This window comes from Pseudomonas sp. SST3 (assembly GCF_003325755.1).
Map to the genome: position 1 here is coordinate 226861 of NZ_QORI02000001.1, position 56241 is coordinate 283101.

General features: G+C 62.6%; 56 protein-coding genes and 2 pseudogenes (2 of these 58 cut by a window edge). 17 read left to right on the forward strand and 41 right to left on the reverse strand.

Features of this window, described 5'->3' with window-relative positions; translation table 11 throughout:
- From DQ405_RS01130 to DQ405_RS01145, 4 genes are all read right to left on the reverse strand, one after another.
- Window positions 1-191, reverse strand: partial view of a YybH family protein gene (locus tag DQ405_RS01130; RefSeq protein ID WP_168422520.1) — the 5' portion only. 256 nt of this gene lie to the left of the window's left edge; only the first 191 of its 447 coding nucleotides appear in the window; its start codon is at window positions 189-191; the stop codon falls past the left edge of the window.
- Between the two features lie 70 nt (window positions 192-261).
- A complete protein-coding gene (locus DQ405_RS01135; RefSeq protein WP_168422521.1) occupies window positions 262-618 on the reverse strand; it encodes a YciI family protein in 357 nt (118 codons plus the stop codon).
- 117 nt (window positions 619-735) lie between these two features.
- Window positions 736-3552, reverse strand: a complete 2817-nt coding sequence (locus DQ405_RS01140; RefSeq protein ID WP_446730854.1) for a response regulator — start codon at window positions 3550-3552, stop codon at window positions 736-738.
- Between the two features lie 23 nt (window positions 3553-3575).
- Complete coding sequence (locus tag DQ405_RS01145; RefSeq protein WP_168422523.1) at window positions 3576-4739, reverse strand: acyl-CoA dehydrogenase family protein; 1164 nt, start codon at window positions 4737-4739, stop codon at window positions 3576-3578.
- A gap of 228 nt (window positions 4740-4967) precedes the next feature.
- On the opposite strand from DQ405_RS01145, the gene DQ405_RS01150 reads away from it, so the two are divergent.
- The gene (locus DQ405_RS01150; RefSeq protein WP_168422524.1) at window positions 4968-6146 is read left to right on the forward strand and encodes a lactonase family protein; all 1179 of its coding nucleotides are present in this window, start codon (window positions 4968-4970) and stop codon (window positions 6144-6146) included.
- Between the two features lie 25 nt (window positions 6147-6171).
- Here the strand turns inward: DQ405_RS01150 and DQ405_RS01155 are convergent, their stop codons facing one another.
- The 12 genes from DQ405_RS01155 to flgB all read right to left on the reverse strand — a co-directional run bounded on the left by DQ405_RS01155 (window position 6172) and on the right by flgB (window position 16715).
- Window positions 6172-7203, reverse strand: coding sequence for a hypothetical protein (locus tag DQ405_RS01155; RefSeq protein ID WP_168422525.1), 1032 nt, complete (start codon window positions 7201-7203; stop codon window positions 6172-6174).
- A 14-nt stretch (window positions 7204-7217) separates the two neighbouring features.
- Window positions 7218-8132 (reverse strand): flagellar hook-associated protein FlgL, encoded by a 915-nt coding sequence (flgL, locus tag DQ405_RS01160; protein ID WP_168422526.1) that lies wholly within the window; start codon window positions 8130-8132, stop codon window positions 7218-7220.
- Between the two features lie 37 nt (window positions 8133-8169).
- Window positions 8170-9537 carry a flagellar hook-associated protein FlgK gene (gene flgK, locus DQ405_RS01165; RefSeq protein ID WP_168422527.1) on the reverse strand — a complete coding sequence of 456 codons (1368 nt, stop codon included), beginning with the start codon at window positions 9535-9537 and terminating at the stop codon, window positions 8170-8172.
- Window positions 9534-10565, reverse strand: a complete 1032-nt coding sequence (locus tag DQ405_RS01170; protein ID WP_168422528.1) for a lytic transglycosylase domain-containing protein — start codon at window positions 10563-10565, stop codon at window positions 9534-9536. The genes flgK and DQ405_RS01170 overlap by 4 nt, the downstream gene beginning before the upstream one ends.
- A 78-nt stretch (window positions 10566-10643) precedes the next feature.
- Complete coding sequence (locus DQ405_RS01175) at window positions 10644-11744, reverse strand: flagellar basal body P-ring protein FlgI (RefSeq protein ID WP_168422529.1); 1101 nt, start codon at window positions 11742-11744, stop codon at window positions 10644-10646.
- Window positions 11745-11769: 25 nt separating this feature from the next.
- Window positions 11770-12432, reverse strand: a complete 663-nt coding sequence (gene flgH, locus DQ405_RS01180; protein ID WP_168422530.1) for a flagellar basal body L-ring protein FlgH — start codon at window positions 12430-12432, stop codon at window positions 11770-11772.
- A 9-nt stretch (window positions 12433-12441) separates the two neighbouring features.
- Window positions 12442-13227 carry a flagellar basal-body rod protein FlgG gene (flgG, locus tag DQ405_RS01185; RefSeq protein ID WP_168422531.1) on the reverse strand — a complete coding sequence of 262 codons (786 nt, stop codon included), beginning with the start codon at window positions 13225-13227 and terminating at the stop codon, window positions 12442-12444.
- Between the two features lie 14 nt (window positions 13228-13241).
- Window positions 13242-13970: a flagellar basal-body rod protein FlgF gene (flgF, locus tag DQ405_RS01190; protein ID WP_168422532.1), complete on the reverse strand. Its 729-nt coding sequence runs from the start codon at window positions 13968-13970 to the stop codon at window positions 13242-13244.
- Between the two features lie 9 nt (window positions 13971-13979).
- On the reverse strand, window positions 13980-15185 hold the full coding sequence (gene flgE / locus DQ405_RS01195) for a flagellar hook protein FlgE (protein WP_168422533.1): 1206 nt from the start codon (window positions 15183-15185) through the stop codon (window positions 13980-13982).
- Window positions 15186-15236: 51 nt separating this feature from the next.
- On the reverse strand, window positions 15237-15917 hold the full coding sequence (locus tag DQ405_RS01200; RefSeq protein ID WP_168422534.1) for a flagellar hook capping FlgD N-terminal domain-containing protein: 681 nt from the start codon (window positions 15915-15917) through the stop codon (window positions 15237-15239).
- On the reverse strand, window positions 15917-16345 hold the full coding sequence (gene flgC / locus DQ405_RS01205) for a flagellar basal body rod protein FlgC (protein ID WP_168422535.1): 429 nt from the start codon (window positions 16343-16345) through the stop codon (window positions 15917-15919). Before flgC ends, DQ405_RS01200 begins: the two co-directional genes overlap by 1 nt.
- A gap of 4 nt (window positions 16346-16349) precedes the next feature.
- Window positions 16350-16715, reverse strand: coding sequence for a flagellar basal body rod protein FlgB (gene flgB / locus DQ405_RS01210; protein WP_168422536.1), 366 nt, complete (start codon window positions 16713-16715; stop codon window positions 16350-16352).
- Between the two features lie 109 nt (window positions 16716-16824).
- Here flgB and flgA point away from each other — a divergent pair, with 109 nt between their 5' ends.
- From flgA to DQ405_RS01230, 4 genes are all read left to right on the forward strand, one after another.
- The gene (gene flgA / locus DQ405_RS01215) at window positions 16825-17619 is read left to right on the forward strand and encodes a flagellar basal body P-ring formation chaperone FlgA (protein WP_168422537.1); all 795 of its coding nucleotides are present in this window, start codon (window positions 16825-16827) and stop codon (window positions 17617-17619) included.
- A 454-nt stretch (window positions 17620-18073) separates the two neighbouring features.
- A complete protein-coding gene (gene lafA / locus DQ405_RS01220; RefSeq protein ID WP_168422538.1) occupies window positions 18074-18928 on the forward strand; it encodes a lateral flagellin LafA in 855 nt (284 codons plus the stop codon).
- A 160-nt stretch (window positions 18929-19088) separates the two neighbouring features.
- Window positions 19089-20153 (forward strand): transcriptional regulator, encoded by a 1065-nt coding sequence (locus DQ405_RS01225; RefSeq protein ID WP_342030390.1) that lies wholly within the window; start codon window positions 19089-19091, stop codon window positions 20151-20153.
- Window positions 20150-20632: a hypothetical protein gene (locus DQ405_RS01230; protein ID WP_168422539.1), complete on the forward strand. Its 483-nt coding sequence runs from the start codon at window positions 20150-20152 to the stop codon at window positions 20630-20632. Before DQ405_RS01225 ends, DQ405_RS01230 begins: the two co-directional genes overlap by 4 nt.
- Here the strand turns inward: DQ405_RS01230 and DQ405_RS01235 are convergent.
- The 18 genes from DQ405_RS01235 to DQ405_RS01320 form a co-directional block, all read right to left on the reverse strand.
- Window positions 20629-20931, reverse strand: a complete 303-nt coding sequence (locus DQ405_RS01235; protein ID WP_168422540.1) for a hypothetical protein — start codon at window positions 20929-20931, stop codon at window positions 20629-20631. The two genes, DQ405_RS01230 and DQ405_RS01235, sit on opposite strands and share 4 nt — an antisense overlap.
- A 187-nt stretch (window positions 20932-21118) precedes the next feature.
- A complete protein-coding gene (locus DQ405_RS01240) occupies window positions 21119-22030 on the reverse strand; it encodes an OmpA family protein (protein WP_168422541.1) in 912 nt (303 codons plus the stop codon).
- Window positions 22027-22899: a flagellar motor stator protein MotA gene (gene motA, locus DQ405_RS01245; protein WP_168422542.1), complete on the reverse strand. Its 873-nt coding sequence runs from the start codon at window positions 22897-22899 to the stop codon at window positions 22027-22029. The genes DQ405_RS01240 and motA overlap by 4 nt, the downstream gene beginning before the upstream one ends.
- A 4-nt stretch (window positions 22900-22903) precedes the next feature.
- Window positions 22904-23638: a FliA/WhiG family RNA polymerase sigma factor gene (locus DQ405_RS01250; protein WP_168422543.1), complete on the reverse strand. Its 735-nt coding sequence runs from the start codon at window positions 23636-23638 to the stop codon at window positions 22904-22906.
- 10 nt (window positions 23639-23648) lie between these two features.
- Window positions 23649-24110: a flagellar basal body-associated FliL family protein gene (locus tag DQ405_RS01255; protein WP_168422544.1), complete on the reverse strand. Its 462-nt coding sequence runs from the start codon at window positions 24108-24110 to the stop codon at window positions 23649-23651.
- A gap of 36 nt (window positions 24111-24146) precedes the next feature.
- Window positions 24147-25328, reverse strand: a complete 1182-nt coding sequence (locus DQ405_RS01260; RefSeq protein WP_168422545.1) for a flagellar hook-length control protein FliK — start codon at window positions 25326-25328, stop codon at window positions 24147-24149.
- Window positions 25325-25648, reverse strand: coding sequence for a hypothetical protein (locus DQ405_RS01265; protein WP_168422546.1), 324 nt, complete (start codon window positions 25646-25648; stop codon window positions 25325-25327). Before DQ405_RS01265 ends, DQ405_RS01260 begins: the two co-directional genes overlap by 4 nt.
- Window positions 25632-26030, reverse strand: coding sequence for a flagellar export chaperone FliS (gene fliS / locus DQ405_RS01270; RefSeq protein ID WP_168422547.1), 399 nt, complete (start codon window positions 26028-26030; stop codon window positions 25632-25634). The genes DQ405_RS01265 and fliS overlap by 17 nt, the downstream gene beginning before the upstream one ends.
- Window positions 26027-27349, reverse strand: coding sequence for a flagellar filament capping protein FliD (gene fliD, locus DQ405_RS01275; protein WP_168422548.1), 1323 nt, complete (start codon window positions 27347-27349; stop codon window positions 26027-26029). Before fliD ends, fliS begins: the two co-directional genes overlap by 4 nt.
- A gap of 459 nt (window positions 27350-27808) precedes the next feature.
- Window positions 27809-28249: a flagellar protein FlgN gene (flgN, locus tag DQ405_RS01280; RefSeq protein WP_168422549.1), complete on the reverse strand. Its 441-nt coding sequence runs from the start codon at window positions 28247-28249 to the stop codon at window positions 27809-27811.
- On the reverse strand, window positions 28246-28521 hold the full coding sequence (flgM, locus tag DQ405_RS01285) for a flagellar biosynthesis anti-sigma factor FlgM (RefSeq protein WP_168422550.1): 276 nt from the start codon (window positions 28519-28521) through the stop codon (window positions 28246-28248). The genes flgN and flgM overlap by 4 nt, the downstream gene beginning before the upstream one ends.
- Before the next feature lie 200 nt (window positions 28522-28721).
- Window positions 28722-29147 (reverse strand): flagellar FliJ family protein, encoded by a 426-nt coding sequence (locus tag DQ405_RS01290; RefSeq protein ID WP_168422551.1) that lies wholly within the window; start codon window positions 29145-29147, stop codon window positions 28722-28724.
- Window positions 29144-30475 carry a flagellar protein export ATPase FliI gene (gene fliI, locus DQ405_RS01295; protein ID WP_168422552.1) on the reverse strand — a complete coding sequence of 444 codons (1332 nt, stop codon included), beginning with the start codon at window positions 30473-30475 and terminating at the stop codon, window positions 29144-29146. Before fliI ends, DQ405_RS01290 begins: the two co-directional genes overlap by 4 nt.
- Window position 30476: 1 nt before the next feature.
- Window positions 30477-31175 carry a flagellar assembly protein FliH gene (fliH, locus tag DQ405_RS01300; RefSeq protein ID WP_168422553.1) on the reverse strand — a complete coding sequence of 233 codons (699 nt, stop codon included), beginning with the start codon at window positions 31173-31175 and terminating at the stop codon, window positions 30477-30479.
- A 6-nt stretch (window positions 31176-31181) separates the two neighbouring features.
- Window positions 31182-32249, reverse strand: coding sequence for a FliG C-terminal domain-containing protein (locus DQ405_RS01305; RefSeq protein ID WP_168422554.1), 1068 nt, complete (start codon window positions 32247-32249; stop codon window positions 31182-31184).
- Window positions 32221-33900, reverse strand: coding sequence for a flagellar basal-body MS-ring/collar protein FliF (gene fliF / locus DQ405_RS01310; protein ID WP_168422555.1), 1680 nt, complete (start codon window positions 33898-33900; stop codon window positions 32221-32223). Before fliF ends, DQ405_RS01305 begins: the two co-directional genes overlap by 29 nt.
- 20 nt (window positions 33901-33920) lie before the next feature.
- Window positions 33921-34241, reverse strand: coding sequence for a flagellar hook-basal body complex protein FliE (fliE, locus tag DQ405_RS01315; RefSeq protein WP_168422556.1), 321 nt, complete (start codon window positions 34239-34241; stop codon window positions 33921-33923).
- 43 nt (window positions 34242-34284) lie between these two features.
- Window positions 34285-35670, reverse strand: a complete 1386-nt coding sequence (locus tag DQ405_RS01320) for a sigma-54 dependent transcriptional regulator (protein WP_168422557.1) — start codon at window positions 35668-35670, stop codon at window positions 34285-34287.
- A gap of 432 nt (window positions 35671-36102) precedes the next feature.
- Here DQ405_RS01320 and DQ405_RS01325 point away from each other — a divergent pair, with 432 nt between their 5' ends.
- From DQ405_RS01325 to DQ405_RS01355, 7 genes and pseudogenes are all read left to right on the forward strand, one after another.
- A complete protein-coding gene (locus DQ405_RS01325) occupies window positions 36103-36942 on the forward strand; it encodes a FliM/FliN family flagellar motor C-terminal domain-containing protein (protein WP_168422558.1) in 840 nt (279 codons plus the stop codon).
- Complete coding sequence (gene fliN / locus DQ405_RS01330; RefSeq protein ID WP_168422559.1) at window positions 36939-37310, forward strand: flagellar motor switch protein FliN; 372 nt, start codon at window positions 36939-36941, stop codon at window positions 37308-37310. The genes DQ405_RS01325 and fliN overlap by 4 nt, the downstream gene beginning before the upstream one ends.
- Window positions 37307-38062 carry a flagellar type III secretion system pore protein FliP gene (gene fliP, locus DQ405_RS01335; RefSeq protein ID WP_168422560.1) on the forward strand — a complete coding sequence of 252 codons (756 nt, stop codon included), beginning with the start codon at window positions 37307-37309 and terminating at the stop codon, window positions 38060-38062. The genes fliN and fliP overlap by 4 nt, the downstream gene beginning before the upstream one ends.
- Window positions 38063-38792: 730 nt before the next feature.
- Window positions 38793-39065 (forward strand): flagellar biosynthetic protein FliQ, encoded by a 273-nt coding sequence (locus tag DQ405_RS01340; RefSeq protein WP_168422561.1) that lies wholly within the window; start codon window positions 38793-38795, stop codon window positions 39063-39065.
- A gap of 20 nt (window positions 39066-39085) precedes the next feature.
- Complete coding sequence (gene fliR / locus DQ405_RS01345) at window positions 39086-39865, forward strand: flagellar biosynthetic protein FliR (RefSeq protein ID WP_168422562.1); 780 nt, start codon at window positions 39086-39088, stop codon at window positions 39863-39865.
- Window positions 39858-40997 carry a flagellar biosynthesis protein FlhB gene (gene flhB, locus DQ405_RS01350; RefSeq protein ID WP_168422563.1) on the forward strand — a complete coding sequence of 380 codons (1140 nt, stop codon included), beginning with the start codon at window positions 39858-39860 and terminating at the stop codon, window positions 40995-40997. Before fliR ends, flhB begins: the two co-directional genes overlap by 8 nt.
- Window positions 40994-43089 (forward strand): annotated as a pseudogene (locus tag DQ405_RS01355) (flagellar biosynthesis protein FlhA). Before flhB ends, DQ405_RS01355 begins: the two are co-directional and overlap by 4 nt.
- 358 nt (window positions 43090-43447) lie before the next feature.
- Here DQ405_RS01355 and DQ405_RS01360 read toward each other — a convergent pair.
- Window positions 43448-44143 (reverse strand): dienelactone hydrolase family protein, encoded by a 696-nt coding sequence (locus DQ405_RS01360; RefSeq protein WP_168422564.1) that lies wholly within the window; start codon window positions 44141-44143, stop codon window positions 43448-43450.
- A 454-nt stretch (window positions 44144-44597) separates the two neighbouring features.
- Between DQ405_RS01360 and DQ405_RS01365 the strand changes: the two genes are divergently transcribed.
- On the forward strand, window positions 44598-45914 hold the full coding sequence (locus tag DQ405_RS01365) for an MFS transporter (protein WP_168422565.1): 1317 nt from the start codon (window positions 44598-44600) through the stop codon (window positions 45912-45914).
- A gap of 77 nt (window positions 45915-45991) precedes the next feature.
- Here the strand turns inward: DQ405_RS01365 and DQ405_RS01370 are convergent, their stop codons facing one another.
- Both DQ405_RS01370 and DQ405_RS01375 read right to left on the reverse strand, forming a co-directional pair.
- Entirely contained in the window at window positions 45992-46324 is a 333-nt protein-coding gene (locus DQ405_RS01370) for a PilZ domain-containing protein (RefSeq protein WP_168422566.1), read from the reverse strand.
- Window positions 46325-46498: 174 nt separating this feature from the next.
- Window positions 46499-46717: a hypothetical protein gene (locus tag DQ405_RS01375; RefSeq protein WP_168422567.1), complete on the reverse strand. Its 219-nt coding sequence runs from the start codon at window positions 46715-46717 to the stop codon at window positions 46499-46501.
- A gap of 186 nt (window positions 46718-46903) precedes the next feature.
- Here DQ405_RS01375 and DQ405_RS01380 point away from each other — a divergent pair, with 186 nt between their 5' ends.
- Both DQ405_RS01380 and DQ405_RS01385 read left to right on the forward strand, forming a co-directional pair.
- Window positions 46904-48349: an iron-containing redox enzyme family protein gene (locus DQ405_RS01380; RefSeq protein ID WP_168422568.1), complete on the forward strand. Its 1446-nt coding sequence runs from the start codon at window positions 46904-46906 to the stop codon at window positions 48347-48349.
- A 34-nt stretch (window positions 48350-48383) separates the two neighbouring features.
- Window positions 48384-49331 (forward strand): methyltransferase, encoded by a 948-nt coding sequence (locus DQ405_RS01385; protein ID WP_168422569.1) that lies wholly within the window; start codon window positions 48384-48386, stop codon window positions 49329-49331.
- A 58-nt stretch (window positions 49332-49389) separates the two neighbouring features.
- Here the strand turns inward: DQ405_RS01385 and DQ405_RS01390 are convergent, their stop codons facing one another.
- The 4 genes and pseudogenes from DQ405_RS01390 to DQ405_RS01405 all read right to left on the reverse strand — a co-directional run bounded on the left by DQ405_RS01390 (window position 49390) and on the right by DQ405_RS01405 (window position 53786).
- Entirely contained in the window at window positions 49390-50322 is a 933-nt protein-coding gene (locus tag DQ405_RS01390) for an AEC family transporter (RefSeq protein ID WP_168422570.1), read from the reverse strand.
- Window positions 50323-50624: 302 nt separating this feature from the next.
- A complete protein-coding gene (locus DQ405_RS01395) occupies window positions 50625-51149 on the reverse strand; it encodes a transcriptional regulator (protein ID WP_168422571.1) in 525 nt (174 codons plus the stop codon).
- 190 nt (window positions 51150-51339) lie between these two features.
- Window positions 51340-52511: pseudogene (locus DQ405_RS01400) on the reverse strand (zinc-dependent alcohol dehydrogenase).
- 414 nt (window positions 52512-52925) lie between these two features.
- Complete coding sequence (locus DQ405_RS01405) at window positions 52926-53786, reverse strand: SDR family NAD(P)-dependent oxidoreductase (RefSeq protein WP_168422572.1); 861 nt, start codon at window positions 53784-53786, stop codon at window positions 52926-52928.
- A 168-nt stretch (window positions 53787-53954) separates the two neighbouring features.
- Between DQ405_RS01405 and DQ405_RS01410 the strand changes: the two genes are divergently transcribed.
- Window positions 53955-54875, forward strand: coding sequence for a hydrogen peroxide-inducible genes activator (locus tag DQ405_RS01410; protein ID WP_168422573.1), 921 nt, complete (start codon window positions 53955-53957; stop codon window positions 54873-54875).
- A gap of 4 nt (window positions 54876-54879) precedes the next feature.
- Window positions 54880-56241: the 5' portion of an ATP-dependent DNA helicase RecG gene (gene recG, locus DQ405_RS01415; RefSeq protein ID WP_168422574.1), read on the forward strand. The gene runs 714 nt beyond the window's last position; 1362 of the gene's 2076 nt are visible here — the first part of the coding sequence; its start codon is at window positions 54880-54882; its stop codon lies beyond the right edge, outside the window.

The window sequence follows — 56241 nt, forward strand, 5'->3', positions numbered from 1 at the left end:
CGTTGCCAGTGGGCGCGATAGGCCTCGATGCCTTTGAACTGCAGCGCGCCGACCGCATCGAAGGCCACCACATCGGGCGCGTACTGGGACATGATCCGGTCGAGATCCTTGACGCTGACCGCCTGTTGGAATTCGGCGGTCAGCTCACGGATACGAGCTTCTCCATTTTGAGTATCGCTTGCAGTGTTCATGTTCGTTTCCTCATGGATTGGATGGGCGGAGCGGTGAAAGCGAAGCGTTTTCCGAAACAGATGGACGGGATCAGGGCGGCGCGCGCGGATGCAGCGCCCGTACTTCGGCACAACCCAGGCGGACCGGCGGGATGCGCGAAGCCAGCAGGATGGCGTCATTGAGGTCGGACGCCTCGAACAGGTAGATGGCGAAGGGTTGCTCGCGACCGACGGCAACCGGCCCATCGCGCAGCGAGACGTGATCACCTTGTACGCGTACGGTGGTGGCGCTGAGTTCCGATTGCAGCGCTTCGCCGATGATCAGCCGTCCGCTGCGCTGCAGCCCCTCGCGGTAATCGCGGCATTCGGCATCCAGCGCGGCCTGCGCCCGGGGCGGCAGGCCCGCCAGAGCGTTTTCATCCAGATAGACCAGACACAGATAACGCATCGCTGCATCCCTCGAAGGAGCGGGTGGTTACCTGCTAGTCGAGTCACCGGATGCAGAATCGACAGGTATCGCAAAATAAATTGCGTCCAGCTCCCGACGTGGGCGCAACGATGGGGATCAGTCGGCGAGAATCGCTTCGAGTTGCTCGAAGGAGTAGGGCTTTGGCAACGAGCGAGCGGGTAGCTCCGTTTCGATCACGCCGTCTCCCGACATGAACACCACGCGCAGCCCGGGGTGCGCCTCTAGCGCCAGCGCGGCAAACTCGGGACCGGACATCCCAGGCAGGTTGACGTCCACCAACAAATAATCGAAGTGCCGCTCGGCCAATGCCCGCGAAGCCTCTTCGGCGGAGGGCACGCCAACCGTCGCGATATCCAGCTCGTCGAGCATTTCGCAGGTCAGTTCGAGCAGTGGCAGCTGGTCTTCGACCACCAGCGCATGGCGACGAGCGGAGGTTGCCGATACCTGCGGATCGTCACGCGCGCCCAGTAGCTGGCGAACCTTGCGTGCCAGGTCCTCCTGTCGATACGGCTTGCTCAGCAATTCGACCCCGGCATCCAGCTTGCCGCCATGGACGATCGCGTTCCGGGTGTAGCCGGACGTGAACAGCACCGCAATACCGGGCAACAGCAGCTTTGCCTGCCGCGCCAGCTCGGTACTGCTGAGTTTGCCCGGCATGACCACGTCGGTGAACAGCAGGTCGATCGCTATGCCGCTCTGCAGGATGCTCAGTGCGCTTTGTGCATCGTTGGCACGCAACACCCGATAACCGAGACCGGACAGCAGTTCGATGACGGTCGCCTGTACGGCAAGGTCGTCCTCGACCACCAGGATCGTCTCGTCCCCGCCCTCCGCCACCCCGATCGGCGACGCAACGGCAACCACCTCGGGCTGCTCGGTACGCGGCAGGTACAGCTTGACCGTGGTGCCGCTGCCCAGCTCGCTGTAGATGCGGATATGACCGCCGCTCTGTTTGGCAAAACCATACGCCATGCTCAGACCTAGCCCCGTCCCCTCGCCTTCCGGCTTGGTGGTATAGAACGGCTCGAAGGCCCGCTCGAGGGTCTGTTCGGTCATGCCGGAGCCCGTGTCGGAGACCGCCAGCAGCACGTACTGACCTGGCGCGACATCGATCTGGGTTTGCGCGTAGTGCTCGTCGAGCATGGCGTTGCAGAGTTCGAGCGTCAGCTTTCCGCCCTCACGCATGGCGTCGCGGGCGTTGATCGCCAGGTTGAGCAGGACATTCTCGAGCTGGTGCGGGTCGACCATCGTGGTCCAGAGACCACCGGAGACCACCGTTTCGATTTCCACCCGCTCGCCCAGCGCCTGACGCAACAGCTCGTCCATGCTGCGCAACAGGCGTCCCAGATTGGTTGGCATCGGCCGCAGCGGCTGGCGCCGCGCAAAGGCCAGCAGTTCGGCCGCCAGCTTGGCCCCGCGGTCGACCGCCTGTGCAGCCGCATCCAGGCGCGCCGATCCGAGCGGTACCCCCGCAAGCATTGGCCGCATTAGCTGAAGATTGCCGGCAATCACCTGAAGCACGTTGTTGAAGTCATGCGCCACGCCACCGGTCAGCTTGCCGATCGCCTCCAGCTTCTGCGATTGGTACAAGGCCTGGCGGCTCTGCTCAAGCTCGCGGGTGCGCTCGTTCACCAGTTCCAGCAGATTGTCCTGGGACCGCTGCAGCGCCTGCTGGGCGAGGATCTGCTGCGTCACATCATGGCCCTGGCAGAAAATTCCGGTCACTTCTTCCTGATCGGTCAAGATCGGTTGAAAGATGAAGTCGACGAAACGCCGTTGCGCCCCGTCGCTATCCGGACGGCTGACCAGAACAGGGATTGCCCGGCCCAGGTAGGGCCGCTTGGTCGCGTAGATCTGCTCCAACAGGCCGTCAAGATCACGCCCCTCGGTTTGCGGGAAGACCACTAATGCCGGTTTGCCGATCACGTCGCGCTGGCCGACCAGCTGTTGGAAGGCGCGGTTGGCGATTTCCACTATGTGTTGCGGACCCTGAGTAATGGCGATAAAGCCTGGCGCCTGGTCGAACAGACGATGCAGGTGCTGGCGCTCCTCGGTTATCTCGCGCCCCCGTTGTTCATTGGCGCGGCGCTCAGCGGCCAAGGCGGAGATGTCACGTATCGTCAGCGACACGCCGATGACCTGTTGATTCCCATCACGCACGGCGGAGGGCAGGATTTCCAGCGTACCCTCGGTCCCGTCCAGCAAACATGGGCACTCCAGCGGGCGCGAGACGGTGCCAGCCAGCACTTGCTGAACGATCGAGTGCAGCGCCGGGGACCAGAACGGCAGTTGCTCGGCGCTGAGCCGCTCGGCCTCGCGGACCGGCAGCCGGAACAGCTCTTCAGCGCCCGCACTCCAGTAGAGCACCTGCAACGAACTATCGAATCCGACGATGGCATCCCTCGCCGCATCGATGAAGTTGTGCAGGTAGTAACTGGCATTCAGCCGGCGCTGATGGCTGGTTTCGACCGCAGCGCGTGGCGCACCGAGCGCTGCGTTGGCCAGGTCGAGTGTGGTGCGCAACCGGCGCCGACGCTGAGTCGCCGCGAGCGTCTGGCTTATCTGCCGGGTCAGCAGAGGCTGGCTGAGTTCCACGATGGACCAGTGCGAGCCAATCAGCGGGGCCACGCCAAACTCGCGCCGCAGCGGCTCGATACCGCCCACCGGACAGAGAAAGATGAGTTCGCAGCTCCGCCACTGGCCACGTATGGCCCGGGCCACGGCCAGCGGCCGGCGGAGGCCTGGCGCCAGTAGCAACAGCGGCGGCTCTGCAAGGGTGGCCAACGGCCCAGGCGGATTACCGGTGAGCTGCGCTTGATCGATCGTAGTCAGCTGCAGCTGCTGCGAAACGGCAACATCCTCGACCAGCCGTTGCGCCGCACTGGCTGTATCTTGCGCAACGATCAGGATTATCGACTGGCTATCCACGGGCGCACTCAAAGCAGCGGCAGACCGAGCAGGCTGCGGCCGGCCCATAGTTTCAGCAGATCGGTGGTCGGCGTCATGACATGCGCGGCGCGGGCGTCTCGCAGGATTTGCGCAACCCGGCTGTTGTCACGATACGCAGCGCCACCACAGATGGTCATCGCCTCGTTCGCGAGCGTTACCGCGGTTTCGCCTGCGGCCGCCTTGCACGACAGGATGAAGGGCAGCGCATCGGGATCGCCCATGTCACCCCGGCGGGCCGCCTCGCGGATCAATGCCCGGGTTTTCTCGAGCTCCATCCACATTTCGGCGTAGCGAATCTGCAATGCCTCGACATCGCGCAACGCCTCGCCCGAATGCGAATAGCGCCGTGCACGCAAGTGCTCGCCTGCGGCGTCCAGTGCCGACTGGGCCACACCCAGGTAGGTGCCCGCCATGGCCATCAAGAAAAATGGCGCGACCACTTCGAACACGTACCAGACCTGATCACCCTCTTCGCCCAGCAGGTTTTCCATCGGTACGGGCACCTGATCCAGGCGCAACGGCCGAGAAGAGTTGCCACGCATGCCAAAGCCTTCCCAGGCATCCAGCCAATCCATGCCCTGGCTGTCGCGATCTATAACCAGGCAACTGAAGTCGCCGGATTCGTCGCTTTCGCCGCTGGCCACCGTCGACACCACGTAGGAATCGGCATGACCGCCGTTTGTAACGAATTGCTTGGTGCCGCTGACAAGGAAGTGCTTTCCGTCCGTCGCAATCCGGGTTTCCGGCAAGTACAGATGCGCGCCCGAACCATGTTCCGAAAGCGCCAACGTGGTGATGTGGCGGCCTTCGGCAATGGCGCGCAGGTAGTGATCTTGTTGATAGGGTGTGGCCTTGGCGGCAATTACCGCCGTGCCGACGCAGTGCATGCCGAAGCACAGCGCCGAGGACGGACATACCCTGCCGATCGTTTCGGTGATGACGCTCAACCCGAGCAGGCCCTGGCCGTGACCACCCAGCGCCGCCGGCACTTGCAGCCCAAGCAGTCCGGCTTCGCCCAGTGCCTTCATCGAGTGCGCTGGCCATTCGCATTTCTGATCAACCTGCGCGGCCAGCGGGGCGATATGCGACTCGGCCAGCGAGGCGGTAAGGCCTTGCAGTTCGTTGAGCCGTGCGGGTAACAGATGTTCCATAAAAGAGAGCCACGCTGATAGGTGCTTGGGTTCGATGCCAATGGGTAATGTTACGTCGGAGGACCGGATTTATCGCCGCATCGGCTGCGGATAGACCTTGCGTCATTCCAGGGGGTTCGGTGCGGCGAGCCCATCGGTATCAAATGATCAGAACCCTGGCAGGTCGCTGTGTTCAACAAGCATAGGCCTTACTTCGGCCGACACTGATAGCGATACGGGTATCCACCTATGTACGGTCTATTGCAAACACGCCTCGGCCTCGCCGCGGCACTCTTGGCTTTCAGCATCACGGGAGTGGCAGCACCGATGCAGCAAATATTGGTCGGCACTTATACCAGCGAAGGCGGCAGTGAAGGGATCTATCGGATGCAGTTCGACCCTGAGCGCGGCCAGATAGAGCCTCAGCCGTTGCAGATGGTGCGTTCCGACAACCCATCCTGGCTGACGCTGGACCTGAACCGCAACCGACTCTATGCCGCCAACGAAAACGGCCCAGGCCAGTCCGATCCAGTGGGCCGGGTGAGTGCGTTCATCATTGCGCCATCCAGCGGACAGCTGTCACCCCTGGCGCAACAGATCACGCTTGGCGATGAGCCCACGCACCTCAGCCAGAGCCGCGATGGGCGTTATCTGTTCGTCTCCAACTACGGCTCCAGTGTCAACCCCGGCGGCAGCCTGGCGGTGATGCCGACGGCCAAGGACGGAACGCTCATGCCGGTCACGCAGATCGCCGCGCACAAGGCCAGCGAAGTGCACCCCGAACGACAGCAATCGGCCCACGTGCACTCGGCGGTGATGTCGCCGAATGGCAAGACGTTGTTTGTCAGCGATCTGGGTGCCGACAAGATCTTCGTTTATCGCTATGACCCGACCAACGCCGAACGCCCGCTGTCCCCGGCTGATCCGGCCTTCATCAGCCTGCCGGACGGCAGCGGCCCGCGCCATTTGGTGTTCAGCCCGGACGGGCTGCAGGCTTACGCCACGCTGGAGCTCAGCGCCCAGGTGGCGCGCTTCGATCATGTCGACGGCAGCCTGGTGCAGCGCCAATTGGTCGATCTGGCGACGGGTAGCGACACCACCCTGCACTCGCCGGGCGCCATACATCCGTCGGCCGACGGCCGTTTTCTCTATGTCAGCGATCGCGCCGAGAAGAACCGGATCATGGTGTATGCCATCGAGGAGAACGCCAACCTGCGCGAGATTCAGCAGCGCTCCAGCGAAGGCCGGGAGCCGCGAGAGTTCGCCATCGATCCGAGCGGGCGTTTCATGCTCATCGCCAATCAGAAGAGCGACGCGCTGGTGGTGCTGCAGCGCGATCCCGACAGCGGCCTGCTGGGCGATACCCTGCAGACGCTGCCAATGGGCCGGCCATCGGATGTGAAGTTCATCGATCGCAGCGGACTTTGATCGACGCAAGACCGGTGAAGGCTGATCAAGACAACAGGCTGACCACCGCGAAGCGGCTGATGGTGGCCTGCGCCACCACGGTCTGAGTGACGGCGGCGTAGCTGGAGGGGCTGCGCTGCATCAGATTGAACACCGAGCGGGAAAAGTCCATGGCCCACTGCTTTTCGTCGGCGTGCGCCTGACGGGCGAGGAATTCGCGGATCTCCTGCTGGCGGTTGCTCAGCTGCTCGCGCAGCGAAGTGACCTTGTCGAGCCCGGCGACCACCGAATCGAGCAGGCGTCGCAGCTCACGGAAGGAATCCAGCTGCAGCTCGTTGGGAAAACTCAGCAGCTGTTCGTCCTGGCTCTGCACGCGCACGTACTTGCCCTTCTCGAACAGTTTTCCTTCGCCCTGCACCGCCAGTTGGTCCTTGAGCTTCTGCCAATCACCCTCGCGGGCGGAAAACTTCAGTTCGCCGTGCTGATCCAGCTCGGCACGAATGCCGGCCTGGCCAAGACTGCCGTTGAAGCGGCGCAGAATCTGCTCGTCGCTCATCTCGTCATCGAGTACCACCGCCACCGGCTCGGCCAACTGGCGGCCGCCGCTGAACAGCAGCGTCTCGCGACCGGATTGGCGGATCTTGTCCAGCGACTCCAGCCCCTGCAGGCTGAAACGGCTGCGCACCGGCTCGGTCAGGCGCAGCTTGAGGTTGGCGTCCAGCGAGTTACCGGAACGCTTGCTGCGCTCCTTGAGCAACTCGCCAATCTGCTGAACCGACTGTTGAATGGCTTGCTCGCCGTCGGGCTGAGGCGAGCTTATCTGGCGACTCAGGTTGAGCTTGAGCTGCGACAGACGCGTCTGCAGGTCACCCAGGTAGCTGTCGGCCGACTGCATCGATGACAGCTGCTGGTTGAGCTGCAGGCTGAAACCGGTGGTCTTGCTGGTGGTGGTCTCGGCCGGCAGGGTGTCGCCTGGCACACCCGTACGCAGCGGCGCAGGCGCATCCCGTAGCAACGCCTCACGGCGCTCCTGCGGGTTGATTGCGGAAACAGCGGGGAGCTGCTTGCCAATCTTCATTCACGCTACCTCGGTCAGAGCATGCCGAACAGCGACAGCCCGTTGATCTTCAAATAGGTCTTCTGCGTCGCCTGCAGCGACAGCTGATAGTTGTTCAGGTCGATGCTGGCACCCGCGTAGTCAAGCTGCGACAGCTCGCCTTCGATCTTCTGGTTCACCAGCGACACGTCCTCGTTGCTGCTCGACAGCAACGTCAGGGTGTTCTGCCGCCCGCCAAGCTCCGAGACCGCGCCGAGCAGGTCGCTGTGGGTCGCATCGAGGCTGTTCAGGGTGGCGCCGATCCTTGCCTGCACCGCAGGGTCATTGGCATCGAGGGCCGGGTCGGCGAGCATCTTCACCAGCGCGTTGAGGTCATTGAGCATGCCGACGCCGCCACCGAAGACCTGCGCGGCGGTGACATTCTCCTCGACCAGTACGCCGTTGGCGACTGCCGCCTGGCGGTATTGGTCATTTCCGGTCAGCTGGTAGCTCTGGGTAGCGGCATCGAAGGTGATCGCCGGCCGATCGCTAAGGGTGCCGGAAAACAGATAACGACCTTCCTCATCGCGCACGTTGGCGAAACCGAGGATGGTCTTTTCCAGATTGCCCATTTCGTTGGCGATGGCTGCCAGGTCTTCGCTGGTGTTGCTGCCATTGGCGGCCCACAGCAGCAGGTCGCGCACGTTGAGCATGGTGTCCGAGGTAGCCTTGAGGTTGGCCTCCTGCTTGGACAGGTTGCCGGACACGTTGGCGATGTTGGTGCGGTACTGCGTGAGGCTGGCTTCCTCGCGCTGGATGCGCAGCACGCGTACGGCGGAAATCGGGTCATCCGATGGCAGCAGCATGCGCTCGCCGGTAGCCATCTGCTGCATCAGCTTGCCGAGCTTCTCGGAGCTGGTGTTCATCGAGCCGTGCATCATGGCGGTGATCTGGGCGTTGGAGATGCGCATGGGTCTTTACTCGTCAGTCGAATCGGCCAGTGCCGGTTCAGAACATCGCCAGTACGGCGTTGAACAGATCATTGGAAGTGCTGATGACCTTCATGTTGGCCTGATAGGCCTGCTCGTACGCCATCAGGTTGACCGCTTCTTCGTCCAGGTTGACGGCGCTGACGCTGTCGCGCTGGGCCTGTGCCTGCTCGGCCACCGTGCTGGCAGCGCTGAGGTCCGCCTGATTCTGTCGGCTGGCGCTGGCGACACGGCCGACCAGACCGGCATAGGCGTCGTTGAGCGGAACGGTATTGCCGGCGACATCGATGCCTTTCGACTTCAGGTCGAGCAGCTCGAGCAGATTCCTGTTGTTACCCACTTCGCCCGCTGCCGAAGAGAACGCCAGTTCAACGGCGCCTAACGGCTTGACCTCGAGCATGGCGCTAGTACTGCCAGGGTTGTGAGTGAACAACGGCTGGCCCGCATTACCGTTGAGATCGAAGCCGCCAGCGAGGGTGTCGTTGACGATGGTCGCGATGGCTTCGGCCATGTCGTGCAAATCCTGCAGGGCCGGACGCAGCGAGCCGTATTCCATGTCATAGAGGCTGCCGAGCGAACCCCCGAGGCCTTTCTGATTCAGGGGAAACGTGGTCTTGGCGAAGACCAGCGTCATCTCCTGCTCGCCAGCGACATTCTCATTGATCTTCAGCTGCCCGGCGGTGGCGCCAGCCACCAGCGGCTGGCCGTTGGCGAGCGACACGCTGAGGGTGCCATCCGGCGCTTCCTGCACACGGATACCGGCGTACTGGCTGAGGTCCTTGACCAGATTCTCGCGGTAGTCGCGCAGGGTCGCCGTGTCGCGCCCGGATGATTCCATCTCGCGGATCTGCGCATTGAGCTCGGCGATGTTGCCGGACAGCCCGTTTATTTCGCTGGTCATCGCCACGCGCTGGCCCTGCAGCGCGTTCAGCTGAATGCCGATGTTGCTGCCCAGACCGTTGAAACGCTGCGCCAGCTGCTTCGATTCCCCGATGATCTGCTGGCGCAGGGCAATGGATTCCGGGGTCGAGCTGGCTTCACTGAGCGCGGCGAAGAAATTATCCAGGCCGACGCTGACGCTGGAGCCTTCGCTGTCGATCAGCCCTTCGAGGGCCGTCAGATACTGCTGATTGGTATTGAAGTAGTTCTTGTCGGTGCTGGCGCGCCAGAGCTGCTGGTTCTGGAAGTCGTTGGACAAGCGACGGATGGAGCTGACCTGCACGCCACCGCCGGCGCTCAACACGCCCTGCCCGCCGAGCGAGCGCTGTTCTGCCGCCAGGCGACTGAAGCCCGGGGTGTTGACGTTGGCAATGTTCTGCCCGGTCGCCGACAGGGCGATCTGCGAGGCGCGAACGCCGCTGTAGCCAATTTGACCCAAAATACTCACGACACGACTTCCTTCGACTCGATCCGGATCGGTTGCGCGAACGCCACGGACAGATGGCCGCCGCCGACAACACGATGGTGCTGAGTGGATAGAGCGACCGCATCGGCAGCGGAATTAAGTGTCGGCGGCAGAGGATCGCTCAGCGGCTGGATCTGCGCCCGCGGCTCGACCGGCTTCGATGCTTCAGCACGCAGGTCGTTAAGGATATTGCGGGTGTAGTTACGGGTTTCCGCGTAGGGGATTTTTTGTACCCAGGCGCCGGTGCCGACTTCACCCTTGCGCGGGTCGCCGTGGATCTTGAGCCACTCGTCGACCTTGCCAGGGCCAGCGTTATAGGCGGCCAGCGCCAAGGCCTGATGGCCGTCGTAGCGGTCGAGCATCTTGTTTAGGTAGGCGCTGCCCAGGCGCTTGTTGTACTCGGCATCACTGGTCAGCCGCGCCTCGCTGAATGGCAGGCCCAGCTCGGCGGCCATGTCCCGCGCGGTGCCGGGCATGAGCTGCATCAAGCCACGCGCGCCCTTGGGCGATACGGCGGCGATGTTGCCGCTGGATTCGTGTTTGATCACACTATCGACCAGCGACTTGAAGCCGGCCTTGCCGCTCTCCCAGGCGCTGTCGAGCGCATCGACACCGCGCTGCCAGGTGCCGCGCAGCGCATGCAGCCCGCCGCCCTGCAGCCCGCTACCGGTATGCCCGGCCAGGGCAGTGGGCGCAGGCACCGTGCCTGATGCCTCGCCGCTCAGCTGCTGCACCAGCATGTCGGCGATCCCGGTCTGCCGCTTGCCGGCCAGGGTGTCGGCCAGCACTTCGTCGTAGAAGTCGCGCATGGTGTCCAGCTCGCGGCTGCGCATGGGGTTGCCAGCGCCAAGGACGTCGCCGGCCTTGCGCATCTGCTTGAGGATCTGCTGCAGGAACATCGCCTCGAACTGCTCGGCGACGACTTCCAACTGCTGGCGCCGCGCCGCGGTCGGGCCGTCGGCGCGGTTACGCAGGGTGTTGAGGTGCTGGGGGAGGGAAACGATGCTCATGGTCGTCATGGAACCTGTTCAAAATCTGCCGCGCGTCGGGCCTGCTTCGTTAACAACAACTGGATCGCCAGCCCGGTCTTACATCACGATCAGTTCGGCATTCAGCGCGCCGGCACGCTCCAGCGACTGCAGGATGCTCATCACATCGTCGGGGGTAGCGCCGAGACTGTTGATGGTGCTGATGATGCTTTCCAGGCTGGCGCCTTCGGGCCACTTGAACATGGCCTTACGGTCCTGCTCGATCGCGACGTCCGACTGCGGCGTGACCACGGTTTCGCCGCCAGCAAAGGCGTTCGGCTGGCTAACCTGCGGGCGCTCGCTGATGGTCACGGTCAGGCTGCCATGAGCGACCGCGGCGGCCTTCACCCGCACGCCCTGGCCGACGACCACGGTGCCGGTGCGGCTGTTGAACACCACCTTCGGCCGGGTGCGACCCTCCTCCACGTCCAGACGTTCGAGCATGGCCATGAAGCTCATGCGCTGGGTACTGGTAACCGGCGCGCGAATCGAAATCTTGGTCGCGTTGAGTGCGGTAGCGGTGCCCTTGCCGAAGTAGGCGTCGACGGCATCGACCACCCGAGTCACCGTCTGGAAGCTTGGCTGGCGTACGTTGAGCATCACGTCCGGACGCTCGGTAAAGTCGCTGGGAATCATCCGCTCGATGGTGGCGCCGTTAGGGATCAGGCCGCTGTTCGAGGTGTTGATCGCCACCTTGGAGCCGCTGGCTCCCTCGGCATTGACACCGCCGACGATCACCGCGCCTTGGGCGAGCGCATAGACCTCACCGTCCACGCCCTGCAGCGGGGTCATCAGCAGCTGGCCGCCGCGCAGGCTCTTGGCATCACCCAGCGATGACACCGTGACGTCCACGCTCTGACCGGCGCTGTAGGATGGCGGCACCGTGGCGGTAATGGTCACTGCGGCGACGTTTTTCAGCTTCGGGTCGACGTTCGGCGGCAGGTTCACGCCGAACTGCTTGATCATGTTGACCACCGACTGGTTGGTGAACTTCACCTGATTCTTGTCACCAGTGCCGTCCAGGCCGACCACCAGGCCATAGCCGATCAGCTGGTTGCCGCGGATACCTTCGACATCCACCAGGTCCATCAGTGGCACGGCCTGCGTCGGCAGTTGCCAGCACAGCGCGACGGCGGCGAAAAACAGCTTCAGGGATCGCATCGGGCTAGTCATTTCAAGGCTTCACTTAAAGAGGGAACAGCGGCGAGGCGAAGAAGCGCGTCAGCCAGCCGGCCGAGTTGCTGTCGTTGAGTACACCGCGCCCGGCGTAGGAAATCTTGGCGTTGGCCACACTCTGCGAAGACACCTGGTTGTAGCGGTTGATATCGTCGACCCGTACCAGCCCCGCGAGGCGAATGAACTCATCACCCTGGTTCAGACGCAGGGTTTTTTCACCCTTGATCAGCAAGGTGCCGTTGGGCAGCACGCGATGCACGGTCACGGCGATAGAGCCGCGCAGGGTGTTCTGCTGTGAACTCTTGGCCGAGCCCTTGAAGTCGCGCTCGGCACCGGCCGAGGTTTCGACATCGGGGTAGGCCTTGCCGAGCACCGTGGGAATGCCGATGCCGACGCTGGATTCTTTGCCGAAGCTGGTCCCGGCGCTCTTGCTCGACTGGGTGGATTCGTCCAGCACTACGGTGAGGATGTCGCCAACCCGCACCGCACGGTTGTCGCTGACCAGCGAGCCGCTGTAACCGGAGCGGAACAAGCCGCCACCGGTGGTCGGCGGCAAGCTGTAGTCCAGCTCCAGCGGCTCATACTCGGTCGAAGACTCTTCGGGCAGCATCTCGTTGAAGCTGGCGCAGCCGCCGAGCAGGAGCAGCGCGGCGAGCAGGATCGAAATACGCATCGTCAGCACTCAGACGGTCTGGTTGAGGAACTGCTGCATGCCGGACGCGGCGTCAAGCACCTTGGCGTTGGCCTCGTAGGCGCGCTGGATGGCGATCATCGCCACCATGGCCTCGACCACCTGCACGTTGGAGCCTTCAAGTACGCCCTGCTTGAGCTGGCCGAGGCCTTCTTCGCCCGGCACGCCTTCCACGGCTTCACCGCTGGCGACCGTTTCGCGATAGAGGTTACCGCCCAGCGCTTCCAGACCGCCCGGATTGGTGAAGTTGACCAGCGTGATCTGCCCCAGCTCGGACGGCAGGGTGTCGCCCGCCAGCACTGCAGTGACGATGCCATCGGCACCGACGGTGAAGCCGGTGCTGCCCTGCGGCACTTCGATGGCGGGTGCCAGCGGCAGGCCTTGGGCGTTGACCATCACGCCTTCGGCGTTGAGCTGGAATTGACCGTTCTCGGTGTACAGAATGTCGCCGTTGGGCGATTCGACCTGGAAGAAGCCGCGGCCGACGATCGCCAGGTCCATCGGCTGGCCGGTGGTCTGGATGCTGCCTTCGGTGAAGACTTTCTGCGTACCGGCGACGCGCACGCCGCTGCCCAGCTGGATGCCGGACGGCACGGTGTTGATCTCGTCCGCCTGTGCGCCGGGCTGCTTCTCGATGCTGTAGAACAGATCTTCGAAGACGGCGCGGTCGCTCTTGAAGCCATTGGTGTTGACGTTCGCCAGGTTGTTGGCGACGGTCGCCATGGCGGTGTCCTGGGCGGCCAGACCGGTCTTGCTGACCCAAAGTGCGGAATTCATGCGTTATCTCCCGATCAGCTGCCGCGGATCATTCGGTTGCCGGCGTCGGAGAGGTCCTCGGCGGCTTTCATCATTTTTACCTGGGTTTCGAACAGGCGATTCAGGCTCATGGTCGAGGCCAGCTCGTCGATCGCCGAGACGTTGCTCGACTCGAGAAAGCCGCTGGCCAGGCGTACGTCTTCGCTGGGTGCAGCGGGTTCACCGTTGCGTGTCACCAGCAGGCCGGCCTCGTTCTTCATCAGATCAGCCGCTGCCACGTCGACCAGGCGGATTCGGTCCACTTCGGCCATCATCCAGTCGCCGGGCGCCATGATCGAGACGGTGCCGTCGTTGCCGATCTCGACGCGGTCATGCTCGGGCAGCTCGATCGGCCCACCCTCGCCCATCACGGCGCGGCCATTGAGGGTCAGGCGGCCTTCGGCGTCGATCTGCATGCTGCCCTGGCGGGTGTAGGCCTCGCCTTCGCCGTCCTGCAGGACGATCAGGCCGGGGCCCTTGACGGCGAAATCCAGCTCACGACCAGTGGCCATCAGCGGACCTGCAGCCATATTGACGCCGTTGTTCTGCACCACGGCCATGTGCCGGCTGTCGTAGCCGTAACCCTCGACCTCTACCGCCTGGGCACGCTCCATGTCGGCGCGAAAGCCCGGTGTATTGACGTTGGCGAGGTTGTTCGAACGCACCTGCAGCGACATCATCGTGCGGCTGGCGGCGGTCATCGCGGTGTATCCCAAACGATCCATGGATCAGCCTCAGAGCGCGTTGAACAGGACCTGGGTCAGTTCCTTGTTGGTGGAAATGACCTGGGTGTTGGCCTGGTAGTTACGCTGGCCTTCCATCAGGCCTACCAGCTGTTGAGTCAGGTCGACGTTGGAGCTCTCCAGCGCGCCGGCCGAGAGGCTGCCGAGCTGGCCAACACCCGGCGCACCGACCAACGCCACGCCCGAGGCAGCGGTTTCGGTCCAGGCGGTGCCACTGATGTTCTTCAACCCTTCCGGATTGACGAAGCTGGCCAGTATCACTTGGCCCTGGAGCAGACGCTCGCCGTTGGAGAAGCTGGCGTAGACCTTGCCGTCCTTCTCCACGCTCATCCCGGTCTGCTCGCCCGCAGCGTAGCCAGTGGCGCGGTTGCCGGTGACGTTGAATTGAGAGCCGTACTGGCTGGTACCACTGTAATCGAGCTGGATATTCAACGGATCGACGCCGCCGCCAAGGGTCGCGGCCAGCGCTACCGGAGCGATCGGACCTTGAAGCGATCCGTCCGTATTGAAGGCTATATTTTGCACATGAGGCGTGCCTGGCGCCGACTCAAGAGGCGCGCCATCTACGTAGTAATGAGCATCCCAGCTGTTATCGGCGGTCTTGGCGAAGTACTGGGTCAGGGTGTGTTCTTTGCCCTGGGAATCGAACACCTTGGTGGTGTAGGTGGAGTTGTAGCTGTCGGCGACCTGCGGATCGAAGGCCACGGCGGGCACTGCCTGGTTGGCGTCGAGGTTGGCAACGAAGCTCAGCTCATCGGTGGCCTTTGCGGGCAAGCCGCCGGCTTTCATCTGCAAGTCACCGATCACACCGGTCTGCAGATTGCCTGCCGCATCGGTGGGGTAGCCCTGCAGACGCTGACCCAGGCTGTTGGTCAGGTAGCTGTTCTTGTCGGTACCGAACATCCCGGCGCGGGTGTAGGCAACATCGCCATTGCTGGCGCGGGTGACGAAGAAGCCACCGCCGGAGATCGCCAGGTCCAGGTTGCGGTTGGTGGTGGTCAGCGCACCGCCCTGACTGATGCTCTGGGTGGTGCCGATGACCTCGACCCCCATCGCCTGGGTCTCGGCATAGAGGCTGCCGAAATCGGTGCGCGAAGACTTGAAGCCGACGGTGCCGGAGTTAGCGATGTTGTTGCCGATGGTGTTGAGTTGTTCGTTGACGGCGGACAGGCCGGTCAGGGCGATATTGAAGCTCATGGGCTGATCTCGATACGTAAAGTTGAAATGAGGACTGGCGAACCGCGAGGCTCAGCCGCCGAGCAGCCCAGCGTCGGCCTGGGCGAATTCAAGAATGTTGTAGAAGGGCACCGAACCGACGCCCTGAACCTGAAGCACCGGCCCCTCGGCACTGACGCGCACGTTGGAGACCTGGCCGGCGACTTCCACCTGCGGGAATTCGCCGTTTTCCGATTCGATGCTGACGCTGTATTGACCGTCGCGCAGGCCATGCTTGGCCGGATCGATCACGAAGGGGACCTTACCGGCGGACTGCGCGCCCAGCTCGATACGTGTCTGCGTGCCGTTGGAATCGGTCAACAGCAACGCGGTGCGGGTCGAGGCATGGGTCAAATCGAACTGACCGCTGACGGTCTGCCCGCTGAGGTCCAGGGACTCCACCGCCACGCTCACCTGCTGGCCGACCAGGCCTGCGGCGGTCAGCGTCTGCAGGTTGTCGGTCAGCACCAGATTGTTCTGCGCCAGGGTCGCCAGGTTTTCCATGCTCTTGACCTGCGACATTGCCGAGAATTGATTGAGGAACTCGGTGCTGTCGACCGGCTTGGTCGGGTCCTGATACTTGATCTGCGCGACCATCAGGCTGATGAAGTTGTTCTCCATCTGCGTGGCATCGCTGACGTTCACCGCTTGCTTGATCTGCTCTGTGCCGCTACCGGACAAGCCGCTGCCCTGGCTCGCATTGACTGTAGTCATCAGGAATCCCCAAGTCTGAGCAGGCTCTGCTGCATGCTTTTCACGCGGTTGAGCACCTCGACGCCGGTCTCGAAACTGCGTGTGGCCGACATCATGTCGGTCATCTCTTCGATCTCGTTGATGTCGGGGTAGTAGACGTAGCCGTTACCGTCAGCCAGCGGATTGCCTGGTTCGTAACGGCGCTTGGGTTCGGCGCCGGAGGTGACCACATCGAGCACCTGTACATGGGCACCGCCGAGGCCCACGCCCCGGGTCAGCGAGTTGTTCTCGTACACGGCGGCGAACATCGGCTTGCGCGCCTGGTAGACGTCGGCGGCGTTGTTGGCCGCCGAATCGGTGTTGGCCAGGTTGCTCGCCACGGTATTGAGGCGCACGGTCTGCGCGTTCATGGCCGAGCCGGCGATGCGGTAGATCGAATCGAATGACATGACGTCAACGTCCCTCGATGGCCTGCTTCAAGCCACGAAATTTCATCGTGACGAAGGTCAGGCTGGTCTGGAAATCCATGGAATTGCGCGAGAACTGCGCCTGCTCGGTCGACAACTCGACGGTGTTACCGTCCTGCGAGGCCTGGCTGGGCACACGGAACAGCAGGCTCGGATCAGTACCGGCCAAGCTCATGCGCGGCGACGTAGTGCTCTCCAGTCGCTGCATTTCCTTGCGGAAATCAATGTCCCGGGCCTGGAAGCCGGGGGTGTCTTCGTTGGCCAGGTTCGCCGCGAGAATCTCGCTGCGTTGCATGCGCAAACCCAGCGCGCGTTCGTGGACGCCGAGGGCGTCATCAATCCGTATACTCATTCACCGATACCTTTGCAGCATGAGCGGACCGAACGACAGCCCGCAGCTTTGCGGGAGTGTTTGCAGAATCCGTGCCGAACCATCGAACGCAGGTAACTGGCTGTTTTACATGAGTAATTCCATCAAGCGCAGCGCCACATCAGAGTTCCTCCTTCCGCATCGAAAGGCCTTTCGCAAGCGAAGCGGAAAAGCCGTTTCCGCTTGGTGCGTCACAGCCGTGCTGATGCTGACCGTTGTTGCTCAGGCGCACGCGGACGCCACAGCACAGGTGCAACAGGCGCTGGAAAATCACGTGCGCGCCATGCTCGAACAGCAGGCGGCGCGCCAAGGCTGGCAGGGCATGCAGCTGCGCTACGAAGCCAACCTGCCGGCGAGCACCGCCAACCTGCCGCTCTGCGCGGGCGTCCTGCAGATACGCGCCACCGGCGATGCGCCCTCGGCCATGGAGCGCCAGCAATTGGAGGTCAACTGCCCGGACACACCCGGCTGGTCGCTGAACGCCACCGCGCAGGCGCATGTGTTCCTGCCCGCGGTGCACGCCGAGGGGATCATCGACCGTGGCCAGACGATTCGTGAAAGCGATATCCGGCTGGAGCGCATCAACATCGCCAAGGCCCGGCGCGGTTATTACAACCGCCTGGATGAAGTCATCGGCATGGCCGCCAAACGTCGTATCCGCGCCGGCCAGACCATCACGCCATCGCTGTTGGAGCAGGCCATGGCCGTCAAACGCGGGGAGCCGGTGAAGATCGTTGCCAGCAACGACGGCATCGAAGCCTCCGCCTCCGGCGAAGCCCTGGGCGACGGCCAGCCCGGCGAAGTCATTCGTGTGCGCAACACACGCAGCGGCAAGGTGATCGATGCAAAGGTGATAGAAGAAGGGATTGTGACGAGTACGTTCTAAAGCACTGCCAACCGCGAAACCATCGCGAGTTTCGCTCATGCACACGGGGCGGGACGCAGTTCCTCCTCTGCTTTTGTGGGAAGCCCACCCCGGGGCGAAGCTTCTGCCATGCTTTTGTGGGAGGCCCGCCCCGGGGCGAAGCTTTTTAGCCTTTAGCCGGCAGAGAGTTCGCCTTCGCCGCGGGGCGCGCCTCCCACCGAAGCGGAGCGGCCGAGGCTTACGCAACGGTCCACTGACTGTGGCTTTAGTGAGTTGTCGTAGAAGGCCCGCCCTGGCGAATCTTTTATTTCGCGGTTTAATAGACGCGCGTTCTGAGCGGGGCGCGCCGCCTACAGGCAGATCACAAAAATATTTGACGTCAGGATTTAATCCTTCGCCAGGTGCTGTCGCCTTACCTTTTCAGCAGGCAGTCAAGCCAGCTCCTAACAGCCCAATCGCACGAAGGATGATCATCATGGCTCTGTCCATTCACACTAACTACTCCGCTCTGACCACCAACACCGCGCTGAACAAGTCGAACAACGCTCTGGCCACCAACCAGCAGCGCCTGGGTACCGGCCTGCGCATCAACTCCGCTGCCGACGACGCCGCCGGCCTGCAGATCGCCACTCGCCTGAACGCACAGAGCCGTGGTATGGGCGTTGCCATGCGCAACGTCGGGGACGCCACCTCGATGCTGCAAACCGCAGAAGGTGCCTTTAACGAGATGACGGACATCATGCAGCGCATGAAGGATCTCGCCACACAGGCCGCGAACGACACAAATAGTGCAGAAGACCGTACGGCCTTGCAGGGAGAGTTCGACGCGCTTGCAGAAGAGCTAGGCAGCATCTACGACAAGACTAAATACGCGGGAGAACTTCTCTTCGAAGGCACCGATGGCAAGTTTGCCCAGGCCACTGGTGTGACGTTCCAAATTGGAGCTTCGAGCGCGGAAACCATGAACCTCACGGTCGATCTCACAGCTGTGGCTGCGGAAGTGAACGGGACTGACGGGACCCTTGCTGGCCAGTTGTTCACCGATGCAGGTACCTCGGGCACCGCGATCGATGCGTTAGAAACTGCGCTGAATAACGTAAGCGCGGTCCGCGCTGAATTCGGTGCCACTATCAACCGACTGAGCCACACCAGCAACAACCTGGCCAACATGAAGGACAACACCGAGATGGCCAAAGGCCGGATCATGGACGCTGACTTCGCCATGGAAAGCGCCAACATGAGCAAGAACTCCATGCTCATGCAGTCGGGCATCTCCATGCTCAAGCAAGCCGGCCAGATGCCAGGCATGGTCATGAGCCTGCTGGGCTAAGCCGCACGCAGTACCGCCGGTCGCAACGACCGGCCTCGAGAAGCCCCGACTGGTTCGGGGCTTTTTCGTTTTCCGGGCGAGGGAAGTTTTGCTTCCGACCAACGGCGAAGCGCTCGCCAGAATAGCCCGCACACAAGATATGCCTGATTAATCCCTCAAAGTGTCGTTTCGCACGGCATATATGCCCATAGGCAGGCCTCCTGGCAAGGGGCTGGCAGATGCCCGTTCGGCATATTCCTGTAGCAATCGGCTTGTAGTATCAAAAAAACGACGCCAATATGCCGCCGTCCGGATTGCCAACCTCATCACACCGGAAACTCATCTTCCTTCTTCGAATCAGGCGCTCATGACTTCATCTCTGACCCCTTCGGCCATCGATGCCCTCATCTGCCCCCTATTGAAAACCGGCCGAGACGGTTGTGCGGCTCGTTTCGAGCCCGCGCTCTACCAGCTCGTGCAAAAACATGAAGAGAATGAGGAGAGGCTGGACCTTGGTTTTTCCGGCAGCCGCGTACTAGAACGCCTGCTGCAAGTCCCCGGCGAAGTCGTGTCCCGTGATGAGTTGATGGCTTACGCCTGGGAAGGCCGAATTGTCGGCCAGGGCAGTCTCAACCAGCAGATCTACACCCTGCGCCAGGCTCTGTTCGACAGCCGCAACCAGATCATCCAGACGTTGCCGCGGCGGGGCTATCTGTTCAACCCGCAATACCTGATGGTCGACGAAGCAGCACCGCCGATCGCCGAGGCGCCTGAAGCCGTTGCCGTGCCCCCCGAGGCGCCGGCCACCCTGCTGATGGAACTGCCTGCACCCAGGACGACGGCAGCGCAAAGCGTGGCCAAGCCAGCAGGGCGCGCTCGTTCATGGCAGGTCGCTGCTCTTGCCGGCACCGGCATGATGGTTTTGCTGGCGCTGGCGACGCTCGGTTTCCGCCTGGCCAGCGCGCCAACGCCCGCCTTCACCCAGAAACTCGATCTGGACGGTTTCGAGGTGCTCTATGTGGAAAAGAGTCAGCGGATGCTCGATTCGCTGGTTAAGGAAACACGACTGCTGGTCGATACGATGAGTGATATGAGCCCCGAGTCGACCCGATTGATCGTCAATATGTCCCCAGGTTTCTATGAGATTCGTTGCCTGCAGGGCGACGGCGGGGTCAATTGGTTGAAGGTTCACAAGAGCCAGATCCAGACGATTCCCAGCGACCATCTACAAGGGTGCCTGCAATGAACAGCCAAAACGAAACCGGTGCGGTAGGCAAGCACATGTTGCGAGTGATGGCACCCGCCGCGCTGCTGCTGTGGGCTTTCGTGGCGATGGGCACCACCGGCAACACGTCGTCCAAACTCGATGGCCGCTACAGCTCTAGCGGGCATGTCCTGCTGAGCGACGGTACAGCGGTCAAAGTCAGTCAGAGCCTGGTCTTCAACAAGGGACGTTTCTACTCGATGACTCGCAACTCGCCGGCAATCGTCGAGGCGTCTGGGCGGCTGGAGACGGATCTGCTGGGCCGGGCATCGCTGGTGGTGGAAGAAGGCCAGGTTCATGGGCTGGGACCGCAGGACCAGCTGGACGACGAGCTGATGTTCAACCTGTTCTACGGCTCTCACAAGGGCGCCCGGATTACGCTCGAACAGGTCGGCGCCTGCCTATACGGTGTCGAAACCCAGCAGGTCTATTGCGCCGACGATCACCCTCACCGCGGCTAACGCACACCGCTGCCAGCGGTTGCGATGCGCCTGATAGCGGCGCAGGCCGGAATCGCGATATAGGCGCGGCAACCCACCCCATGCCTAGCCGTGAACATCAGCGCCTGAACCAGTAACGGCGCTCGCATGATCCAGTCCCCGCGCCGCCACTTCGCCAGCAAGCTGGCTCCTACAAACGGCATGTCGCTGAACCAACCGAAGCGTTCTTCCTGTTGCAGCGCCTGCCCATTACCCGCCTTGTAGGAGCGAGCTTGCTCGCGAACGAGGTGCAGCGAACTCCAAGGAGCCGGTCTGTGCAAATGCCCATTCGCCAGCAAGCTGGCTCCTACGAACGGCATATCTGCTGGACCCAACCCGAAATGCTGTTCCGGATGCCGGGCTAGGCATCGGCCTGTTCTTTAGGAGCGAGCTTGCTCGCGAACCGCTGCCAAAGATCAGTAGGGCGGGTGCACCCGCCGATGGCCCACGTAGCGCAGCCGCCCGACCTTAGCTGCCCTTTCCGTTATAGCTCGCCCCACTTTCGGAGAAGCGCACCTGGCCGTAGCTGTCGCCGAACAGCTCTTTGTACAATGCTTCGGCCGAGGCGGTCAGCAGCAGGATTTCCACCCGGCGGTTGGCGCCGTTCTGAGGGTCTTCGGGGTGCAGCGGCATGACATCGGCCTGCGCAGTCACCTGCAGAACCGAGCGTTCGGCCAGACCGGCATCGACCAGGGCATTGCGCGCGCGCAGAGCGCGATCGCCGGAGAGATTCCAGTTGTTGTAGCCGTTCTTCTGCCGATAGGGCGTGCCATCGGTATGGCCGCTGATGATCAGCTTGTTGTCCACTTTTTCCAGGACGCCGGCGAGTACGCCCAGCAGCTTCTGAAAGTGCGGGTTGAGCGTGGCACTGCCGCGCTGGAACATGAAGCGTTGCTGGTCGTCCTTGATCAGAATGCGCAGCCCCTGCGGGACCACATCCACTTCGAGGTTGGCCAGAGCGTCGACTTCGCTGGCGACCTCGCGCATCAGGTCGGCAAGCTTCTTCAGCTCCTCGGTCGAACCATAATTGTGGCTGCCGTCTTGCTCGCGCTTCGACTCGCTATCCTCTGTGTTTTCGGCCTGAGGCGGACGCACCGGCATCCCGTCGAGTTCCAGCGGCGACCGGCTGGTGCCGTCGAAGATCCCCGCGCCGCCATCGACCAGCGGATTGCTTTCCATCTCGCCGTACGACGGGTTGGATTTCTCCATTTGCGGCTGGATGATCCAGAGCACCATGAACAGCGCCATCATCGCCAGGGTGAAGTCGGCAAAGGCCACCTTCCAGGCACCGCCATGCTCGTCGCCGTGGCCCTTCTTGCTACGGCGCTTGATGATGATCTCGTGCTCGCCTCCGGCGCCGCCCTTGCCCCTGCTTTTCATGCGGCGTCCCTTTCTTCCTCATACAGGGTCACCCATTTTTCCAGCTGACGGAAGGCGGGTTTGACGTCCTGTTCGATCAACTTGCGACCGGCGTCGACCGCCAGCAGTGTAGGCTTGCCGGCAACATGCGCCACCAAGGTTGTGCGCACGCATTCCAGGGCTGACAGCTCGGTCTTGATCCGCTGGCTCATGGCGTTGGACAGCGGATCCATCAGGCAATAGCAGAAGAAGATGCCGAGGAAGGTGCCAACCAGGGCCGCCGCCACGTGGGCGCCAATTTCCGCAACGCTGCCGCCGATGCTGCCCATGGTGATGATGATGCCCATGATCGCGGCGAGAATACCGAAGCCGGGCATGGCCTCACCGATCTTGTGAAGGGAACGCGCCGGCTGCAGCAAAGCGTGCTCCATGGCTTCGAGCTCCTGTTCGAGGAACCCTTCCAGTTCGTGGGCGGTAATCTTGCCCATGGCCATCAGCCGGAAGTTGTCGGCGATGAATGCCATCAGGTTACGTTCTTGCAGGATCAGCGGGTAGCGGACGAAAAGATCGCTCTGCTCCGGCTCCTCGATATGCGAATCGAGTACCTTGAGACCACCGACATCGACCATTTCCAGCAGCTCATAGAGCAGCATCAGCAGCTGGCGCTGGAACTCCTCACCGCGACGCTGATAGGCGAAGACGCCCTTGATCTGGTGCAGCATCTCGATCAGCACTTCCTTGGGGTTGCCCACCACCAGGCTGCCGAGTGCGGCACCTAGGATGATGACCACCTCGGCCGGCTGCCAGAGCATGCGCATGTCGCCATTCGCCATGGCGTAGCCGCCAAGCACGGCGCCAATGATGATGAATGCACCTATTACTTTCTGCATGACGTTACTGACTCTTCTCGGTTAGGAAGCGACAGGCCTTACCAATCGCCTGTTTGCTCAGCTGGCAGACCCGGGCATCGCTGACTTCCAGCACCAGGGCAATCTCTTTCAAACTCAATTCGTGCTGGTAATACAGCGTCAGCACCAGCCGCTCGCGTTCGTCCAGCCGCGCCAGCGCCTGTTCCAGCACGCGTTCCTTGATCAGGCGCTCCTCGAACAGCTCGGTGGTGTCGGGAAAATGCTCGTGGCCGCTCTGCAACAACTCATCGAGGCTTTCGATGGCTTCGGATGAGTCGGCCCAGAGGAAGTCCTGGTAATCCTTTTCGCCCAGCCCGGTGTGCGCCTTGATTTCTTCGTCGCTGGGCTCGTGGCCTAGCTGGCGCGACAGGTCACGAATCGCATCGCGTACCTTGTGCGCCTGCTGCCGAACCTGGCGCGGACGCCAATCCTGACGGCGTAATTCGTCAAGGATCGCACCCCGAATGCGCAGGGAGGCGAACTTACCGAACTGCTCATCCGGCTCGCCATAGCGCCGCAGCCCCTCGAGCAGTCCCATCATGCCGATCTGCTCCATGTCCTCGCGATCGAGGACCTGGTTGGCCTGTAGGGAAAGCTGCCGGACGATACGTTTGACCAGCGGCAGATACTGCATCAGCCAGCGCTGCTCGACCGCCGGTGCGAACACCGATGGGGCAGCCGGCGTGGCGCCGTAGTAGTCGATGGGGCAAGTGGCGCTCATGGCGGGGCCTTTACTGCACGATCAGCTTGTTGACCAGCACGTGCTTGAACGGCACCGCTGCGTTCTTGCTGGCAAAGTCGGCGAACAGGACGGTTTCAAGACGCTCCTGCAGATCGCTGATCTTCAATCCACGCAATTCTTCGAATGACATCGACGACAGGTAGCCCACCACCGAGTTACGCACGATAGGTTCGGCCTGTTCGAATTTCTTAGGCTCATCAGACGCGTCAGCCTGCAAGGCGAGGTCCAGCACGAAGTAATGCTCACGACCGTCCCCGCGCACGCTGACGATGACCTTCTCTACCGGGAAGAACTCGTACTCCGAGGGTTCGGTCGGTTCAGCCGCCGCGACCTCTTCAGAGGCGGTGCCTTCCAGGCCGGGCTTGAGCAGCCAGTAACTGACACCAACGCCACCGGCAACGGTCAGGACGTTGAGCAGTAGCATCAGCAGGACAAGACGGGGCGTCGACATAACACACTCACAATTGGCTAATTAGGTTGAATCAGGTCAAACCGTGATCAATACATCCCGGGGGCGACCGCTCTCCCGGCTCTGTTCCTGGTCGTGCGGCCGCGCCGCCAAAGGCAACTCCTCACCGGCCAGCGCCGTGCGCTGGCGCTGCTGGCCCTGCTGGCCGCCGCTGTCGGCGCCCACTTGCACGTTGACCTGTACGAAATGCTGGCCCACCAGTTCCTGGCGCAGGCGATCGCTGGTCTGTTGCAGCAGGCGCGCCACGTCGATGTTCGCCGCGGTCAGCTGAACGTTCAGCCGGCCCGACTCATGGCTGAGCATGATTTCCATGCTGCCCAGCTCTGGCGGATCGAGGCGGATGGTGGCGCTCTGGATCTTCTGCTGGATCTGCAGATCGACGTTCTCACGCAGTGCATGCAGCATCTGCTCGCCCCATTTGGCCTCCGGCGCCTGCAGCTTCAGCGCACGATCAGCCGCCTGGGCCGGCGTCGTCTGCCCACGCTCGACCGTGCTGGTCAGCGGCTCCCCGGCTTCCAGCGGCTCGGCCGCGCTCAGCAGCGGCTCCAGCGAGGCTGTCGGCAAGGCCTCGGCCAGCGCTGGTGCGACTGCGGGCAGTGCCAGGCTCACCTCGACGGTGGGTTTCGGCATGGCCGGCATGACCCGGTTCGCTTCGGCGACTTGGCGCTGAAAGCTACCTGTCATCAGAGCTTGCAGCCGCTCGGCCTGTGTGTTCTCGAACGGCTGATCAGCAACCGGGGCTTGCCCTGGCAACCAGGCGAGCAGTTCCTCCGCCGGCGGTACGACAGCTTCTGGCAGCGCCTGCGGGACCGGATCAGATGTCGCACCCAGTCGCCCCGCATCACGGGCCTGAATTTCGGCCAGCTGCTGATCGATCATGCCCAGCAGCCATTGTTCGGGGGTCAGCTCTTGCGGGGCCTCGGCGCCCTGGGTGGCGGTGCCGCCCAGCTGCATGACCTGTCCCTGCTCGGCTGCCGGGGCCGGCAGTGCGCCTTGCAACAAGGCCGCAGGCAGCCCGCCCGGCAGAGCCTCGCTTTCGCTGGATGCAAGCTGCATGCGCTCACCGAAACCACGCATGGTGTCGCCTGTCAGCTGTCGGCCAGCGGCGGGCTGGCCGCCGTTGGCAGCGCGTACCGGCGTTGGCAGCGCGGACTCGGCGCTTGCGCCGGCTGCGCGCGTGGCTGAAATCGACTGGATCATCCCCTCTCTCCGGCTTGGAACATGTCAATGCGCTGGTAGGCGGCACGCCCTTCGGCGTACTCGAGGTGGTGTAACAGCAGCAGGCGCAGACGCTCACATTCATCGGCGCAGGCTTGCACACCTTCGCCATGGAGCTGCTTGAGTAGCTGCTTGGCGGCAAGCGTTGACTCGTCGAGCTCGTGCTGCCGAGGCAGCGCTTCGAGGCAGCGGCGAATATCACCGTCCACCTTCGCCACGGCGTTCCAGTCGCTGGCCTGCAACGCCTGCTGCAACTGCTCGTGCAGCGCGGTCAGGCGGTCGCAATCACTTACGGGCGGCACTGACGCCCTCCCAGCCTTCGCGGAGAATGCCGAGCAGGTTGCCCACTTCATCCAGCCCTTCGAGCGACAGCGTCACGCTGACGTCGGAAAGGCGGTAGATGCAGTACTCGTAGAGGCGCGCCAACCCCTGTACGACTTCGCCGCCGCCCTCTTCATCGAGGGCGCCATTGAGACCGTTGAGGATGTTCATGCACTTCTCCAGGGAAGCGCCCTTCTGCTGATAACGCTTGTGCTCGATATGGCCACGGGCACGGGCCAGCTCGTCAAGCAGGCCATCCATCAGCACCAGCACCAGCTCGTAAGGCGAAGCGGAGGCCGCGCGGGCCTCCAGATCTACCGAGCGGTAGCTGTCGTAACTGTCGTTTTGGAGATAAGTGCTCATCCGAACAATCCGTAGGTCTGTTCCATGGTCTGCATGGTCTGCATCATGGAGGTGAACTGCTTGAGGTAGCGGCTGTAGTGCGTGTCGTACTGTTGTTGCAGGTTTTCGAACTGCTCGTCGACACGGCGCAGGCTCATATCCAGCGAGTCCATGCGGTTCTTCAGCATGCCGTTAGTCGTGCTGGTGTAGCTGGTGACGGTCTTGTCGATACTGTCGAGCAGGTTGTCTTTGCCGGTGAACAGCGCCTCGAAGCCTGCCGGGTCGGCTGCCACGGCAGCGTCAAAGCGCTTGGCGTCGATGACCAGCTTGCCGTTGCGGTCGGAACTGATGCCGAAGTCGATCAGGCTGTTGCCACCGAAATCGGTCCGCAGCAGGCCGTTGAGACGGCTCTCGATGGAGCGCACGCTGGAATCGCCAGCCAGCGGGCCGCGCTTCGCGGTTTCGTTGCCGCTGGCGGTCAGGCTGTCGAAGCTGGTCATCAGCGCGTTGAACGAATCGACGAAGGTTTGTGCCTGGGTCTTGGTCGCGGTCTTGTCCTGACCAATCACCATGTTCAACGGCTGCTCGCCGGCTGCATGGGTCTTGGTGAACGTCACGCTGACGCCCTCGATCACATTGTCGAAGGTATTGCTGGAATTGGTCAGCAGCATGCCGGTCTCACCACCGAGACGCACCTTGGCATCCTGTGCCTTGGTCAGTTCGAGCATATTGGTGATGGAGGCGTCCAGCCCGGCACTGGTGCCCGTGCTGCTTACGGTAATCGCGTTGGCCGCGCCGCTCGCCTCACTGGACAGCACTAGCGAGACTTCCCCATTGCTGCGCACCAGGGTCGCCTGCGTGCCAGTGTTGGCCGCATGGTTGTTGATAGCCGCCGCCAGCTCGTCCAGCGAGTTGCTGCCATCGCCATCGCTGTCGATGGTGCTCAGGTCGATGTCGAACGAAGCGCCTGCCTGGCCGAGTGTGAGCGTCCCTGTGCCGATGTCGGCCGAGGTGAGCCCGTTCAGCGCGACTTGATGGGCACTGGCCAGCTGTTCGGTGAAGAAATCGTAGCTGCCGGGCTGCGCCGTGGTGCCGACAGTCGCAGTGGCATAACCGTCTTTGCTGAAGGTCGCGCTGTTGACCAGCATGCTCGAACTACCGCCGTTGAGCTTAGTGACCGCCGATTTGAACGTACTCAGGGCAGTGCGCAGCGCGCTCAACGCGTCACGCTGCGTTTGGTAGCGCAGCTCGTTGCGGTTAAGCCGATCCATCGAAGACTGAACTTCGTAGGTGGCCAACTGCGTCGACATCTGCTGTACGTAATCGGAATTTATAGCCATCACCATCCCCTCTTATGTTTGGTAGAGCAAAATGGATGCCAGGTCGGGAAAGCCCGTATAGGGGCATTCGACGGCAACCATGCAGAAAAAAGGCTTCCGCAACGCGACGTGACGAGGAAACGGGGAAAGGCCGTTTCCGCCTGTGCCGATGGCGGAGCATCTCTCTGTAAAGGCGACGTCAGAGGCGCGCTAGTTAAAGCGGCGACCGAAAAGGATTAATTCTTCGCCAGAAAGGCGAAGTGGTGCCCAGACAGAGTTGCGCCTGCAAACCTCGATCGCCAGCGAGCTGGCGCCTACGAAAAGCAGTGCGTGCTTCGATGATCAGTGCCAAACCTGCCGGGCGGCGTGCGGATTGATGTCAGAACAGGCGGATGCGACAGCCGCCCCCGTAGGCGCCAGCTTGCTGGCGACCCACAGGCCTGAGCATTTTCATAAGAGTACGGGGGCGCTTTTTTTGCCTCAGTACGCCTGCGGCGAATAGAGCCGTGCGTCCTGACCGCCAGCAAGCAGCTGTTGCAGAATGTCGTGGTGCATGGCGAGCAGTTTGCCGTTGCGTTCGTTGAACTGCTGGCATTGCATGGCGAGGTCGCCGACCTGCTGCCAGTGCTGTTGCAACGATTCGCCGCGCTCACCCGAGCAGCTGGAGAGCAGGCGGCGCATGCCGACACCGGTCGGCTCGAGGCGGAAGGCAGCCAGCACCTTGCTGCGGCGCTGTGCCCGCGCGGCGATGGCTTCGACGCGAACGGTGATCTGCAAATTGATGCGATCGATCTCCGGGACGTCGCGCTCCAGCAGGTGACCGTAGAGCGCCTGCATCAGTTCGCGAAGGGCGAGGTAGTCGCCACAGTCCTGCTGCAGATCGTCATCGACAACCGTCAGCAGCTTGTCACGCTGGTTCACGCATCATTCCCGCGGTGATAGCTGAGCATACTGCCCGCCAGCTCGCCCGGATTGGTGCTGATCTCGCCGCGCTGCAGGGCCTGCTTGATCGCCGCGACGCGATCCAGATCGACCTCGGGCATGGCGCGCAAGGCTTCGTGCATCTGCTCCAACGGCAGGCTTTCGGCCTGACGGGCCGCCGGCTGGGCAGCGGGACGGGCGGAGGCCTGACGAACCGAGGCGAGCTCGGTAGGGGTGACGGAGGCGGGCTTGAAGTGCCGGCTGATTTCCATGATTTTCGTTCCAACTCGGTGGTTACTGCCTAACAAGCGACCGCTCGGGCGGATAACTTAAATCTTTTTTGCAAACGCACGGACGAGTGGTACGGGGCGGGTCCTCGTCGCCGAGCTCTTGCTGGCGATCCGCCGTGGCGCAAGCCCATGATCGCCAGCAAGCGGGCGCCTACAATGCCGGGCCGAAGCGACCGATGCTCCTAGGCGATCCGGTTCCGCCACCAGCTCTGCGCCGCCAAACCATCCTGAATCTTCTGCTCCTGCGCGGCCAGCAGTTGTTGCCACTGCTGCATCTTCGCGTCGATCACATGCTCGACAACCTTCTCGCTGCGCATGGCCTGCATCAACTCCTGCTGGATGCGTCCTAAGGCCTGCTCGGCCACGGCCAGTTCACGGCGCTGCAGTTCGACCATCTTGTACAGCGTGGCCTTGTAGCGCTGCTGGTTGTCGCGCTGCAGCGGGGTATTCATCGGCACGCTAAAGCCACAGAGACGGCTCAAGCCAGCAATGTTGTTGCGATAGCGCTGGCAGAGGTTCTGCTGATACTGAACTTGGCCGAGCATCTGCTTGACCCGGTTGCCGCGCAGGCTGGCCAGGCGCGTGAGCGTTTCGATCTGCTGCTTCATGGTTTCCTGATGATGCTCTGCAGGATGGTGAGGCTGGTTTCGAGCTCCGCCGCTTCGCCCACTTCCTGGCGCAGGAAGCGCTCGATAGTGGGCGCCAGCTGCACGGCGCGATCGGTCTTGATGTCCGCACCCGGGCTGTAACCACCCAGCGGGATCAGCTCCCTGATCTTCTCGTAGGTGCTGTAGAACTCTTTGAGCTGGCGCGCAGCGCCCAGGTGCGGCGGCTGGCTGACCTGGCTCATGCAGCGGCTGACCGAGGCGCAAATGTCGATGGCCGGGTAATGGCCGGCATCGGCCAGGCGCCGCGACAGCACGATATGGCCGTCGAGAATCGCCCGCGCGCAATCGACGATCGGGTCCTGCTGGTCGTCGCCTTCGGCGAGCACCGTATACAGCGCGCTGAGGCTGCCATTGTCATTGGCGCCGTTGCCGGCGCTTTCCACCAGTTCCGGCAGCATGCCGAACACCGACGGCGGATAGCCCTTGGTCGCCGGCGGCTCACCCAGCGCCAGGGCGATCTCGCGCTGGGCCATGGCATAGCGGGTCAGCGAATCGACCAGCAGCAGCACATCGTTGCCCTGGTCGCGAAAATAGGCGGCGATGCTGTGACACAGCTCGGTGGCCTTGAGGCGCATCAGCGGCGATTCATTGGCCGGCGCGACCACCACCACGGCTTTTTTCAAGCCTTCTTCGCCCAGCGAATGCAGCAGGAACTCCTGCACTTCGCGGCCGCGCTCGCCGATCAGCCCGACCACTACGACGTCGGCCTTGGTCTGCCGCGTAATCATGCCCAGCAGCACGCTCTTACCGACGCCGGAACCGGCGAACAGGCCGACGCGCTGGCCCTTGCCGAGCGTGAGCATGGCATTGATCGCCCGCACCCCGACGTCCAGCGGTTCGCTTACCGGCTTGCGCTTGAGCGGGTTGACCGAGGGCAGCTCGGTGGGCAGCGGGTCACGCCCGCTGAGCTTGCCCATTTCGTCCAGCGGCTCGCCGAGACCGTTGACTACCCGCCCCAACCAGGATTCGTCGATGTGCAGCTTGGCGTCGTCCGGCGCTGGGAACACGCGGGAGCCGGAGGTCAACCCGACGGGTTTCTTGAAGGGCATCAAATAGGTGATGTCGCGATTGAAGCCCACAACCTGCGCTTCGAGCATGCTGCCGTCGCCCTGTTCGACGAAGCAGCGCTGCCCTGTCATGCGTTGACAGCCGAGGCTTTCCAGCAGCATGCCGGACACCCGCACCAGCCGACCGCTGACCTTGGCCAGCTGCACCGTATCCAGCGAGCGCAATGCCTCGTCGAGCCGGAAGCTCTCGCGCAGGGACATATCAGCCCTCTGCCCTGATGTGTTCGGCCAGCGTATCCATGCACGAATCCAGACGCTGCTGACAGCCGATGTCGGCTTCCGATTCGGCGGTGATCACACGGCATTCGCCGAGGGCGAGTTTGTCGTCCGGCACCAAACGCCATGCAGCGGCGCGTTCGGGCGCCAACTCCTTGATCCGGTTGCATTCTTCGGGGTTGAGCAGGATGCGCACATCGTCCTGATCGCCGGGCATGGCTGCCAGGGCATCCTCGGCCAGAGACAGCAATTGCGTCGGATGCAGGGTCAGCTCGCAGCGGATCACCTGCTTGGAGACCTTCTGCACCAGCTCGAGCAGCTGCTCACGACGCGCTTGTTCAAATTCCTGCCGAAAGCGCTCGAAGCGCTCGACCAGATCGTCCATCGGCCGGGCCGCCTGGTCGAAAGCCTGGCGACCCAGGGCGCGGCCCTCTTCTCGGCCGATCGCCTTGCCATCCTCCACCCCACGCTCGAAGCCTTCACGGTGACCGGCTTCACGGCCCTGCTCCAGACCCTGTTCGTAACCCTTGTCGATGCCTTCCTGAAAGCCATCGGCGACGGCGCGCTGCAGCGCTGCCGGGTCACCGGCAGCACTGTCGGCCAGCTCTGCCGCGGTTCTGACCCGCGGCGGAAAGCGGAACGGGCGCCAGGAGCGGCCTTCGCCCTTGATGATCTTGATGCTCATCGGCGCTTACTCAACCGTCTGTTCGCGGAACAACTGAACCTGCAGGTCGCCATCGGCCGACATCTCGCGGACCACCGCCATGATGTCCTTGCGCACCTGCTCGACCCGCGACAGCGGCACCGGGCCCTGGCGACGATTGATCGATTCCATCTGCTGAGCCTGACGCTTGGGCATCGCGCCCTGAATCGCCCGCACCAGCTCCGGCTCGGCGCCCTTGAGCGCGACCACCCACTCTTCCAGCGGGATCACTTCCAGCAGGGTCTGCAGCACGTCCTGGTTCTGCCGCGAGAGGATGAAGAAGTCATACATTTCATCCTCGATCTTGCTGACCAGCTCTTCGTTATGGGCGCGCAACAGCTCGAACATCTGGTCACGGTTGCCCTTGAAGCGGTTCATGATGTCCGCCGCCTGCTTGACGCCGCGCACCTGCGAGCCCTGACTCGAGAGCACCTGGAGGCTGCGATCGATCAGCTGCTCCAGCTCGGCGATCACGTCACTGTTGACCTCGTTGAGGTTGGCGATGCGGTAAAGCAGCTCGTCCTGGCGCTCGGCCGGCATGCACTCGAGCACATCGGTGGCCATGCCCGGCGGCAGGAACGCGAGGAACACGGCCTGCATCTGCGCGTGCTCCTTGGCGATCAGCGCCGCGAACTGCTTCGGATCGAGCCATTCCATTTTGGCCATCTTGGCGCGGATCTCCTCGCCATAGATCGAATCGAGCAGCGAACGGGTGATGTCGCCACCCAGCGCCTTGCCGAGCATGCCCGACAAGTAGGTGCGCGACGCGCCCTTGATGCTGCTCTGCTCCTTGTAATCGTCGAAGAAACGGCTGATCACGTCGGACACCATCGGCTGCTTGACGTTGGACAGGCGCGCCATGGCCTGGCTGATGCTGATGATTTCCTCGCGGGAAAAGTTGCGCAGGATGCCGGCGGAGATGTCATCACCCATGCTCAGCATGAGGATGGCCGCCTGATCCAGCGAGCTCACCGAGCGCAGCTGTACCGGACGCGGTTTGATCTCCTTGCTCGAGCCGGTAGCCGACTCAGCTGGCTGGGTTGAGTTCTCTTTCATTGCGGCCTATCCAGTGCTTGATGACTTCCGAAACACGCTCCGGGTCGTTCTTGGCGAGCATTTGCAGGTGCTCGATCTGTAGCTCCAGGCCCGAACCGGGCGCCGGCAGGCGAATCTCTGACAGCGGGTTGAGCTCGCCGAATATGTGTATGCCATCGCCGCTGGTCCGCGGGCTGGCCAGGGCCGCTCGCATCTCGGTTTCGATCGGAGTCGACGCCGGCATTGCCGGCAAGGCGCTTTCCAGCGCGACCGCCTCAGGCTCAGCCGGGACGTTGCGCTGGGTCAGGCTGCGCACGGCGGGGCGCACCACGATCAGCAACAGCAACAGCGCGATCAGACCGGCTACGCCCAGCTTGGCCAAGGCGTGCACCTGGCTGTTCTCCCACCAGGGCACCTCTTGCGCGACGGTTTCCACGGTGGCGAACGGCAGCACGCTGAGCGTTAGCAGGTCACCACGCGCCTGCTGGAAGCCCACCGCGCTGCGCACCATGGCTTCGAGTTCAGCGCGAGCCTCATTACTCCAGCCACCCTCAGGCGCGGCACCGGCGTTCAGCACCACCGCCACGCTTTGCTGGCGCAGGGTGAAGCCAGCGTGCTTCACGTGGATCACACTCTGGTCGTAATCCAGCTGCCGGGTCGACTCCTCGCGCAGCGAGGTGGCGCCCTTGGTCTCACCGTTGACCGGTGCCGGCTCCTCGCCTTCCTGCGCAGGAGCTACCGGACGGTTGGCCAGCGAACCGGGAATGCCCAGCGCGAGTTGATCCAGCGCGCTTTCGTTGCTCAGCACCTCGCGACGCAGCCGCGGGGTTTCGCCGAACGACTGGACGGTTTCTTCCTTCTGGCTGAAATCGATATCGGCGGCAACGCTGATGCGGTAGTTGCCATTGCCCAGCACCGGCGCCAGCACTTCCTCGATATTGGCAACGGCTTTCTGCTGGTAATCCTCGACGGCCTGCCAGTTCTGCGCCGGACCACCGCCAACATTCAGCCCACGCGACAGCAGCGCACCGTACTGATCGACCACGCCGACATCTTCGGGCTTGAGGTTGGGCACACTGCCGGCGACCAGATTGATGATGGCGCCGACCTGATCGGCGCCCAGCTTGTAGCCGGGCTCCAGCTGCAACATCACCGACGCCTTGGTTGGCGCGCGCTTGCTGATCACGAAGGAGCTGTTCTCTTCCTGCGCCAGGTGCACGCGCGCATGTTGAACGCCCTTGAGCGACATCACGGTACGAGCCAGCTCGCCTTCCAGGCTGCGCTTGAGACGCACGTCCTGCACGAACTGGCTGGTGCCCAGCGGCTCTTCCTTGTCGAACAGCTCATAGCCGGCCGGCAGCGCCACCTTCACACCCTTGGCGGCGAGCAGCATGCGCGCACGGGAGAGCTGATCCTCGCGCACCAGGATCTGCCCGCTTTGCGGGTGGATGCGGTACTGCACCGCCTCGCCGTCGAGCACCTGCATCACTTCGGCGACCGGGAAGGACTCACCGGCACCGTGCAGCGGGCGGAACGAGCCGTTGTCGCGCCACAGGTAGAAGGCCACGGCCACGGCCAGCGCAGCAGCAATCACCGCCATTCCGGCGAGCGTCACACGCGGGTCGAGTTGGAGGCCACCTGCTGGCATCCTGCTTTTCAGTTTTTCAAACACGGCTTAGCTCTCACGCCCGATCAAAGCGGCATTCTCATGACGTCGTCGAACGCCGTGGTCAGTTTGTTGCGCACCTGCAGCAACGCTGAGAACGACACGCTGGCCTTCTGGCTGTCGATCATCGCGCCGACCAGGTCATCGCTCTTGCCGCTGTCGACCGCCGCCATCGCCGCGCTCGCCTGATGCTGCTGGGTATCCACCGAACGCATCGCGGCCATGAACAGGCCTCCCGCATCGGGGGCCGCCTCGCTCGCCGGTTTGATCGCCGGGCTCCCGGCAACCTCCGCGAGCTGCTGCATCCGGCCCAGCAAATCCTGCTGCACCTGCATGATTGAACTCATCGCTGGCTCTCCCCTGTATCCGCAATCAAAAAAGTGTCTGAAATCAGAAATTCAGCTCGATGCCTTGCTCACGCATGGCATTGAGGCGATAGCGCAAGGCGCGCGAAGTCATGCCGAGGCTGGCTGCGGCCTTGGACTTGTGCCCGTCGAACTTGCGAATGGTGTCGATCACATGCTGGTACTCGGCCCACTTGCCGCTGGCGCGAAGTGCGGCCTTGCCGGTTTCGGCGGACAGCACCTGCGGCTTTTCCATCCGGACTTCGGCCTGTGCCGGCGTCGCCAGACCCAGATCCTGGGGCTGGATGAACAAGCCGTTGCGCAGCACCAATGCACGCTGCACGGTGTTTTCCAGCTCACGGGCGTTGCCCGGCCAGTCGTGCTGCAACAGTGCGCGGCAGGCCTCGGCAGTGAACAGCTCTTCACCGGCGTCCTGCGGCGCGTACTTGGCAACGAAACGGCGGGCCAGCGGCAGTACGTCATCCTTGCGCTCGCGCAGCGGGCTGATGTGCAGCGGCAACACGTCGAGACGGAACATCAGGTCGGAACGGAAGCGCCCTTCGGCTACCTCACGCTGCAGGTCGCGGTTGGTCGCCGCGATGATGCGTACGTTGAGTTCGATCTCCTTGCGCCCACCGAGGCGCTCCACGCGTTGCTCCTGCAGCACCCGCAACAGTTTGGCCTGCAGACCCAGCGGCAGTTCGCCGATCTCGTCGAGCAGCAGCGTGCCGCCGTTGGCCAGCTCGAACTTGCCCGGCTGGGCCGCCACCGCACCGGTAAAGGCGCCCTTCTCGTGACCGAAAAGGATGGATTCGAGCATCTGCTCGGGGATGGCCGCGCAGTTAACCGCAATGAAGGGCGCATCGGCACTGGCGGAGAAACGATGGATGTAGCGCGCCATCAGCTCCTTGCCGGTCCCGGTCTCGCCGGTGATTAGAATCGGTGCGCGGGTCAGCGAGACGCGCTGGGCCATGGCCAGCAAACGGCGGCCGGCCTGGGAGCAGGAAACGAAGCTTTCCTGAGCGGCATCGGCGAACTCCTGGCGGCGCAGCAGGGCGCTGAGCTGACTCTCGCTGAATGGCGACAACAGATAATCGACACAACCCAATTCAAGTAATGCGGCGGCCTTCTGCTGATCCGCATATTGCACGACCGGAATAACGCTTATATTGCGGCCACGTCGCATCAGCGAATCAACCTGCGCATATAAGGCTTGTTCTGCCACGCCACCGATGAATACAAAAACCAGCGAGGCGTCTTTCAGCGCGGCGTTATCCAGATCGTTAAGACCGGCATAAGAAAAGACTGCACAGCCTTCCTTGCGCAAACCGGTGTTGAGGAATTCGCAGCCGGCCTCGGCGGCATTACCGACAATGACGATTTTCTTGCGCGCCGGCGCTGGAGCAAAAAGCTCTTCGCATGAGTAGTTCATTGCATGACTGACACTTTTCAATGGGACCACCTTGGCGCTGATACGCCGTTCGAGCACAACGCCGGATTTCGCTAAAAAAAATATTTAAGCTTTTCGGAACTTTCGTCGCCCTGTCTGTCCAACTCGCCGAACGAGATGAGTATCGACAGCCGACCGCCCCGAAACAATTGCGCGCACGTTAACAAGCTCGCCCGGAACCGCCCAATCAGTTCCGCTAAAATTAAATCAGTCCTCATCAAACGATCTCAAAAAAGATCATTTGACACCTATTGATTTAATCCTTCCTCGCGCCTATGCCTAGACTGGCGGCACGCTAGAGCCGTGCCTGCGATCTCAGGTCATGCAAAAACCGCCCTGGCCAAACAACCTTCTGCTTATACCGCGCTGCAGGCTTTGACCGACCGCGCAAGAACCAGGACATACCGTTCACACATGTCTGGCAATTCCAAAGTCCATCATGGCGTGCCCGCCCAAAGCCTGACTGTATTGAAACCGCAGAAGCTTGGGCGACATCACCACAAGATTCCGCAGTTCATCAAGGAAACCACCAACAAGAATCCACGTTTGATTGGTGACTACTTCCTGCGCAATTACCGGATCAGCCTCGAGTTGAGCAAAGTGGAAGTGCAGGAGGCCAATAAAAAGGCGCCGGACTGCATTTATCGCTCGCCGATGGGAAAAGTCGGTTTCTCCATTGACCGCGCCCTGCTCACCGAAGCGCTCGAGTGCTATTACGGTGGCACGATAGTGCCCAGCCAGGAAACACCACCGATCAGCACTTCCGAGCAACGGATGCGTAATCGGCTGGGACTGGACCTGACTTATATATTCGCGCGCTCGATATTGTCCGGTGATACTTTCGGCGAGCTCGAGCGTTATGAAAACGACTATGAAGAAACCAGCTGGGAGTATGTGGCCGAGTTCGAATACATCAGCCACCTGACCAACAGCCGCTCGTCCGTTTTCATTCATCTGGACACCGATCTGGTCGATGAACTTACCAGTCGCCTGGCCGGCCCGCTGCCGGCTCGGCTGAGTGGCAACCCGGTCGATCACATCAAGCATCTGCCGGTACGCCTGGACTGCGTGGTCGCCTCGGTTCAGATGCCGCTGTCGCAGGTACTCGGGCTGCAGCTCAACGACATTCTGATGGTGCGCCCGCTGGACCGTTACGAAGTGCGCATCAACCAGCAGAAGCTATTCCGGGGGACTGTCTTCGAAGAAGACGGCGCCTTGTTCCTCACTTCACTTGAAAGCGTGAAATCCCAATGACCGGTCAACTGTCCGACAACGAATTCGAGAACCTCATCAACGAGGGCGACCTGAGCCTCGACGCGGCCGAAGAGCCCACCGTTGCGCCCACCGCCCAGCCCCAAGCACCCCGCCAGGACCTGAGCTTCTTCGGCAAGATTCCGGTGAACGTCACCCTGGAAGTGGCCTCGGCGGAGATCTCGCTGAAGGAGCTGATGGAGTGCGACACCAGCAGTGTCATCGTGCTCGACAAAGTGGCCGGCGAGCCGCTGGACGTTAAGGTCAATGGCACCCTGTTCGCGAAGGCCGAAGTGGTCGTGATGAACGGCAGCTATGGCCTGCGCATCGTCGAGCTGTCCGGCACCAGCCTGGATGCGCTGACGCAATGAAACTGCGTCGTGGGTTGTTACTGCTCTGCCTGATGCTGATCGGCCTGTTTCCGCTGATGGCTCAGGCCGCCGGTGGCGAGATTACCCTGTTCAACCTGAACGATACCGAGAACGGTCAGGAATTCAGCATAAAGCTGCAGATCCTGATCATCATGACGCTGCTCGGCTTCCTGCCGGCGATGCTGATGATGATGACCTGCTTCACCCGCTTCATCATCGTGCTGGCGATCCTGCGCCAGGCCATCGGCCTGCAGCAGAGCCCGCCCAACCAGGTGCTGATCGGCATCGCGCTGATTGTCACGCTGCTGGTGATGCGCCCGGTGTGGCAGGAAATCCACAGCGCCGCCTTCGAGCCGTTCCAGAACGATGAGATCAGCCTGGAGCAGGCGCTGGAAGTCTCCAAGGGCAGCCTTTCCGGCTTTATGCTGGCGCAGACCAACAAGACGTCGCTGGAGACCATGGTCTCGCTGGCCGGCGAGGAAATCCCCGAGAACCTCGAGGATCTGGACTTTTCCCTGCTGCTGCCTGCCTTCGTGCTGAGCGAGCTGAAGACTGCCTTCCAGCTGGGTTTCATGATCTTCGTGCCGTTTCTGGTGATCGACCTGGTGGTGGCCAGCGTGCTCATGGCGATGGGCATGATGATGCTGTCGCCGATGATGATCTCGCTGCCGTTCAAGCTGATGGTCTTCGTGCTGGTGGATGGCTGGGCGTTGTTGATGGGTACGCTGACGACCAGCGTGCAGCCGTTTTAGGTGGTGCGAGAGATGAATGCACATCGTCGCGCCGCCGACTTTACGAACCGCTTCGGTAGGAGCGAGCTTGCTCGCGAAGTTTTGCTGGCGCGTGCATTTTCGTATGACGCCGCGCTTTCCTCGCTGGGACTACAGGTTGCGCCTTGCGCGGCGCGTCACTTTTTCTCGTCTGGAAGTTTTTAAACAGCGACAGCAACAAAGCGCTTCGCCAGCCTGCTTGCTCCGTAGGGTGGAAAACTGCGAAGCATTTTCCACCGCAATTGGCATCGCGATGGACATCAAACCTTGCACGAGGAAAGCGGTGGGTAAGCTTCGCGTTACCCACCCTACGTTTAGGTCCTACTTCCGCTTCGTTGCACAGGCCATCAGACGCCACCGAATCGCCCCTTTCAGAGGGCCGATTGGAGTCGCTGCGTAGAGGGACGAGCGGCATGGATGCCGCGAGAGCCGTGAAGGGCCATGGATGGCCCTTGCGCGGCGACCCTCGGAGAGCGATGGAATGAGGGAAGTCGAGCGCAGCGAGACCCCGATGCAGGGGCAAGCGTTTTTGCTTACTTTTTTCGCGTTTTGAAAAAAGTGAGTCGCCCAGCAGGGCGAAACCCATGCTTCGGGCAACTCCGCCAATTGGATGTAGCACCGGAAGCGTAAAAGCTTCGCGAGCAAGCTCGCTCCTGCACAGACTCGCTGCGGCTCTGAACTGCAAAACCGCCTTCACCTCCCAGGTGCTCCCATGCTGACCCCCGACACCGCCGTCAACATCATCTCCAACGCGATCCATATCATCGTGCTGGTGGTCTGCGTGCTGGTGGTACCGAGCCTGCTCGGCGGTCTGTTGGTCAGCATTTTCCAGGCGGCGACGCAGATCAACGAGCAGATGCTGAGCTTCCTGCCGCGCCTGTTGATCACCCTCGGCATGCTGGTCTTCGCCGGGCACTGGATTCTGAGCACGCTGAGCGATCTGTTCATCGAGACCTTCACCCAAGCCGGGCGGCTGGTCGGTTAGCCGTGGGCAACGAACCCATCATGCAGGTCGGTCAGTACCTGCAGTCGCTGCTCGGTTACTGGTGGCCGTTCTGCCGGATCATGGCCGTGTTCAGCCTCGCGCCGATGTTCAGCCACAAGTCGCTTAGCGTGCGGGTTCGGGTGCTGCTGGCCATTGCCCTGACCGTGGTGCTCACCGCCGCGCTACCGGCAACGGCACCGATCGACCCGCTGTCGCTCAAGGGCCTTCTCACGGCGTTCGAACAGATCGCCATGGGCTTGCTGCTGGGTCTGGCGCTGATGCTGGTGTTCACCGTGTTCACGCTGATCGGCGACATCGTCTCGACGCAGCTGGGCCTGTCCATGGCGGTGTTCAACGATCCCATGAACGGCGTCTCGTCGGCGTCGATCATCTATCAGCTGTATTTCATCCTGCTGGCGCTGCTGTTTTTCGCCACCGACGGGCATCTGGTGATCGTCACCATCATCTACCAGAGCTTCGTCCTCTGGCCGATCGGCAGCGGCATCCATTTCGATGGCCTGCAGACCATCGCCCTGTCGCTGAGCTGGGTGATTTCCGCGGCGCTGTTGATCGCCCTGCCGATCGTCTTCTGCATGACCCTGGTTCAGTTCTGCTTCGGCCTGCTCAACCGCATCTCGCCGGCGATGAACCTGTTCTCCCTGGGCTTCCCCATGGCGATCATCGCCGGGCTGGTGCTGATCTACCTGACCGTGCCGAACCTGTCGGAAGCCTATCTGCACCTGACGCGCGAGCTGCTGGGCAACATCGGCGAGATTCTGCGGAGCGGGCGCGATGTCTGAGCAGAACAGCAGCCAGGAAAAAACCGAAGAGGCCTCCGAGCAGAAACTCAAGAAGAGTCGCGACGATGGCCAGGTCACCCGCTCCAAGGACGTCGCCACAACCGTCTCGCTGCTGGCCACGCTGCTGGTGCTCAAGTTCAGCATCGGCTTTTTCTTCGACGGCATGCAACAGGCGTTCAGCTACTCGTACATCAACTTTCATCAGAGCGAGATGAGCGTCGACGACCTGCAGCTGATCCTCACGCACAACCTGCTGGTGTTTATCAGCGTGCTGCTGCCGTTGCTGATCACGCCGATCCTGGTCATCGCTTTCGCGCTGGTACCGGGTGGCTGGGTGTTCGCCTCGAAGAACTTCGCGCCCAAGTTCAGCAAACTCAATCCCATCACCGGGCTGGGAAGGATGGTCGGCGCGCAGAACTGGACCGAGCTGCTCAAGTCGCTGTTGAAGATCAGCGCGCTGCTGGGCATTGCCGTCGGCCAGCTGTATTACGCCGCACCGAAGCTGATCGCGCTGCAGCGCAGCGATATCAGCAACGCCATCGGCAGCGCCTTCTCGCTGACCTTCGACCTGGCGATCTCGCTGCTGCTAGTGTTCGTGCTGTTCTCGTTCATCGACATTCCGCTGCAGCGCTTCTTTTTCCTGAAAAAAATGCGCATGACCAAGCAGGAGCGCAAGGAAGAGCACAAGAACCAGGAAGGCCGCCCCGAGGTGAAGGCGCGTATCAAGCAGCTGCAACGCCAGCTGGCCCAGCGCCAGATCAGCCGGGTGATAAAGGATGCCGACGTGGTGATCGTCAACCCGACGCATTACGCGGTGGCGCTCAAGTACGACCCGAAGAAGGCCGAAACACCCTTTGTTATCGCCCGTGGCGTTGATGAGACGGCGCTGTATATCCGCAAGCTGGCCCAGGCCAATGGCCTGGAAGTGGTCGAACTGCCGCCTCTGGCGCGGGCGATCTACTTCAGTACGCAGGTCAATCAGCAGATTCCGGCGCCGCTCTACACCGCGGTGGCCCATGTGCTGACCTACATTCTCCAGCTCAAGGCCTGGAAACAGGGCCGGCGGGCCAAGCCCAAGCTGGCCAGTGACATCCATATTCCCGAAGAACTGTTCAACCGAGCCCGATCATGAGCCTGATTCAGAAACTGACGCCGACATTCAGCAGCGGACGCATTGGGATCCCGCTGATCATCCTGTCGATCCTGGCGATGATCATCCTGCCGCTGCCGCCGCAGCTGCTGGACGTGCTGTTCACCTTCAACATTGCCATGTCGATCCTGGTACTGCTGGTCAGTGTGTCGTCGAAGAGTCCGCTGGATTTCTCGCTGTTTCCGACGGTGATCCTGATCACCACGCTGATGCGCCTGACGCTCAACGTCGCCTCCACGCGGGTGGTGCTGCTCGAAGGTCATACTGGCACGGGCGCCGCGGGCAAGGTGATCGAAGCCTTCGGTGAGGTGGTGATCGGCGGCAACTTCATCGTCGGCCTGGTGGTGTTCATCATCCTGATGATCATCAACTTCATCGTCATCACCAAGGGTGGTGAGCGCATCTCCGAAGTCACTGCGCGCTTCACCCTGGACGCCCTGCCGGGCAAGCAGATGGCCATCGATGCCGACCTCAACGCCGGCCTGCTAACCAACGAAGACGCCAAGGCGCGGCGCCAGGAAGTGGCCAAGGAAGCCGACTTCTACGGTGCAATGGACGGTGCCTCGAAGTTCGTTCGCGGCGATGCCATCGCCGGCATCCTGATCCTGCTGATCAACCTATTCGGTGGCTTCGCCATCGGCGTGTTCGTCCATGATCTGGCAGCCGGCGAAGCCTTCAAGCAATACGCCCTGCTGACCATCGGTGACGGTCTGGTCGCACAGATACCGGCGCTGCTCTTGTCCACCGCGGCGGCGATCATCGTCACCCGGATCAACGAGTCCAGCGACATTACCAGCCAGGTGCAGCGACAGCTGTTGGCCAACCCGGCCTCGCTGTACACCGTGGCTGGCATATTGTTCGTGCTCGGCATGGTGCCGGGTATGCCGCACCTGGCCTTCATTGGCTTTGCCGCACTGATCGGCTTCATCGGCTGGCGGGTATCGCTGCACGAGCCGCCTGCTGCCGGTGCCGATCTCAAGGAAATTCAGGCCATCGGTCAGGCGATGGACAAGGAAAAGGCACAATCGCTGGCCTGGGAAGACATTCCGATGGTCGAGCGGCTGTCCATTTCCCTCGGCTACAAACTGGTCGGGCTGGTCAACGAAGCCTCCGGTGCGCCACTGCCGGCGCGGGTGCGCGGCGTGCGTCAGACGCTTTCAGAACACCTGGGCTTCCTGCTGCCGGAAGTACAGATCCGCGACAGCCTGCGGCTCAAGGCTTCGCAATATGACATCTACATCAATGGCGAGAAGATCGACGTGCCGAACTGCACGCCGACCGCCTGATGGCGATCCCCTCGCCTGAGCTGTACGGCGAGATCGACGGCATCCTCGGCACCGATCCGGCCTATCGCATGCAGGTGGTGTGGATTCAACCATCGGACAAACCGCGCGCGCTGAACCTCGGCTATCAGGTGATCGACTGCGCCAGCGTGGTCGCCACGCACCTGAACAAGGTGGTGCGCGAGCACCTGCCGGACCTGTTCAAGCACGACGACGTCGAGCACCTGATGCAGCGCCTGACGCTGCAGGCACCGAAGCTCGCTGAAAGCCTGAAGAACGCACTAACCTATACCCAGCAGATGCGCGTCTACCGCCAGCTACTGCTGGAGGAAGTGCCGCTGCGCGACATCGAAACCATCGCCAGCACCCTGCTCGAATGCAGTGAAACCACCAAGGACCCGGTGCTGTTGGCCGCGGACGTGCGCTACGCACTACGCCGCAGCATCGTTTCGATGATTGCCGGCGATCGTCGCGAACTGGCGGTGTTCGTACTGGAAAATGCGCTGGAAAACACGCTGCTCAACGCCCTGGCCATCGCCCAGCAGGCCGGTCAGGTCAGCCTGGACAACATCCCGGTGGAGCCAAGCCTGCTCAACCAACTGCAGAACAGCATGCCGGTGGTAAAGGAAAAGCTGCGCAAGGACGGCCACCCACCGATCCTTACCGTGATGCCGCAGCTGCGCCCATTGCTGTCGCGCTACGCGCGGGTGTTCAGCCCCGGCCTGCACGTACTGTCGCAGAACGAGATACCGGATCGGGTCGGCGTGAACATTCTCGGCACGCTGGGTTAACCGGTCCCGGCCCTGGCCGGCTGCAAGCGAACCCTGCAACTCGGAAGACCGGGGATCGACAGCAAGCTGGCTCCTACGGGTTCGGAGTTCGCACGGCGCAGGCTGCTCCTGTAGGAGCGACCTTGGTCGCGAAAAATCATCAATGACAATGCAGCAGCCGCGCCCGTAGCAGTCGCCCGACCCAGAGGGTTTCCCGGTTCGCCAGCAAGCTGGCCCCTACACGTGCGGAGCTTGCCCCCGAGCGGGCTGTTTATGTAGGAGCAAGCTTGCTCGCGAACACGGCCCTTTCTAGCCGCAGATCGCAGAGCAGGGCCTTCTCCTGCAGCGCCTACAGGACAAACACGAGCGACTGGACTGTTTAGAGATTCTCAGCCAGGAACACCAACGACCGCCCATGAGCCAGTGCCGCAGCATTCTGGTTGTACATCGGCCGCGCCCAGCAGTTGAAACCGTGGTCGACGCCTGGGTAGGTCTCGATCTGCGCCCCGCCGACCTGGGCCATCTTCTGCTGCACGGCGGCTACCGCGTCGCTGTCGATGTGCTCGTCTTCTTCAGCGAAGTGGAACAGGGTCGGACATTGGATTCGATCGGCCTGGCCTAAGCGCTTTTCGATGCTGCCGGGGTAGTAACAAACGGCGGCATCGACTCCCGCATTGGCCGCGCTCAGGAATGACAGCACACCGCCCATGCAGTAACCCACCGAAGCTACGCGACCGTTGCAGTCGTCGCGCCCACGCAGCGTTTCGGCGGTGCGGCGCAGGTCATCGACGGCCAGGTCGAAATCCAGCGCCTGCATCAAGCCGAATGCGCGCTCCCAATCGGATTCGTCGTAGCCGAGCTTGACCCCCGGCTCGCTGCGCCAGAACAGATCCGGTGCCAGCACCACGTAGCCATCGAGCGCGTACTGGTCAGCGACAGCCTGGATGTGGTCGTTGACCCCGAAGATTTCCTGGATCAGCACGATGCCGGGGCCATGCCCGGCCGGGGGCAAAGCCAGGTAGCCCTTGAAGCTGTTGCCATCCTGCGCGCGAATGTCGATCCACTGTGAATTCATGCTCGTCTCCTTTGGGTTGCGTTTGCTTGCCGACCACAAGGCGCGGCGCGCCGGAGAGCGCCGCTGGAACAGGTGCGACAGGTCGCGGCAGGCTGAGTTCGCATCGAATATTGGGCGGCGCATACCGCTTGGCGTTCAGCTGGCCAGCATTCCGCCCGTCACACCGAGGGCGCCAAGAGGAACAATCAGCCGCGCCAGCCGGGTCGAAGTGCTAACAGGCTGTTGAAAAACTACCAGCGTTGGCAACCTTATGTTGAAGGCCCCCGAAATGCTCATTTACTACAGTAACCTCGATCGCGAGCCCGGCCCGCTTCCTCGGCCCTTTTGCCTTGTCTTGTCTGCCTCGCCTAGGTTTTTAACGGACTGCTAACCGCAGAAGCTTCGATCACAGAACGCTTCTTCGTGACGATATCGAGCCTCGCGCCGACCACCCAATAGCCGACGGAGACGACCGATGTCTCAGGCGCCCGCGCCAGATACCGTTAATCCGAGCAAAGAGGCTGACAGCCATCGCCTGTACCGCAAGATCGCCTGGCGGCTGATTCCGTTTCTCTGCTTCTGTTACCTGGCCGCCTATCTGGACCGCATCAACGTCGGCTTTGCCAAGCTGCAGATGGCCGACCAGCTGCAGCTCAGCGAAGCGGCATTCGGCCTTGGCGCAGGGCTGTTCTTCGTCGGCTACATCCTCTTCGAAGTGCCCAGCAACCTTATCCTCAAGCGCGTCGGCGCGCGGGTCTGGATCGCGCGGATCATGATTAGCTGGGGCGTGCTCTCGGCCTGCACCATGCTGGTCACCACGCCAGGGCAGTTCTATCTGGTGCGCCTTCTGCTGGGGGTCGCCGAGGCGGGGTTCCTCCCGGGCGTGCTCTATTACCTGACGCTGTGGTTCCCGACCTACCGGCGTGGTCGGATCATCGCGCTGTTCATGATCGGTCTGCCGCTGTCCAGCGTGATCGGTGCACCGTTATCGGGTTGGATCCTCGACGCTTTCGATCAGGTACGGGGGTTGCGCGGTTGGCAGTGGCTGTTTCTGCTTGAAGGGATTCCCAGCGTGCTGCTCGGATTGCTGGCCCTGCGCCTGCTGCCAGAGGGGCCGAAACAGGCCGAATGGTTGGATCTGGCCGAGCAGGGCCGAGTGTTGCGCGACCTGACGGTGGACGAGGCGCAGAGTCCGGAGAGCGGGGAAAGCTTTTGCCAGGGCTTCTTCAATCTGAAGGTCTGGATGCTTGGCGGCATCGATTTTGCGATTCTGCTCAGCGCCTATGCCATGGGCTTCTGGTTGCCGACCTTCATTCGCAACGCCGGCGTGGTCGATGCGTCCGATATCGGCTTGCTGACGGCGCTGCCGAGCATCGCCGCGGTGTTCGGCATGCTCGCCCTCGGCGCCAGCTCGGATCGTTTCCGCGAACGCCGCTGGCACATCATCCTGCCATTCTGGATTGGCGCCGCCGCCATGGCTGCGAGCACTGCGGTCACCGATAGCGTGGTGGCAACCGTGCTGATGTTTTCCATTGCCCAGGCGGCCATCATCGGTGCGGTGCCGGTGTTCTTCAGCCTGCCGGCGACCTTTCTCACCGGAACCGCCGCGGCGACCGGCTTCGCCCTCGCCTGCTCGCTGGCGAACATCGCCGGCCTGGTAAGCAACACCCTGATCGGGCTGGCGCTGGACATCACCGGCAAGAGCGGCGGTGCGTTGTGGTTCTTCGCTGGCTGTCTGGTACTCGGCTCGCTCTTGGTCGTCGCGTTGCCGGCGAAGGTGGTCAACCGCTAGCAGACCGTCGAAAACCTACCTGCGTTGGCAAGACTGCGTTTTTCAACGCCTTGCTAGAGGTCTTCGCGGCCCCTGAGTCAGCGCCGTCTCGGCAGCAGCTGCGCCACCATCTCGACGAACGACGGGCTGGGCCGGTCGAGGGCGAAGCCCATTTCGAACGAATCGCGACGCGAATCCTTGCGCACCCACTGGCAGATCACCACCACGTCGATCTCGCGCAGCCGCTCGCCGTGATCCGGCACGTGCAGGCGCATTTCGTAGCAGCCGCCAATGGACAGGGGCTGCTTGGCCACCAACCGCAGACCGCCGATGGACAGGTCGCCAACGTAGCCCATGGGATCGCCACTGAGACGGTTGGTTACCTGGATACGGCTGAGATGGCGAAAGGTAAGGCGGCTGTGTTGGCGCATGGCGAGGCTCTGGCAGTCCTTTGGTCGCCTCCGGCGGCCGGGAGCGTCCTCCCGGCACGGCGGCTGGCGGTGTGCTTACAGGCAGCAGGCGACCAGAACGCGACGAAACTTAAGGGCTGAACGCACTATTTTTCAGCGCCGCGAAGCAGCACCCGAACCACTGCGCACGCGGCGCTAGCGCTCGGGATTTTGCGGCTTGCGATGCTTCAGTGCGTCTTCTTCGCTGACTTCATCTGCCATGCCCGGCGGCACGTTGTAGGCGCCTCCCGGCACGTCGTTGCGATCGCCGCCAGCCGCTTCGCCGTTGCTGGTACCGCTCGCCCGGTCTGTGCGCTCTTCGTTGCGGTCCTTGATGGTTTCGAGATTTTCCTCGCCACGCTCGGATGGATTCATGGGACCTCCGTCTGATTGATCGGGCACGGCTCTGTGCCCTGTAGTTAGGAAGACGCGCCATCCTGGAAGTTGCACGGAAATCGTGCCCGCAGATGACCGGCCATTCGGCAGGCGCGCTGAACTTACCCGCAGGGCGACAGCCAAAAAACCATCTGGGGACTTCCCCAACTGCCGTCGTGTGAACCTATGCAATTGACTCGAAGCCTGCCCGTAGATATCGCCCCCGTCGCAGAGACAGCGGCACCCTCCCGGTCGCTTTACTTCGCTCTGCTCGATGCACCGGGTAGCGATAGCGCCCGCACCAGCGCGGCGGACTACCTCAACAGCCAGCTGGAAGCCGCAGCAGCACTGCCCTGCGATTTGCCGCAGGATCCGGCTGAGCTAGGCGATTGGCTCGGCAGCCATACCGCAAAGATCGGCGGCCAGTACCAGACCTACCTCGACGAGCGCCGTGCCGGTGCGCCGCGCCGTTATTTCTCCAGCAAGGCCCACGCCCTGCATTTCCTGCGCGGGGTGGCGCCGACCAAACTGGTCGACGGCGCCTGGCTCTACGGATTGCTGCAGCGCTGGGATGATGCCCGTTTCGCCGCACTGATCCAGACGTACCTGGAAGAACTCGGCGAAGGCCTGCCGGAAAAGAACCATGTGGTGCTCTATCGCAAGCTGCTTGCCAGCCAAGGCTGCGACGACTGGCAGAACCTGGAGGACGACAACTTCGTCCAGGGCGCGATTCAGCTGGCCTTGGCCGAGCACGCCGAACAGTTCCTGCCGGAGGTGATCGGATTCAACCTGGGCTACGAACAACTGCCGCTGCACCTGCTGATCAGTTCCTATGAGCTCACCGAGCTGGGCATCGACCCCTACTATTTCACGCTGCATGTGACCGTCGACAACGCCGACAACGGCCATGCCAAGAAAGCCATACAGGGCCTGCTGGATGCCTGGCCGCAGGTTGGCGACAGCGAGGCCTTCTATCGCCGGGTCATCAACGGCTACCGCCTCAACGACCTGGGCGCCAGTACGCTTTCGGTGATTGCCGGGTTCGACCCGGAGCAGGAAGTGCTGCGTGTACTGGAGAAGAAGTCGAGCGTCGGCCAGTTCGTGCATTCGGACTATTGCCGTTTCGATGGCCGCACCGTGAATCAGTGGCTGGCCGAGCCGGCGCTGATTCCGCAGTTCCTCGATACCCTGCAGCAGCGCAGCTGGATCAAGCGTCACGAAGACCCGCAGCACAGCCGCTTCTGGCAACTGATCACCGGCGAACAGGCGCCCATGTTCGGCGTTTTCAGCGCCCACGAGCAGCAACTGATTCACGACTGGATCGCCGGCGATTGGCTGGCCGAACAGGCCCCAACCCGCGGCAAGCCGCATCCCGCATTGGCGCAGCGCCAGGGCCAGTTCAGCGGTCGTCGGCTAACGTCGAGCGAGCGCTCCAGGCCCGCTCTGGTGCACAGCCCGGAACAGGCCATCAGCGACTTCGATCAGGAAGCCCAGCTGCTCGAACAACAACTGGCGCAACTGCCGACTCGCGAGGCACGCATGCGCCATCTGCTGCCCTTGCTGGCGCCGACCCGCCACCACAGCGCCGCCGGTCTGCTGGCCACTCGAATTTTTACCGGACTCTTCAACTGACGAAGGCGAACGCTCGCCAGGGAAACGGAAGCACATGACAACGGAATCAGCCCAGGACCGCGCGCTGCTGCACTTGGCTCAGGCGCTCCACGAGCGCGGCTATCACTTCATCACACCCACGCCACTCACCCACGAACGCGTCAACAGCCGCGTCGAAAATGCGCTGGCCAAAGACCTGTCGGGGGTCTTCGGCTGGAGCCGGCCCTTTCAGCACGAGCTACTACCCCCCGCGATCTTCAGCCTGATGGACCAGGCCGGCGTGCTCGTCCCCTGTGGCTCGCGCTGGCGTAGCCGGGTGCGGCTGTCGAGTCTCGACGGGCAACTGTTTGTGCATTCGGCCTACCCCACCGATGCACCCGACGCGGTGTTCTTCGGCCCGGACACCTACCGTTTCGCCCATGCCATCCAGGCGCACCTGAACAATCATCCAGGGCATATCGGCCGCGTCGTGGATGTTGGCTGCGGCTCCGGTGCCGGCGCCATCCTCACTGCGCTGGCGCGGCCACAGGCTGAAGTATTGGCCGTGGATATCAATGCGTCGGCGCTGCGCCTGACGCGCATCAACGCGGCCTTGGCGGGCGCTGACAACCTGGTGGCCCGGCACAGCGATCTGCTCAACAGTGTCGAGGGCGAATTCGATTTGATCCTGGCCAACCCGCCCTATCTAGTCGACCCGGGCGAGCGTGCCTATCGCCACGGCGGCGGTCCGCTGGGTGCCGGGTTGTCATTGGCAATCCTCGACAGCGCGGTGGAACGCCTGGCTCCAAGCGGCACGCTGCTGCTCTACACCGGCGTGGCGATGGTGGGCAATCAGGACCCGTTCCTCCGCGAAGTCCGCCAGCGTCTGGAGGGCCGAGGCCTGCAATGGACCTACCGCGAAGTCGACCCGGATGTGTTCGGCGAAGAACTGCTCGAAGGTGCCTATACCGAGTGCGATCGGATCGCCGCGGTGGTGCTGGAAGTGACCCGGCCGGCGGATTGAAGCGCTGTGCGGTGCGATACCGGGACACCGCGTGGAAAGCGCTTCGCGGTTTTTCACGCTAAACCGGCAGCAGCACCAGGCAGATCGATAGGGTGATCAATGAGCCCAGCGTCGAGTACAGCACTACGCGCGACACCCGCGAGGCCTCTCGGCCATAGAACTCGGCAAGCATGTAGGGCCCGGTGCCGGTGGGCAGTGCGCTCAGCAGCAGCGCCGAATAGGCCCAGAGGGTCGGCAGCTCGAATACCTGAAACGCCAGGTACCAAGTGATCAGCGGCTGAGCCACCAGCTTCAAAGCCACCAGCGGCCAGACGCCCGCGACCTTGCCGCCTGGCTGCGGCTGGGCGAGAAACAATCCCAACGACACCAATGCGCAAGGTGCCGCCGCCGCGCCGAGCAAGCTGAGCAAGGTCGCCAGCGGAACCGGTAGAGCCCATCCACTCGCGGCCCAGAAGCCACCGAGCACAGGCGCCACCACGAGCGGGTTACGCAACAGCGCGGCGCTGACCTTGCCCAGCGTGCGGCTGAAGCCCTGACCGGCATGCAGACCGGTCTCCACGCAGGCCAGGGCAATGGCGAACAGCACGCAGACGACGATGATCGACGCCACCATGGCCGGCTGCAGCGCCTCGTCACCGAGCACCAGCATGGTCAGGGGAATGCCGACGTAGCCGGTGTTGGCGTATGACGCGCCGAGCGCATCGAGGCTAGCGTCGGCCAGCGGCTGCTTCTGCACCAGTCGATAGACCAGGGTGAAACCGAACACGCCAAGGCAGCCAACGGCAAACGCGGTGATGAAACCCGGCTGCCAGAGCTGCTCCCAGGTGGAGGTGGCAACCACGCTGAACAACAGCGCAGGCAGCCCTAGCCAGACGACGAAACGATTCAATTCGGAGGCGCCATTCGGCCCCATGCGGCCGGTGCGTCGGCAGAGATAACCCAGAAGAATCAGCGCAAAAACCGGTAGGACGACGTTGACGACAGCGGACATGGTTTCTCATCGGCAGGCTCGCCGACAACGGGCTGGCGGCGCGGGAAGGTGTGCGGCCAATGGCCGACGGCAAACCTTAGCAAAGAATGGTTCTTCGCGGGTTATTAGGAAGTGAGGGGTGATACAGGGCTGATAAGACGGCTGTAGCGGCTGGCCTGAACATTTCCCTTTCAAGCCAGCCAAACAGAATCAGACTTGCCAATCCGATATCAACCCAACGTCACCCGCACTCCTAAGCGAGGCGAGCCTCGGCTTCGGCTTCGGGTAGCTTCGGCGCCGCACTTCGCAGCCATTACCAAACCTCAGTGCAGCATGGTCGATGGGCTGTAACCGTTAGGTTCGGCGCGCGCTGCGGCAAACTCGGCCTCGACTCGCCCGCGCATCGCATCAGGCCCCTGTGGGAAACCGCTGCGATCACTGTAATCCCATTCGGTCACCCACTCGCTTTCAGCGGAAAGGCCGTTGGCGCAGGACAGGTCCAGCGCGGTGATGCCTGCCACAGCGCCCGCAGCGATGGCGGCGTTCACCTGCTCGGTGCCGTTTTCGATGCTCATGCCGAGCCCAGCCAGATCCAGCACATCACCGCCGATGCGGCCGTAGATCCAGGGTTTGGGATCATCGCTCAGCAACAGGCCGATACCGGTCGCCACTTCGCGGGCGCCGCAGGCGCGAATCAGCCCCTCATGCCCGGGCACGCCAAGAAACCGCGCCAGCCTGCCGGGCATGGCCAGCTGCGCAACGCCCAGCCCGATGCTGAACCAGCCGAGGCTACGCGCCAGTGAACGGGCGGAATGATTGGTATGGGTTACTCGATGTGGAACGCTCATGAATCTCTCCTCAGGAAGCCGTCTGAATAGCGAGACAACTGCATCAGCGAACCCTGTGAAAACGTAGCGAGCGAAGGTCAGGCGAGGCGAAGACAGGCTAAAAGCGGAGTTTACGAGCCGCAAGTGGGCTCTTTATTAGCCTGTCTTCAACGCAGCATGGCCGAGCGCGGTGGTGTTCACAGGGTCTGACTCAGGGTTTGAGAACTACCTTGATGCAACCGTCCTGCTTGTCGCGGAAGGTCTTGTACATCTCGGGCCCCTGCTCAAGGCTGACGCTGTGAGTGATGACGAAGGATGGGTCGATCTGGCCTTCCTGGATGCGTTTGAGCAGGTCGTCGGTCCAGCGGTTGACGTGGGTCTGGCCCATGCGGAAGGTCAAGCCTTTATTCATTGCCGCGCCGAAGGGAATCTTGTCGATCAGCCCACCATAGACGCCCGGAATGGAAATGATCCCGGCCGCCGGCAGACGTAAATCATCTCGCGCAGTACGTGGGGACGATCGGTTTCCAGCATCAACGCCTGCTTGGCGCGGTCGTACATGGAGTCGATGGAGCGCGCCGCGTGCGCTTCCATACCGACCGAGTCGATGCACTTCTCCGGCCCCTTGCCACGGGTCAGCTCCTTGAGCCGCTCGAGCACGCTTTCCTCATCGAAGTTGATGGTGATGGCGCCACCGGCGCGGGCCATGGACAGCCGCTCGGGCACGTTGTCGATGCAGACCACCTGCTCGGCGCCCATCATGACCGCGCTGCGAATGGCGAACTGGCCGACCGGGCCGGCGCCCCAGATAGCGACAGTGTCGGTGGGTTGGATGTCGCACTGGGCCGCCGCCTGCCAGCCAGTCGGCAGGATGTCGCCAAGGAACAATACCTGCTCATCGGTAAGCCCGTTCGGGATAACGACCGGGCCGACATCCGCATAGGGTACGCGCACGTATTCCGCCTGACCGCCGGCATAGCCGCCGGTAAGGTGGGTGTAGCCGTACAGGCCGGCGGTGGTGTGGCCGAAGACCTTGTCAGCGATGTCCTTGTTACGGTTGGTGCGCTCGCACACCGAGAAGTTGCCGCGCCGACACTGGTCGCATTCGCCACAGACGATGGTGAAGGGCACCACCACACGGTCGCCGACCTTGAGTTTATGGTTGGCGGAGCCGACTTCCATGACCTCGCCCATGAACTCGTGACCGACGATGTCGCCGTGCTTCATGCCCGGCATGAAGCCGTCGTAGAGATGAAGGTCCGAGCCGCAGATGGCGCAGGAGCTGACCTTGATGATGGCGTCGCGCGGGTCTTCGATTGAGGGGTCCGGGACGTGGTTATCGCAGCGGATATCGTGCTTGCCGTGCCAGCGAAGCGCTCTCATGGAAAAATCTCCTGGTCGGGTGTCTGGAACGCCGCCGTGGTGGTTCTTCCTGATATTTCGCCGCGAGGCGGCAGCTGCTCCTGGTCCGATTGCTGCCATGCGGCAGAGCTACGGCGTGCGCACTATCAGATTTTTAGTAAGCGCGGCTGCGGCAGAGTTGCCTGAATCCAGCGCAATGAGGCGGAATCGCCGACGAACTGCGATAAATGGCGCTGGATTGAGACGTTATATCGGCCTAACGCGGAGATGCATTATCGGCACGTCACGCTGTTCGTAGGAGCGAGCTTGCTCGCGAACCGGCGCTGGCGCCAACACGGAGCATGGCTGAGCACGGATCGCTAGCTGCTGGCTCCTACAGAAGCACAAAGATAGTCACGGACCGCCTGCTAACGTCTCACGGCGCCCCCTTTGCGCTTAGCCTTTGCCGGGGCGGATAGAGGCGTAGCCGTTGCGATAGCTTGCATACTGCGGCGTCCAGCCCAGGGCACGGGCGCGGGCATTGCTGCAACGTTTGCTGCCGGCGCGGCGGGTCATCGTCTGCTCGGCCCAATGGGTCACCCCGAGCCGCTCACGGAGCCAGTCGATGACTTCATGCAGCGGGGCCGGATCATCGTCGACCCCCAGATAGCAATCCTCCAGATCGCCTCCATTCAGATCGGTCTGCAGCAGGCAAGCCAGCAGCGCTGCGGCATCGTCACGGTGCACGCGGTTGCTGTATTGGGGAGGTTCGCGGTCGACACGCAGGCCGGCACGGACCTGATTCTGCATCCAGGGTCGCGCGGGGTCATAGAGCCCGGCCATACGCACCCGTGTGGCCGGAATGCCGCTATCCAGTGCCAGCTGCTCGGCCTCCAGCATCACCTGACCGGTATAGCCGGTGGGCTCGGTGGGAGAGGTCTCGTCGATCCACTCCCCGTCGTTCTGCGCGTAGACGCCGGTGCTGGAAAGAAAAAACAGCCGTTTGGGTTGCTGCCCGCGCTGCTGTAGCCAGCCGAGGGCATTGCGCAACCCATCGACATAGGCGGTACGGTACCCCGCTTCGTCATGCTGACTGGCCGATGCGGCGTATACCAGATAGTCCAGCGTACCGTTGGGCCAGCTGCGCGGCACTTCGCTCGCGGACAGATCACCCTTGACCGGTAAGATCGGTACCGGCAGACCCGCTGCCTGGCGACGCAGGCCGTAAACGGTCCAGCCCGTCCGGCTCAGCTGCAGCCCGAGACGGATGCCGACATCGCCGCAGCCGGCGATCATTACAGAGGGACGAGTTGCCATGGCGGTTGCTCCGTAACCATTGCGGGTCACTCAATCGGCCCGCCTTACTGGAGTGTACCGCTGCCCGGTGAGTTTTGCCGCTGATCAGCTCGCCATGAACGGGCGCTGTCCAGTTGGTTCGAACTCGAGCAAAGGCTATGCTAGCCCGCACCCTGATGGAAACTCGCTATGACACTGACCGAACTGCGCTACATCGTCACGCTCGCCCAGGAACAACATTTCGGCCGCGCCGCCGAGCGTTGTCACGTCAGCCAGCCAACCCTCTCGGTGGGAGTAAAAAAGCTCGAGGACGAGCTCGGCGTGCTGATTTTCGAGCGGACCAAAAGCGCGGTCCGACTGACGCCGGTCGGTGAAGGCATCGTCACCCAGGCACAGAAGGTGCTCGAGCAGGCGCAAAGCATTCGCGAGCTGGCCCAGGCGGGCAAGAATCAGCTGGCGGCGCCGCTCAAGGTCGGTGCCATCTATACCGTCGGCCCGTACATGTTTCCGCATCTGATCCCGCAGCTGCATCGCGTGGCGCCGGACATGCCGCTGTATATCGAGGAAAACTTCACCCACGTGCTGCGCGACAAGCTGCGCACCGGCGAGCTGGACGCGATCATCATCGCCCTGCCGTTCCAGGAAGCCGACGTGCTGACGCTGCCGCTGTATGACGAGCCGTTCTATGTGCTGATGCCGGCCAACCATCCGTGGGCCCAGAAAGAAACCATCGACACCGAGATGCTCAACGACAAGAGCCTGCTGCTGCTCGGTGAAGGTCACTGCTTCCGCGATCAGGTGCTCGAAGCCTGCCCGACCACTCGCAAGGGCGAGGCCCCGAGCCACACCACGGTTGAATCTTCGTCGCTGGAAACCATCCGCCACATGGTCGCCTCCGGTCTTGGTGTATCGATACTGCCGCTGTCGGCGGTCGACAGCCATCACTACTCTCCCGGCGTGTTGGACATTCGTCCGCTGACCGCACCGGTGCCGTTCCGCACCGTGGCGATCGCCTGGCGCGCGAGCTTCCCGCGTCCGAAGGCAATCGAGGTGCTGGCCGACTCCATCCGCCTGTGCTCGGTCGCCAAACCGCCTGCTGCGAACGCGTGAACCCATGAGCGAGCTGGCGGCGGTCCCGGTCACCGCACTCAAGGGCGTTGGCGCGGCACTGGCCGAAAAGCTCGCCAAGGTCGGCCTGGAAACCCTGCAGGACCTGCTGTTCCATTTGCCCCTGCGCTATCAGGATCGCACCCGCATCGTGCCGATCGGTGCGCTACGGCCGGGCCAGGATGCGGTGGTCGAAGGCACGGTGACCGGTGCCGATGTGGTCATGGGTCGACGCCGCAGCCTGCTGGTGCGCCTGCACGATGGCAGCGGCAGCCTCAGCCTGCGTTTCTATCATTTCAGCCAGGCACAGAAGGAAGGCCTCAAGCGCGGCACCCAGCTGCGCTGCTACGGAGAGGCCAGGCCCGGCGCCTCGGGGCTGGAAATCTATCATCCGGAATACCGCGCGCTCAGTGACAGCGAAACGGTTGCCGTGGAGCAGACGCTCACCCCCATCTATCCAACCACCGAAGGCCTGACCCAGCAGCGGCTGCGGCAGCTCACCCAACAGGCGCTGGCCCGGCTCGGCCCGCACAGCCTGCCCGACTGGTTGCCCGACGAGCTCGCGCGTGACTATCGACTGGCGCCCCTGGACGAAGCCATCCGTTACCTGCACCGACCGCCGCCGGACGCCGATCTCGAAGAACTCGCCGAAGGCCGTCACTGGGCGCAGCATCGCCTGGCGTTCGAGGAGCTGCTGACCCATCAATTGTCGCTGCAACGGCTGCGCGAGAGCGTTCGAGCACAACATGCGCCACCGTTGCCACCGGCGCGCAGCCTGCCGCAGCGTTATCTGCATAACCTCGGCTTCCAGCCCACCGGCGCGCAGCAGCGGGTCGGCGCCGAAATCGCCTATGACCTCGCCCAGGACGAGCCGATGCTGCGCCTGGTGCAAGGCGATGTCGGTGCTGGCAAAACCGTGGTCGCTGCGCTGGCCGCGCTGCAGGCGCTGGAAGCTGGTTATCAGGTGGCGCTGATGGCGCCGACCGAGATTCTCGCCGAGCAGCACTTCATCACCTTCTGCAAATGGCTCGAGCCGCTGGGCATCGAGGTCGCCTGGCTGGCCGGCAAGCTCAAAGGCAAGGCCCGCACCGCGGCACTGGAGCGCATCGCCGACGGCTGCCCGATGGTGGTCGGCACCCACGCGCTGTTCCAGGATGAGGTGCGATTCAAGCGTCTGGCATTGGTAATCATCGACGAGCAACACCGCTTCGGCGTGCAGCAGCGCCTGGCCCTGCGCCGTAAGGGCGTCGATGGCCGGTTGTGTCCGCACCAGCTGATCATGACCGCCACGCCCATTCCGCGGACCCTGGCGATGAGCGCCTATGCCGATCTGGATACCTCGATCCTGGACGAGTTGCCGCCCGGCCGT

What these genes read in the sequence shown, in the direction of transcription:
- fliP (WP_168422560.1), top strand. Translation starts at nt 37,307, where the DNA reads ATGAAACTGCGTCGTGGGTTGTTACTGCTCTGCCTGATGCTGATCGGC.
- DQ405_RS01150 (WP_168422524.1), top strand. Translation starts at nt 4,968, where the DNA reads ATGTACGGTCTATTGCAAACACGCCTCGGCCTCGCCGCGGCACTCTTG.
- flhB (WP_168422563.1), top strand. Translation starts at nt 39,858, where the DNA reads ATGTCTGAGCAGAACAGCAGCCAGGAAAAAACCGAAGAGGCCTCCGAG.
- DQ405_RS01290 (WP_168422551.1), bottom strand. Translation starts at nt 29,147, where the DNA reads ATGAAGCAGCAGATCGAAACGCTCACGCGCCTGGCCAGCCTGCGCGGC.
- DQ405_RS01325 (WP_168422558.1), top strand. Translation starts at nt 36,103, where the DNA reads ATGTCTGGCAATTCCAAAGTCCATCATGGCGTGCCCGCCCAAAGCCTG.
- DQ405_RS01410 (WP_168422573.1), top strand. Translation starts at nt 53,955, where the DNA reads ATGACACTGACCGAACTGCGCTACATCGTCACGCTCGCCCAGGAACAA.
- DQ405_RS01360 (WP_168422564.1), bottom strand. Translation starts at nt 44,143, where the DNA reads ATGAATTCACAGTGGATCGACATTCGCGCGCAGGATGGCAACAGCTTC.
- DQ405_RS01155 (WP_168422525.1), bottom strand. Translation starts at nt 7,203, where the DNA reads ATGAAGATTGGCAAGCAGCTCCCCGCTGTTTCCGCAATCAACCCGCAG.
- motA (WP_168422542.1), bottom strand. Translation starts at nt 22,899, where the DNA reads ATGCAGAAAGTAATAGGTGCATTCATCATCATTGGCGCCGTGCTTGGC.
- DQ405_RS01305 (WP_168422554.1), bottom strand. Translation starts at nt 32,249, where the DNA reads ATGAAAGAGAACTCAACCCAGCCAGCTGAGTCGGCTACCGGCTCGAGC.
- DQ405_RS01145 (WP_168422523.1), bottom strand. Translation starts at nt 4,739, where the DNA reads ATGGAACATCTGTTACCCGCACGGCTCAACGAACTGCAAGGCCTTACC.
- flgG (WP_168422531.1), bottom strand. Translation starts at nt 13,227, where the DNA reads ATGAATTCCGCACTTTGGGTCAGCAAGACCGGTCTGGCCGCCCAGGAC.
- DQ405_RS01320 (WP_168422557.1), bottom strand. Translation starts at nt 35,670, where the DNA reads ATGAACTACTCATGCGAAGAGCTTTTTGCTCCAGCGCCGGCGCGCAAG.
- flgH (WP_168422530.1), bottom strand. Translation starts at nt 12,432, where the DNA reads ATGCGTATTTCGATCCTGCTCGCCGCGCTGCTCCTGCTCGGCGGCTGC.
- DQ405_RS01370 (WP_168422566.1), bottom strand. Translation starts at nt 46,324, where the DNA reads ATGCGCCAACACAGCCGCCTTACCTTTCGCCATCTCAGCCGTATCCAG.
- flgB (WP_168422536.1), bottom strand. Translation starts at nt 16,715, where the DNA reads ATGAGTATACGGATTGATGACGCCCTCGGCGTCCACGAACGCGCGCTG.
- DQ405_RS01250 (WP_168422543.1), bottom strand. Translation starts at nt 23,638, where the DNA reads ATGAGCGCCACTTGCCCCATCGACTACTACGGCGCCACGCCGGCTGCC.
- DQ405_RS01365 (WP_168422565.1), top strand. Translation starts at nt 44,598, where the DNA reads ATGTCTCAGGCGCCCGCGCCAGATACCGTTAATCCGAGCAAAGAGGCT.
- fliI (WP_168422552.1), bottom strand. Translation starts at nt 30,475, where the DNA reads ATGTCCCTGCGCGAGAGCTTCCGGCTCGACGAGGCATTGCGCTCGCTG.
- flgE (WP_168422533.1), bottom strand. Translation starts at nt 15,185, where the DNA reads ATGAGCTTCAATATCGCCCTGACCGGCCTGTCCGCCGTCAACGAACAA.
- flgL (WP_168422526.1), bottom strand. Translation starts at nt 8,132, where the DNA reads ATGCGCATCTCCAACGCCCAGATCACCGCCATGATGCACGGCTCGATG.
- DQ405_RS01385 (WP_168422569.1), top strand. Translation starts at nt 48,384, where the DNA reads ATGACAACGGAATCAGCCCAGGACCGCGCGCTGCTGCACTTGGCTCAG.
- DQ405_RS01230 (WP_168422539.1), top strand. Translation starts at nt 20,150, where the DNA reads ATGAACAGCCAAAACGAAACCGGTGCGGTAGGCAAGCACATGTTGCGA.
- flgA (WP_168422537.1), top strand. Translation starts at nt 16,825, where the DNA reads ATGAGTAATTCCATCAAGCGCAGCGCCACATCAGAGTTCCTCCTTCCG.
- DQ405_RS01380 (WP_168422568.1), top strand. Translation starts at nt 46,904, where the DNA reads ATGCAATTGACTCGAAGCCTGCCCGTAGATATCGCCCCCGTCGCAGAG.
- DQ405_RS01395 (WP_168422571.1), bottom strand. Translation starts at nt 51,149, where the DNA reads ATGAGCGTTCCACATCGAGTAACCCATACCAATCATTCCGCCCGTTCA.
- lafA (WP_168422538.1), top strand. Translation starts at nt 18,074, where the DNA reads ATGGCTCTGTCCATTCACACTAACTACTCCGCTCTGACCACCAACACC.
- DQ405_RS01405 (WP_168422572.1), bottom strand. Translation starts at nt 53,786, where the DNA reads ATGGCAACTCGTCCCTCTGTAATGATCGCCGGCTGCGGCGATGTCGGC.
- DQ405_RS01390 (WP_168422570.1), bottom strand. Translation starts at nt 50,322, where the DNA reads ATGTCCGCTGTCGTCAACGTCGTCCTACCGGTTTTTGCGCTGATTCTT.
- DQ405_RS01170 (WP_168422528.1), bottom strand. Translation starts at nt 10,565, where the DNA reads ATGAGCATCGTTTCCCTCCCCCAGCACCTCAACACCCTGCGTAACCGC.
- DQ405_RS01260 (WP_168422545.1), bottom strand. Translation starts at nt 25,328, where the DNA reads ATGATCCAGTCGATTTCAGCCACGCGCGCAGCCGGCGCAAGCGCCGAG.
- DQ405_RS01375 (WP_168422567.1), bottom strand. Translation starts at nt 46,717, where the DNA reads ATGAATCCATCCGAGCGTGGCGAGGAAAATCTCGAAACCATCAAGGAC.
- fliR (WP_168422562.1), top strand. Translation starts at nt 39,086, where the DNA reads ATGCAGGTCGGTCAGTACCTGCAGTCGCTGCTCGGTTACTGGTGGCCG.
- DQ405_RS01240 (WP_168422541.1), bottom strand. Translation starts at nt 22,030, where the DNA reads ATGAAAAGCAGGGGCAAGGGCGGCGCCGGAGGCGAGCACGAGATCATC.
- DQ405_RS01175 (WP_168422529.1), bottom strand. Translation starts at nt 11,744, where the DNA reads ATGCGATCCCTGAAGCTGTTTTTCGCCGCCGTCGCGCTGTGCTGGCAA.
- fliS (WP_168422547.1), bottom strand. Translation starts at nt 26,030, where the DNA reads ATGAGCACTTATCTCCAAAACGACAGTTACGACAGCTACCGCTCGGTA.
- DQ405_RS01255 (WP_168422544.1), bottom strand. Translation starts at nt 24,110, where the DNA reads ATGTCGACGCCCCGTCTTGTCCTGCTGATGCTACTGCTCAACGTCCTG.
- fliE (WP_168422556.1), bottom strand. Translation starts at nt 34,241, where the DNA reads ATGAGTTCAATCATGCAGGTGCAGCAGGATTTGCTGGGCCGGATGCAG.
- flgF (WP_168422532.1), bottom strand. Translation starts at nt 13,970, where the DNA reads ATGGATCGTTTGGGATACACCGCGATGACCGCCGCCAGCCGCACGATG.
- fliH (WP_168422553.1), bottom strand. Translation starts at nt 31,175, where the DNA reads ATGAGCATCAAGATCATCAAGGGCGAAGGCCGCTCCTGGCGCCCGTTC.
- fliD (WP_168422548.1), bottom strand. Translation starts at nt 27,349, where the DNA reads ATGGCTATAAATTCCGATTACGTACAGCAGATGTCGACGCAGTTGGCC.
- DQ405_RS01135 (WP_168422521.1), bottom strand. Translation starts at nt 618, where the DNA reads ATGCGTTATCTGTGTCTGGTCTATCTGGATGAAAACGCTCTGGCGGGC.
- DQ405_RS01200 (WP_168422534.1), bottom strand. Translation starts at nt 15,917, where the DNA reads ATGACTACAGTCAATGCGAGCCAGGGCAGCGGCTTGTCCGGTAGCGGC.
- fliN (WP_168422559.1), top strand. Translation starts at nt 36,939, where the DNA reads ATGACCGGTCAACTGTCCGACAACGAATTCGAGAACCTCATCAACGAG.
- flgM (WP_168422550.1), bottom strand. Translation starts at nt 28,521, where the DNA reads ATGGAAATCAGCCGGCACTTCAAGCCCGCCTCCGTCACCCCTACCGAG.
- DQ405_RS01340 (WP_168422561.1), top strand. Translation starts at nt 38,793, where the DNA reads ATGCTGACCCCCGACACCGCCGTCAACATCATCTCCAACGCGATCCAT.
- flgC (WP_168422535.1), bottom strand. Translation starts at nt 16,345, where the DNA reads ATGTCATTCGATTCGATCTACCGCATCGCCGGCTCGGCCATGAACGCG.